The 57,671-nt window shown below is 72.7% G+C and carries 46 protein-coding genes and 1 tRNA gene (1 of these 47 cut by a window edge); 10 read left to right on the forward strand and 37 right to left on the reverse strand.

All coding sequences use genetic code 11. From position 1 onward, the window contains the following. A protein-coding gene (locus ACWEOH_RS17140) for a lipid II:glycine glycyltransferase FemX (protein ID WP_452032995.1) crosses the window boundary here: on the reverse strand, positions 1–397 show its 5' portion. The gene continues 632 nt to the left of window position 1, outside the view; the window shows 397 of its 1,029 coding nt (coding positions 1–397); the start codon lies at positions 395–397; its stop codon lies off the left edge, out of view. A 170-nt stretch (positions 398–567) separates the two neighbouring features. Here ACWEOH_RS17140 and ACWEOH_RS17145 point away from each other — a divergent pair, with 170 nt between their 5' ends. The 3 genes from ACWEOH_RS17145 to ACWEOH_RS17155 are packed head-to-tail and all read left to right on the forward strand — an operon-like array spanning position 568 to position 3,982. Further along, a complete protein-coding gene (locus ACWEOH_RS17145; RefSeq protein ID WP_452032996.1) occupies positions 568–1,380 on the forward strand; it encodes a spermidine synthase in 813 nt (270 codons plus the stop codon). A 2-nt stretch (positions 1,381–1,382) separates the two neighbouring features. Continuing rightward, on the forward strand, positions 1,383–3,302 hold the full coding sequence (locus tag ACWEOH_RS17150; RefSeq protein WP_452032997.1) for an LVIVD repeat-containing protein: 1,920 nt from the start codon (positions 1,383–1,385) through the stop codon (positions 3,300–3,302). Then, complete coding sequence (locus tag ACWEOH_RS17155; protein ID WP_452032999.1) at positions 3,299–3,982, forward strand: DUF305 domain-containing protein; 684 nt, start codon at positions 3,299–3,301, stop codon at positions 3,980–3,982. The genes ACWEOH_RS17150 and ACWEOH_RS17155 overlap by 4 nt, the downstream gene beginning before the upstream one ends. A 108-nt stretch (positions 3,983–4,090) precedes the next feature. Here the strand turns inward: ACWEOH_RS17155 and ffh are convergent, their stop codons facing one another. The 3 genes from ffh to ftsY are packed head-to-tail and all read right to left on the reverse strand — an operon-like array spanning position 4,091 to position 7,115. Continuing rightward, positions 4,091–5,683, reverse strand: a complete 1,593-nt coding sequence (gene ffh / locus ACWEOH_RS17160; protein ID WP_452033001.1) for a signal recognition particle protein — start codon at positions 5,681–5,683, stop codon at positions 4,091–4,093. A gap of 53 nt (positions 5,684–5,736) precedes the next feature. Next, positions 5,737–6,225, reverse strand: a complete 489-nt coding sequence (locus ACWEOH_RS17165) for a hypothetical protein (protein WP_452033003.1) — start codon at positions 6,223–6,225, stop codon at positions 5,737–5,739. 14 nt (positions 6,226–6,239) lie between these two features. Further along, the gene (ftsY, locus tag ACWEOH_RS17170) at positions 6,240–7,115 is read right to left on the reverse strand and encodes a signal recognition particle-docking protein FtsY (RefSeq protein WP_452033005.1); all 876 of its coding nucleotides are present in this window, start codon (positions 7,113–7,115) and stop codon (positions 6,240–6,242) included. A 76-nt stretch (positions 7,116–7,191) separates the two neighbouring features. Here ftsY and ACWEOH_RS17175 point away from each other — a divergent pair, with 76 nt between their 5' ends. Beyond that, entirely contained in the window at positions 7,192–8,160 is a 969-nt protein-coding gene (locus tag ACWEOH_RS17175) for a TIGR03885 family FMN-dependent LLM class oxidoreductase (protein WP_452033007.1), read from the forward strand. Beyond that, positions 8,157–9,821, forward strand: a complete 1,665-nt coding sequence (locus ACWEOH_RS17180) for an alpha-amylase family protein (RefSeq protein WP_452033009.1) — start codon at positions 8,157–8,159, stop codon at positions 9,819–9,821. Before ACWEOH_RS17175 ends, ACWEOH_RS17180 begins: the two co-directional genes overlap by 4 nt. Before the next feature lie 30 nt (positions 9,822–9,851). Here the strand turns inward: ACWEOH_RS17180 and smc are convergent, their stop codons facing one another. Further along, positions 9,852–13,370 carry a chromosome segregation protein SMC gene (gene smc / locus ACWEOH_RS17185; RefSeq protein ID WP_452033011.1) on the reverse strand — a complete coding sequence of 1,173 codons (3,519 nt, stop codon included), beginning with the start codon at positions 13,368–13,370 and terminating at the stop codon, positions 9,852–9,854. A gap of 164 nt (positions 13,371–13,534) precedes the next feature. Between smc and ACWEOH_RS17190 the strand changes: the two genes are divergently transcribed. Next, positions 13,535–14,623 (forward strand): GNAT family N-acetyltransferase, encoded by a 1,089-nt coding sequence (locus ACWEOH_RS17190; RefSeq protein ID WP_452033013.1) that lies wholly within the window; start codon positions 13,535–13,537, stop codon positions 14,621–14,623. On the opposite strand, the gene mutM is transcribed toward ACWEOH_RS17190, so the two are convergent. The 10 genes from mutM to ACWEOH_RS17240 all read right to left on the reverse strand — a co-directional run bounded on the left by mutM (position 14,613) and on the right by ACWEOH_RS17240 (position 25,376). Continuing rightward, positions 14,613–15,545, reverse strand: a complete 933-nt coding sequence (gene mutM / locus ACWEOH_RS17195; protein ID WP_452033015.1) for a bifunctional DNA-formamidopyrimidine glycosylase/DNA-(apurinic or apyrimidinic site) lyase — start codon at positions 15,543–15,545, stop codon at positions 14,613–14,615. The genes ACWEOH_RS17190 and mutM overlap by 11 nt on opposite strands. Before the next feature lies 1 nt (position 15,546). Then, a complete protein-coding gene (rnc, locus tag ACWEOH_RS17200; protein ID WP_452033016.1) occupies positions 15,547–16,257 on the reverse strand; it encodes a ribonuclease III in 711 nt (236 codons plus the stop codon). Between the two features lie 28 nt (positions 16,258–16,285). Beyond that, positions 16,286–16,489: a 50S ribosomal protein L32 gene (rpmF, locus tag ACWEOH_RS17205; protein WP_022887809.1), complete on the reverse strand. Its 204-nt coding sequence runs from the start codon at positions 16,487–16,489 to the stop codon at positions 16,286–16,288. A gap of 9 nt (positions 16,490–16,498) precedes the next feature. Then, positions 16,499–16,999: a YceD family protein gene (locus tag ACWEOH_RS17210; RefSeq protein ID WP_148735358.1), complete on the reverse strand. Its 501-nt coding sequence runs from the start codon at positions 16,997–16,999 to the stop codon at positions 16,499–16,501. 74 nt (positions 17,000–17,073) lie between these two features. After that, complete coding sequence (locus ACWEOH_RS17215; protein ID WP_452033019.1) at positions 17,074–19,413, reverse strand: transglutaminase family protein; 2,340 nt, start codon at positions 19,411–19,413, stop codon at positions 17,074–17,076. Then, positions 19,403–20,785, reverse strand: coding sequence for a DUF58 domain-containing protein (locus ACWEOH_RS17220; RefSeq protein WP_452033021.1), 1,383 nt, complete (start codon positions 20,783–20,785; stop codon positions 19,403–19,405). Before ACWEOH_RS17220 ends, ACWEOH_RS17215 begins: the two co-directional genes overlap by 11 nt. A gap of 3 nt (positions 20,786–20,788) precedes the next feature. Next, the gene (locus tag ACWEOH_RS17225; protein ID WP_452033023.1) at positions 20,789–21,823 is read right to left on the reverse strand and encodes an AAA family ATPase; all 1,035 of its coding nucleotides are present in this window, start codon (positions 21,821–21,823) and stop codon (positions 20,789–20,791) included. Beyond that, positions 21,820–22,311, reverse strand: a complete 492-nt coding sequence (gene coaD, locus ACWEOH_RS17230) for a pantetheine-phosphate adenylyltransferase (RefSeq protein ID WP_148734705.1) — start codon at positions 22,309–22,311, stop codon at positions 21,820–21,822. The genes ACWEOH_RS17225 and coaD overlap by 4 nt, the downstream gene beginning before the upstream one ends. 51 nt (positions 22,312–22,362) lie before the next feature. Continuing rightward, positions 22,363–24,555, reverse strand: a complete 2,193-nt coding sequence (locus ACWEOH_RS17235) for an ATP-dependent DNA helicase RecG (protein ID WP_452033025.1) — start codon at positions 24,553–24,555, stop codon at positions 22,363–22,365. Then, the gene (locus ACWEOH_RS17240; protein ID WP_452033027.1) at positions 24,552–25,376 is read right to left on the reverse strand and encodes a tetratricopeptide repeat protein; all 825 of its coding nucleotides are present in this window, start codon (positions 25,374–25,376) and stop codon (positions 24,552–24,554) included. The genes ACWEOH_RS17235 and ACWEOH_RS17240 overlap by 4 nt, the downstream gene beginning before the upstream one ends. A 78-nt stretch (positions 25,377–25,454) precedes the next feature. On the opposite strand from ACWEOH_RS17240, the gene rsmD reads away from it, so the two are divergent. Next, on the forward strand, positions 25,455–26,042 hold the full coding sequence (gene rsmD, locus ACWEOH_RS17245) for a 16S rRNA (guanine(966)-N(2))-methyltransferase RsmD (RefSeq protein ID WP_452033029.1): 588 nt from the start codon (positions 25,455–25,457) through the stop codon (positions 26,040–26,042). Here the strand turns inward: rsmD and thiL are convergent. After that, positions 26,012–27,010 (reverse strand): thiamine-phosphate kinase, encoded by a 999-nt coding sequence (gene thiL, locus ACWEOH_RS17250; RefSeq protein ID WP_452033031.1) that lies wholly within the window; start codon positions 27,008–27,010, stop codon positions 26,012–26,014. The genes rsmD and thiL overlap by 31 nt on opposite strands. Before the next feature lie 25 nt (positions 27,011–27,035). Between thiL and ACWEOH_RS17255 the strand changes: the two genes are divergently transcribed. After that, complete coding sequence (locus ACWEOH_RS17255; protein ID WP_452033033.1) at positions 27,036–27,542, forward strand: DUF3515 domain-containing protein; 507 nt, start codon at positions 27,036–27,038, stop codon at positions 27,540–27,542. A 202-nt stretch (positions 27,543–27,744) separates the two neighbouring features. Continuing rightward, a complete protein-coding gene (locus ACWEOH_RS17260; RefSeq protein ID WP_148734700.1) occupies positions 27,745–28,026 on the forward strand; it encodes a hypothetical protein in 282 nt (93 codons plus the stop codon). A gap of 70 nt (positions 28,027–28,096) precedes the next feature. Here ACWEOH_RS17260 and ACWEOH_RS17265 read toward each other — a convergent pair whose 3' ends face one another. The 19 genes from ACWEOH_RS17265 to ACWEOH_RS17355 all read right to left on the reverse strand — a co-directional run bounded on the left by ACWEOH_RS17265 (position 28,097) and on the right by ACWEOH_RS17355 (position 52,889). Beyond that, a complete protein-coding gene (locus tag ACWEOH_RS17265) occupies positions 28,097–28,531 on the reverse strand; it encodes a pyridoxamine 5'-phosphate oxidase family protein (protein ID WP_148734699.1) in 435 nt (144 codons plus the stop codon). Positions 28,532–28,658: 127 nt separating this feature from the next. Next, positions 28,659–29,750, reverse strand: coding sequence for a D-alanine--D-alanine ligase family protein (locus tag ACWEOH_RS17270; protein ID WP_452033035.1), 1,092 nt, complete (start codon positions 29,748–29,750; stop codon positions 28,659–28,661). Next, a complete protein-coding gene (locus ACWEOH_RS17275) occupies positions 29,650–30,741 on the reverse strand; it encodes an NAD(P)H-dependent glycerol-3-phosphate dehydrogenase (RefSeq protein WP_452033907.1) in 1,092 nt (363 codons plus the stop codon). The genes ACWEOH_RS17270 and ACWEOH_RS17275 overlap by 101 nt, the downstream gene beginning before the upstream one ends. A gap of 34 nt (positions 30,742–30,775) precedes the next feature. Next, positions 30,776–31,573 (reverse strand): lysophospholipid acyltransferase family protein, encoded by a 798-nt coding sequence (locus ACWEOH_RS17280; RefSeq protein WP_452033037.1) that lies wholly within the window; start codon positions 31,571–31,573, stop codon positions 30,776–30,778. 7 nt (positions 31,574–31,580) lie between these two features. Beyond that, entirely contained in the window at positions 31,581–32,951 is a 1,371-nt protein-coding gene (gene murA, locus ACWEOH_RS17285; protein ID WP_452033039.1) for a UDP-N-acetylglucosamine 1-carboxyvinyltransferase, read from the reverse strand. After that, positions 32,948–33,568 carry a 3-isopropylmalate dehydratase small subunit gene (gene leuD / locus ACWEOH_RS17290; protein ID WP_148734696.1) on the reverse strand — a complete coding sequence of 207 codons (621 nt, stop codon included), beginning with the start codon at positions 33,566–33,568 and terminating at the stop codon, positions 32,948–32,950. The genes murA and leuD overlap by 4 nt, the downstream gene beginning before the upstream one ends. 2 nt (positions 33,569–33,570) lie before the next feature. Continuing rightward, the gene (leuC, locus tag ACWEOH_RS17295) at positions 33,571–35,034 is read right to left on the reverse strand and encodes a 3-isopropylmalate dehydratase large subunit (protein ID WP_452033042.1); all 1,464 of its coding nucleotides are present in this window, start codon (positions 35,032–35,034) and stop codon (positions 33,571–33,573) included. A gap of 118 nt (positions 35,035–35,152) precedes the next feature. Continuing rightward, a complete protein-coding gene (locus ACWEOH_RS17300; RefSeq protein ID WP_452033044.1) occupies positions 35,153–35,725 on the reverse strand; it encodes an FHA domain-containing protein in 573 nt (190 codons plus the stop codon). A gap of 9 nt (positions 35,726–35,734) precedes the next feature. Beyond that, complete coding sequence (locus ACWEOH_RS17305; RefSeq protein WP_452033046.1) at positions 35,735–38,071, reverse strand: transglutaminase family protein; 2,337 nt, start codon at positions 38,069–38,071, stop codon at positions 35,735–35,737. Further along, on the reverse strand, positions 38,068–39,240 hold the full coding sequence (locus ACWEOH_RS17310) for a DUF58 domain-containing protein (RefSeq protein WP_452033048.1): 1,173 nt from the start codon (positions 39,238–39,240) through the stop codon (positions 38,068–38,070). Before ACWEOH_RS17310 ends, ACWEOH_RS17305 begins: the two co-directional genes overlap by 4 nt. A gap of 137 nt (positions 39,241–39,377) precedes the next feature. After that, a complete protein-coding gene (locus tag ACWEOH_RS17315) occupies positions 39,378–40,346 on the reverse strand; it encodes an AAA family ATPase (protein WP_452033050.1) in 969 nt (322 codons plus the stop codon). Between the two features lie 46 nt (positions 40,347–40,392). Continuing rightward, positions 40,393–45,738, reverse strand: a complete 5,346-nt coding sequence (locus ACWEOH_RS17320) for an Ig-like domain-containing protein (protein WP_452033052.1) — start codon at positions 45,736–45,738, stop codon at positions 40,393–40,395. A gap of 136 nt (positions 45,739–45,874) precedes the next feature. Further along, complete coding sequence (locus tag ACWEOH_RS17325; protein WP_452033054.1) at positions 45,875–46,585, reverse strand: hypothetical protein; 711 nt, start codon at positions 46,583–46,585, stop codon at positions 45,875–45,877. Further along, positions 46,573–48,270: a protein kinase domain-containing protein gene (locus ACWEOH_RS17330; protein WP_452033056.1), complete on the reverse strand. Its 1,698-nt coding sequence runs from the start codon at positions 48,268–48,270 to the stop codon at positions 46,573–46,575. Before ACWEOH_RS17330 ends, ACWEOH_RS17325 begins: the two co-directional genes overlap by 13 nt. Further along, positions 48,270–49,490: an FHA domain-containing protein gene (locus ACWEOH_RS17335; RefSeq protein WP_452033058.1), complete on the reverse strand. Its 1,221-nt coding sequence runs from the start codon at positions 49,488–49,490 to the stop codon at positions 48,270–48,272. Before ACWEOH_RS17335 ends, ACWEOH_RS17330 begins: the two co-directional genes overlap by 1 nt. Further along, positions 49,471–50,316 carry a PP2C family protein-serine/threonine phosphatase gene (locus tag ACWEOH_RS17340; RefSeq protein ID WP_452033060.1) on the reverse strand — a complete coding sequence of 282 codons (846 nt, stop codon included), beginning with the start codon at positions 50,314–50,316 and terminating at the stop codon, positions 49,471–49,473. Before ACWEOH_RS17340 ends, ACWEOH_RS17335 begins: the two co-directional genes overlap by 20 nt. Before the next feature lie 183 nt (positions 50,317–50,499). Next, positions 50,500–51,540 (reverse strand): TerC/Alx family metal homeostasis membrane protein, encoded by a 1,041-nt coding sequence (locus ACWEOH_RS17345; protein WP_452033062.1) that lies wholly within the window; start codon positions 51,538–51,540, stop codon positions 50,500–50,502. 306 nt (positions 51,541–51,846) lie between these two features. After that, positions 51,847–51,919, reverse strand: a tRNA-Glu gene (locus ACWEOH_RS17350). 67 nt (positions 51,920–51,986) lie between these two features. Continuing rightward, complete coding sequence (locus tag ACWEOH_RS17355; protein WP_452033064.1) at positions 51,987–52,889, reverse strand: diacylglycerol/lipid kinase family protein; 903 nt, start codon at positions 52,887–52,889, stop codon at positions 51,987–51,989. 61 nt (positions 52,890–52,950) lie between these two features. On the opposite strand from ACWEOH_RS17355, the gene ACWEOH_RS17360 reads away from it, so the two are divergent. Beyond that, the gene (locus ACWEOH_RS17360; RefSeq protein ID WP_452033066.1) at positions 52,951–53,589 is read left to right on the forward strand and encodes an MBL fold metallo-hydrolase; all 639 of its coding nucleotides are present in this window, start codon (positions 52,951–52,953) and stop codon (positions 53,587–53,589) included. Between the two features lie 51 nt (positions 53,590–53,640). On the opposite strand, the gene ACWEOH_RS17365 is transcribed toward ACWEOH_RS17360, so the two are convergent. Both ACWEOH_RS17365 and ACWEOH_RS17370 read right to left on the reverse strand, forming a co-directional pair. Continuing rightward, entirely contained in the window at positions 53,641–55,146 is a 1,506-nt protein-coding gene (locus ACWEOH_RS17365; RefSeq protein WP_452033068.1) for a serine hydrolase domain-containing protein, read from the reverse strand. Positions 55,147–55,221: 75 nt separating this feature from the next. Continuing rightward, entirely contained in the window at positions 55,222–57,591 is a 2,370-nt protein-coding gene (locus ACWEOH_RS17370) for a transglycosylase domain-containing protein (protein WP_452033070.1), read from the reverse strand. Between the last annotated feature and the right edge of the window lie 80 nt (positions 57,592–57,671).

Raw genomic sequence — 57,671 nt, forward strand, 5'->3', positions numbered from 1 at the left:
GCCGGTACTGCGAGGCCTTGGCCGGCAGCCATCCGTTCGCCAGGAACGCCTCGACGAGGGCCTCGTCTCGGGGCTGGTGCACCTCGACCTTCGTGGCGAAGGCGGTGCCGCGCTCGGCGCGGACCCGATCGGTGAGGCCGCCGATGTCGGCGGGCTCCAGGCCGCTCACGCGCGGCAGGTGCTGGAACAGGCCGAAGCCCTCGGCCAGCCGCTCGAAGACGAGCACCGGGTAGTCGCGATCGGTGCCGAGGCCGCGGCGGTGCACGTGCCACGGACCCCGCGACCGCACGGCCTCCCACGTGCTCGACTGCATGAAGTGCGGAGTGGAGTGGGTCGCGAGGACCCGGTCGTCCCATGCGACCGCGACCTGCTGCGACTGGGTCTGCGCCGCCTGCACCGTGCCTCCATCCGGCGTGGTCCGGGGCGCCAGGGCCCGCCTTCGGGTTCCACGTCCTTTGGCGCACATCATAGGCGGCGCACAGGTCCGATTCGCGAACTCCACCCCGAAGATTCCGATGTCGTCACGGCGTCTGGCCCACCGCCTGACCCCCACCTAGTGTGGGTGGCATGGGCGATCCCCGACTGGAACTCGACGGCGAGCACGTCAGCGCGCGACTCCTCCCCGAGCGCGGCACGAACGGCGGCTTCTCGCTCGTCATCGAGGGCACGACGCAATCGCACGTGAATCCGCTCGACCCGCTCGACCTCCAGCTCGAGTACACGCGGCTCGTCGCCGGCATCATCGACGGATGCCGCGAGCCCGGCGTCCCCATCCGCGTGCTGCACCTCGGAGCGGGCGCCCTCACGATCCCCCGGTACATCGGCGCGACGCGACCCGGGTCGGTGCAGCACGTGGTCGAGCTGCACCGCGAGCTCTTCGAGTTCGTGCTCGACGTGCTGCCGCTCGACGACGACGTGGAGCTCACGGTCGAGTTCGACGACGGGCGGGTCGCCGTGGAGCGGGCCGCACGCACGGGAGGCGGCTGGGACGTCGCGGTCGTCGACGTGTTCTCGGGTGCGGTGTCCCCCCGGCACATGTCGACCGCCGAGTTCTTCGGCCAGCTCGACCAGCTCCTCGCGCCCGACGGGGTCGTCGTGGTGAACACCCTCGCGACCGCGGGGCTCGACATGAGCCGGGAGGTCGTCGCGACGCTCGCCGCGCGGTACGACGACGTGCTCGCGCTCGCCGCGCCGGCGGTCGTCGAGGGAACGAGCCTCGGCAACGTCGTCATCGCGGCGTCGTCGGAGCCCCTCGCGGGCGACGAGATGCTTCGCAACGCCGACACCGGTCCGCGACCCGTCGAGCTGCTGCGCGACACCGCCCTCACCGCCTTCGTGGGCGACGCGCCCGTGCGTCGCGACGACGATCCCGTGGACTGAGCATGGCCGCCGGTCGCGCGTGGTCGCGGGCGCGCACCCTCGCGGTCGGCCTCCTCGCGGTCATGCTCGCCGTGGGGGCCGCGGGCGCTGCGGGCTCGCCCGCGGTCGCCCAGCCCGCACCCGCCGAACCCGCGCCACCCGTCGCACCGCCGGGCCGCGAGCCCTCGATGGGCGGCGGCATCGAGTGGGTCGCCCACCGCGACAACCCGTTCCGGCAGGGCGACGACGCCGACTACATCAACTCCGACCTCGCCTTCTCGGGCGACTACCTCGTGCAGGGCAACTACGCGGGCTTCTCGATCTGGGACATCGCCGACCCGGCCTCGCCCGAGCTCGTGAGCGCCGTGTCGTGTCCGGGCGGGCAGGGCGACGTCAGCACGGTCGGCAACCTCGTGCTCATCGCGATCGACGAGACGATGTCCGACGACTCCTGCGCGGCGAGCCGGGTGCCCGAGACCGCGGAGAACTGGGAGGGGCTGCGCATCTTCGACATCAGCGACCCGGCGGCGCCCCGCTACGCCGCCGCCGTGCGCACCCGCTGCGGCGGGCACACGCACACGGTCGTGCCCGATCCGGGGAGCACCGACCGCGTGTTCGTGTACATGAACGCCTACAGCCGGGGCGCGTCGCTCAACTGCACCGGCCGCAACCCGCTGCAGGTCATCGAGGTGCCGCTCGCCGCCCCCGAGGAGGCGGCGATCGTCAGCGAGCTCGACCTGTTCGACGACGAGACCGCATTCGGGCCCGAGGACCGGGTGGCGGGCGGCGCCGAGACCCGTTCGACCACCGGATGCCACGACATCACGGCGTACCCGGCCAAGGGGCTCGCGGTGGCGGCATGCAGGGGCGACGGGCTGCTGCTCTCGATCGCCGACCCGCTGAACCCGGTCGTGCTGCAGCGCGTGCGCGACCCCGCCGTGACGTTCTGGCACTCGGGCATCTTCGACAACGACGCGACGCGCATCGTCTTCCAGGACGAGCTCGGCGACGGCTTCATCAACACGTGCTCGCCGGCCTACGGAGCCGATCGCGGCGCCGACGCGGTGTGGCTCATCCAGCCCGACGGGCTCGTCAAGGCGGGCACGTACAAGCTCCCGCGCGAGCAGTCCGACCTCGAGAAGTGCGTCGCCCACTCGGGCGGCCTGGTGCCGGTGCCCGGGCGGTTCATCATCGCGCAGGCGTGGCTCGAGGGCGGGGTCTCGGTCGTCGACCTCACCGACCCGGCCGCGCCCGTCGAGCTCGCCTGGTTCGACCGGCCCTCCTACGGCTACTCGATGGACTACACGGCCGGCATCTGGGCGGTGTACCCGTACCGCGGCCACCTCTACGCGAGCGACATGTACGAGGGCCTCGACGTGCTGCGCCTCACGGATCCGATCTTCGCCGACGCCGCGCGCTACGACGACGCGAGCCTGAACCCGCAGACGCAGCCCTCGTATGCGTGGGTGTGGCGCGAGGCGCCCGTGGTGCCGACCGCGCCCGAGGAACGCGCACCGCTCGAGACGCTCACGGTGGAGCCGGCCGAGCTCGTTCCGGCCGACACGGCGACGGTCACGGTGTCGCTGCCGGCCGGATCGCTCGCGCCCGGCGAGACGGCCGACGTGTGGTGGATGCCGACGCAGGCGGTGCTCGCCACGGTCTCCGCCGCCGAGGACGGCGCGCTCGCGCCGACCGAGGTGACCCTGCCCGGCCCGCTCGTCGCCGGCACCTACGACCTCGTCGTGCGAGGCGACGCCTCCGCGCCGAAGCTCGCGCTCGCGAGCGTCGTCGTGGCCGAGCGCACGGCGGCACCCGCAGCGGATGCCGCGACGGAGGCGCCCGGCGGCGACGCATGGTGGCTGCTCGTGCTCGCCCCGTTCGCCATCGCACTGGCCTACCACGCCGCACTCGCCGTCCGACGTCGCCGGCGGACCCTCCGATGACGGCGGCGCGCCTCCCCCGTGGCGCCGGGCCGCGACGGTCCGCGCTCGCCACGGCTCCCGCCCTCGCGCTGGCGCTCGCGCTCGTCGCCGGCGTCGCGGGCTGCACGGCCGGCACCGGCACGGTCGCGACGACCCCGTCCTTCGTCACGCCGCCGCCACCGCCGGGCTCCGAGTCGGATGGCACGGCGACGGGCGCGCCTGCCGATCAGGCGGCGACCGAGGCGGACCTCGCCTTCGTCGCCGCGATGATCGTGCACCACGAGCAGGCCGTCGAGCTCGCGGAGCTCGCGCCCGGGCGGGTCGACGATGCGGAGCTCGCGGGCCTGGCCGAGCGGATCGCCCTCGTGCAGGCCGACGAGGCCGAGCAGATGCGCACCTGGCTCGAGCGCCGGAGCACCCGCGACGATGCGGGCGGCGGGCACGGCCACGCCGACGACATGGCGGGCGCGATCAGCCGCTCGACGCTCGACCGGGCCGCGGAGCTGCAGGGCACGGCGTTCGACCGCCTGTTCATCGAGGCCATGGTGCCGCACCACCACGGCGCGATCGAGATGGCGGAGACCCGGCTCGCGGAGCCCGGCGACTCCGCGGTCACGCGTTGGGCACGCGCGATCGCGACCGCCCAGGCGCTCGAGGTCGACCGGCTCCTCGAGATCGAGGCGCGGCTGCCGGCCGGCTGACGTCGACCACGCGGCATCCGCCCGCCCGGCCGACGCCGCCCACGCGGCATCCGCCCGCTCGTCCGACCGACGTCGACGCTCAGGCGAGCCCGGGCCCGCCCCCGGCCGTCAGCGGCCGAGGAACTTCTGCAGGGCGGCGAGCTCCTCCTCGCTCGGGGCGCCCTTCGCGCCGGCACCGCCGCCACCGCCGAGGCCGAAGCCCGATCCCGTGGGAGCCGACGACGGGCCGGCCGGCCCGACCCCCGACGCGATCGCGGCGTTCTCGGCGGCGCGCTTCGCGGGGTTGCCCGAGCGCGAGCCGGACGGCTTCTTCTTGCCCTTCGCCGCCTGTCGCTTGCCGCCGCCGTAGGTGCCGACGCCCGGGATCGGGCCCATGCCGGGGACCTGCGGCACCCCGCCGCGCGCGACGGTCTTCATCATCTTCGCGGCCTGCTCGAAGCGCTGCACGAGCTGGTTCACGTCGGTCACCGTCATGCCGGAGCCCTTCGCGATGCGCAGCCGCCGCGAGCCGTTGAGGAGCTTGGGGTTGCGTCGTTCGGCGACCGTCATCGACTGGATGATCGCCTCGGTGCGCACGATCTCGCGCTCGTCGAAGTTCTCGAGCTGCTGCTTCATGCCGCCCGCGCCCGGCAGCATGCCGAGCATCTTCTTGAGCGAGCCGGCGCCGCGCAGCTGCTGCATCTGCTTCAGGAAGTCCTCGAGCGTGAACTGCTCGGTCGCGAGCTTCTCGGCGACCTTGAGCGCCTCCTCCTCGTCGAAGGCCTGCTGCGCCTGCTCGATGAGGGTGAGGATGTCGCCGAGGTCGAGGATGCGGCTCGCCATGCGATCGGGGTGGAACGGCTCGAAGTCGTCGAGGCCCTCGCCCGTGGACGCGAAGATGATGGGGCGCCCGGTGACGGATGCCACGCTGAGCGCAGCGCCGCCGCGCGCGTCGCCGTCGAGCTTCGAGAGCACGACGCCCGTGAAGTCGACGCCGTCCTGGAACGCCTTCGCCGTGGTGACGGCGTCCTGGCCGATCATCGCGTCGATGACGAACAGCACCTCGTCGGGGTTCGTCGCCGTGCGGATGTTGGCGGCCTGCTTCATCATCTCGGCGTCGACGCCGAGGCGACCGGCGGTGTCGATGATGACCACGTCGTGCTGCGTGCGCATGGCCTGCGCCACGGCGTCCTTCGCGACCTTCACCGGGTCGCCGACGCCGTTGCCGGGCTCGGGCGCGAAGACCGGCACGCCGGCCTGGCCGCCGACGACCTGGAGCTGGTTCACGGCGTTCGGACGCTGGAGGTCGGCCGCGACGAGCATCGGGGTGTGGCCGTCCTTCACGAGCCACTTCGCGAGCTTGCCCGCGAGCGTGGTCTTTCCGGCGCCCTGGAGGCCCGCGAGCATGATGACCGTCGGCGGGTTCTTCGCGAACTGCAGGCGGCGCTGCTCGCCGCCGAGGATCGCGATGAGCTCGTCGTTGACGATCTGCACGACCTGCTGCGCGGGGTTCAGCGCCTTGTTGACCTCGTCGCCGAGCGCGCGCTCGCGCACGTGCGCCGTGAACTGCTTGACCACGTCGAGCGAGACGTCGGCGTCGAGCAGGGCGCGACGGATCTCGCGCACCGTGCCGTCGACGTCGGCCGCCGACAGCTTGCCCTTGGTGCGGAGGTTCTTGAAGGTCTCGGCGAGGCGGTCAGACAGGTTTCCGAAGGTAGCCATGGTGCCTTCGATTGTAGGCGAGAGCGGATGCCTCCCCGCTGCGCGGGCGGGAACTACCCCTCGAAGCGGACGTCGACGATCTCGCGGCCCGTGTCGATCACCGCGACGAGGCGCTCGTCGGTCTCCTCGGGTGCGAGGGCGTACTCGAACTCGGCGAACGGCTCGCCCTCGCCGTCGGCCTCGGGGCGGAGGTCGACGCGCACGAGGCTCATCGAGCGCAGCGCGTCGAGCTGGCGGTCGCCGGAGTCCCGGCCGATCGCGTCCTCGATCTCCTCGGCCTGCTCGAGGTCGGGGTCGAGCAGCACGTCGAGGAACCGCACGACGGGCGTGCTGCCCGAGTCGAGCTGGCTGACGAACGCCGACCGCAGCTCGTCGTCGACGAGCTCGAGCTCGCCGACGAGGGCGGCCGCGGCATCCAGCGCGGTCGTGGCGACGGACTCGTCCTCGGCGTCGAGCACGACCTCGACGCGCTGGTCGGCGTACTCGATCATCTCCGACCAGTAGTCGCCGACGATGCCGAAGTAGTCGTGCTCGGTCGCCATGATGCCTCCCCTGCCTAGCCGACGAGCTTCTGCGCGAACACGTGCGGTGTGAAGCCCGTGAGGTCGCCGATGCCCTCGCCCTGGCCGATGAGCTTGATCGGCAGGCCCGTCTTCTCCTGCACGGCCAGCACGAACCCGCCCTTCGCGCTGCCGTCGAGCTTCGTGAGCACGAGGCCGGTCACGCCGCCGTGCTCGATGAACGCGTCGGCCTGCGCGAGGCCGTTCTGCCCGGTCGTGGCGTCGAGCACGAGCAGCACCTCGCTGATCGGCGCCTGCTTCTCGACGACGCGCCGGATCTTCGACAGCTCGTCCATGAGCCCGCCCTTGGTGTGCAGGCGGCCGGCGGTGTCGATGATGACGATCTCGATGCCGTCCTGCTTGGCCTTCTCGACGGTCTGGAACGCGACGGATGCCGGGTCCTGGCCCTCGCGCTCGGGGCGCACGACGTCGACGCCCGCGCGGGCCGCCCAGGTCGCGAGCTGGTCGACCGCGGCCGCGCGGAACGTGTCGGCCGCGCCCACGACCACGCTGCGGTCGTAGCTGCGCAGGAACCGGGCGAACTTGCCGATCGTCGTGGTCTTGCCCACGCCGTTCACGCCGACGACGAGCACCACGGCGGGCCGCTCGGTGAGCTTCAGCGTCGGGTCGTACTTCGAGAGCCGCTCCTCGATGAGCTCCCGCAGCATCCGCTGCACGTCGCGGGGGTCGGTCGTGCGGTACCGCTCGACCTGCGCCTTGATCGCGTCGACGATCTCCTCGGTGACGGCCGGACCGAAGTCGGCCCGGATCAGGGCCGACTCGAGGTCGTCCCACGTGTCCTCGTCGATGGTCTTCGCACCGAAGACCCCCCGGAGAGCCGCCCCGAGCGACCACGATGCGCGTTCTGCCATGTAGGCGAGTCTATTTGCAAGGCCTTGCCGCCTCGGCACGGGCGCGGAAGCGTCGAGGGTGTCGGAAGGAGTGCGGATGACGATCGTGGGATTCCACGCCTCGCACGAGCAGATCGCCCCGGCGCACCTGCTGCACGCCGTGCAGCGCGCCGAGGAGGCCGGCTTCGACGCCGCGATGTGCTCCGATCACCTCGAACCCTGGAGCGTCCGGCAGGGCGAGTCCGGCTACGCCTGGAGCTGGCTCGGCTCGGTGCTGCAGGCGACGCTGATCCCCCTCGGCGTCGTCACGGCCCCTGGCCAGCGCTACCACCCGGCGATCACGGCGCAGGCGATCGCGACACTCGAGTCGATGTACCCCGGCCGGTTCTGGACCGCGCTGGGCAGCGGGGAGGCGCTCAACGAGCACGTCACGGGCGACCCGTTCCCGCCGAAGGCGGAGCGCGACGAGCGCCTGCGCGAATCCGTCGACGCGATCCGGCGGCTGCTCCGCGGCGAGGAGGTCTCCACCGACGGCCACGTGCGGATGGATCGAGGGCGGGTCTGGAGCCTGCCGCCGGTGCCGCCGCCGCTGCACGTCGCCGCCGTGAGCTCGGAGACGGCCCGTGCGGGTGCTGCGTGGGCCGACGGCCTCATCACGGTCGACCAGCCCCGCGACGCACTGCGCGAGGTCATCGGCGCCTACCGCGACGCCGGTGGCCACGGCCCCGTCGCCGTGCAGGTGCACCTCAGCTGGGCTCGCACCGACGAGGAGGCCCTCGCGATCGCGCACGACCAGTGGCGGACGGGCGTGCTGCCCGGTCCCGTGATCTGGGAGATCGATCGCCCCGAGGCGTTCGATGCGGCGACGGCGGATGCCACGCCCGACGACGTCGCGAGCACGGTGCAGGTCTCGAGCGACCCCGCCCGCCACCTGGCGAAGCTCGCCGAGCTCGTCGACGTCGGCGCCGACCGCGTCTTCCTGCACCACGTCGGGACGACGCAGGACGAGTTCATCGACGTCTTCGGCGAGCAGGTCGTGCCCGAACTGAAGGTGGTGGGTCGATGAAGATCACCGACCGGAGCGACCTCTGGTGGAAGACCGCGGTGGTCTACTGCCTCGACGTCGAGAAGTACATGGACTGGAACGACGACGGCATCGGCGATTTCGAGGGTCTCTCGCACCGGCTCGATCACCTCGCCGACCTCGGCGTCAGCTGCCTCTGGCTCATGCCGTTCCAGCCGTCGCCGCGCCGCGACGACGGCTACGACATCAGCGACTTCCAGGCCGTCGACCCGCGCGTCGGCTCGCTCGGCGACTTCGTCGAGTTCATGCGCACCGCGAAGGACCGGGGCATGCGGGTCATCATCGACTTCGTCATGAACCACACCTCCGACCGGCATCCGTGGTTCCTCGACGCGCGTCGCAGTCGCGACTCGCGGTTCCGCGACTTCTACGTGTGGCGCGACGAGCCGCCGAAGCAGCAGCCCGAGGTGGTGTTCCCCGGCGAGGAGACGAGCGTCTGGGAGTACGACGAGCGCACCGACCAGTACTACCTGCACAGCTTCTACCGGCACCAGCCCGATCTGAACATCGCGAACCCGGCCGTGCGCGACGAGATCGCGAAGACCATGGGCTTCTGGCTCGAGCTCGGCGTCTCGGGGTTCCGCGTCGACGCCGTGCCGTTCCTCATCGAGCCGCCCGCCGGCATCGACGTCGGCGACCCGCACGAGTTCCTCCGCGACATCCGCCGATTCCTGCAGCGTCGCTCGAGCGACGCCATCCTGCTCGGCGAGGTGAACCTGGACTACGCGGGGCAGCTCGACTTCTTCGGCCACGTCGATGCGCCCGCCGAGCTCACGCTGCAGTTCGACTTCCCCGCGATGCAGCGCATGTACCTGTCGTTCGCGCGCGAGGACGCGACCCCGCTCGCGGAGATGCTGGCCGCGCGCCCCGAACTGCGCATCGAGGCGCAGTGGGCGAACTTCGTGCGGAACCACGACGAGCTGACCCTCGACAAGCTGAACGACGACGAGCGCGAGGAGGTGTTCGACGCCTTCGCTCCCGAGGAGTCACAGCGGATCTACGGGCGGGGCATCGCGCGGCGGCTCCCGCCCATGCTCGGCGGCGATCCGCGACGCATCGAGCTCGCCTACAGTCTCCTGTTCTCGCTCCCGGGCACGCCCGTGCTGTTCTACGGCGAGGAGATCGGCATGGGCGAGAACCCCGACCTCGGGGGTCGCATGCCCGTGCGCTCGCCCATGCAGTGGTCGACCGAGGCGAACGGCGGGTTCTCGCGCGCGCCCGCGCGCAAGCTCGTGGCGAAGCCGCCTACCGACGGCTACGCGCCCGAGCACGTGAACGTCGAGTCGCAGATGCACGACCCCGAGTCGCTGCTCGCGAAGATCGGCCGCTTCGCGCACCGGTACCGCAGCTCTCCCGAGATCGGGTGGGGCCGCCTGGAGCTGCTCGACACGGGCGAGCCCTCGGTCCTCGCGCACCGCATCGTCGCCGACGTCGGCAGCTTCATCGCCGTGCACAACTTCGCGTCGGTTCCTGCGACCATCCGCCTCCGGCTCGGGGAGGTCGCCGACGACGCCCGGCTGTCCGACCTGCTCAGCGACGCCGTCGTGCCGATCGACGAGAAGGGCCGCGCAGAGGTCGAGGTTGGCGCCTACGGCTACCGCTGGTTCCGTACGGTCGACTCCCGCGACCGCCGGCTGACCTGATCGCCGGCGAGCGGATGTCGCGCGCCGGCGTCAGCTCGCCTTCGCCTCGCGCTCCTCGCGCACGCGCTGGCCCACGACCGCCGACACGCCGTCCTGGCGCATCGAGACGCCGTAGAGCGCGTCGGCGATCTCCATCGTGCGCTTCTGGTGCGTGATGACGATGAGCTGGCTCGACTCGCGCAGGTCCTCGAGCGTCGTGAGCAGGCGCCCGAGGTTGGCGTCGTCGAGCGCCGCCTCGACCTCGTCCATGATGTAGAACGGGCTCGGGCGGGCCTTGAAGATCGCGATGAGCAGCGCGACCGCGGCCAGGGAGCGCTCGCCGCCCGAGAGGAGCGAGAGGCGCTCGATCTTCTTGCCGGCGGGCTTCACCGACACCTCGATGCCGGTGGTGAGCAGGTCGTCGGGGTCGGTCAGCGCGATGCGCCCCTCGCCGCCGGGGAACAGCACGGGGAACACCTCGGCGAACGCCGCGCGGGTGTCCTCGAACGCGCCGCGGAAGATCGACTCCATCTTGCCGTCGATCTCCTCGATGATCGTGAGGAGGTCCTTGCGGGTGTTCGCGAGGTCGGTGAGCTGCTCGGTGAGGAACTGGTGCCGCTGCTCGAGCGCGGCGAACTCCTCGAGCGCGAGCGGGTTCACGCGCCCGAGCTGGGCGAGCTTGCGCTCGGCGGCGGCGAGGCGGCGCTGCTGCTCCTCGCGCACGAACGGGCGCGGCTCGGCGTCCTCGTGCTCGGGCGGCACTTCCGCCTCGGGACCGTACTCCGCCACGAGCACGTCCTCGGTGAGCCCGAGCTCCGACTCGGCGCGCTCGACCAACCCGGCCGCGTGCAGCTTCTTCTCGTAGATGCGCAGCTCGAGGCCGTGCACGTCCTCGGTCACGGCGTGCAGCCGCTCGCGCACGGCGGCCTCCTGCCGGCGCACGCGCTGCAGCTCCTCGTTGCGGCTGGCGCGCTGCGCCTCCGCTCGTCCCAGTGCGACGCGCGCTGATGCGACCGAGGCGTCGACCGACGCGAGCACCGCGGGCAGCGACTCGGCGACCCGCGACGCCGCCGCGAGCTGGGCTCGGCGCAGCACGGCCCGCCGTGCGGCATCCGCTGCGGCCTGCTGCTCGGCCTCGAACTGGCGCTCCATGGCGCGCACGCGCGCATCCTCGGCGCGCACGCGCTCCTTGGCCGTCTCGACCCGAAGCCTCGCCTCGACCTCGAGCTCCCGCGCGCGATCGAGCGCCGCCACGGCGCCGTCGCGGGCGGTCCCGTCGAGCACGGGACGGGGCACGGCGCGGGCGGCCTCGAGCTCGGCCTTCGCGGCATCCGCGGCGCGCTCGGCCTCGGCGACCCGCTCCTGCGCGTTCGCGGCGGCCTGCTCGAGGCGCGCGGCCTCGGCGTGGGCGGCCTCGACCTGCACGCGGGCGCGGTTGAGCAGCTCGGTGCGCCGAGCGAGCTGCGCGTCGTACTCGCGCAGCGCGGCGAGTGCTGCCTTCGCCTGCTCCTTCGACCGCTCGACGAGCTCGCGCTGCTCGGCGAGCTCGAAGCGGCTGCGCTCGAGCTCCGAGCGCACCTCCTCGAGCCGGGCGCCGGCGCGATCGCGCTCGGCGATGAGCTCGATGCGGCTCTGCTCGCGTCCGGTGCCCCCGCGCACGACGTAGCGGCCGACGACCGTGCCGTCCTTCGTGATCACGGTGGCGGGTCCGTCGAGTCGCGCGAGCGCGGGCTCTGCGGCGCGCGCGGCCGCGAGATCGTCGGCGATCAGCACCTCGGCGAGCAGCGCGGTCACGCCGGCGGGGGCTCTGACGACGTCGGATGCCGCGGTGAGCCCGTCGACCGCGATCCCCCCACGCGGGGCGACGCCGGGGTCCGCGAGCGCGAGCGCGACCCGGCCGAGCTCGCCGCGCTCGGCGTGGTCGAGGGCGCGCCAGGCGGCGGCGCGGTCGTCCACGAGCACGGCGTCGGTCAGCGATCCGAGCGCGGCGGCGATCGCCGCCTCGAACCCGGGCTCGACGTGCAGCGACTCGGCGAGCAGGCCCCGCACGCCGTCGACGTTCGCGGCGACGAGTGCGGCCGAGCCGTCCTTCTGGTCGAGCGCCAGCGAGAGGGCTGACGTGCGCGCGGCGAGCGCGCCCTGCTCGCGTTCGCGGGCGTGCAGCTCCTCGCGGATCCGCTCGATCTCGGCCTCGGCCTCGAACACCGCGGCCTGGGCGAGCTCGTACGCCTCGTCGAGGTCGGTCTCGGCGTCGCCGCCGGCCTCGGCCTCGGCCTCGACGCGGGCGAGCTCGGCGCCGGCGGCCTCGCGTCGGGCGGCGGCGGCCTCGAGGGCGTTCGCGTGCCGGAGCACCTCGCCGCGCACGGCGGCGAGCTTCGATGCGGCGGTGTCGGCCTTGCCGGTGAGCTTCGACGACTCCAGGTCGTAGGCCGCGACCTGCGCACTCTGGCGCGCGATGCCCTGGTCGACGACGTCGAGCTCGTCGCGCGCGGTGCGGGTCGCGACGACGGCCGACTCGAGCGCGGAGGCCGCGTCGCCGACTGCGGCGGTGAAGCCGCCGAGGCCGTCGGTCGCCTCGTCGATCATCGCGCGGGTGACGCTCGGCGCGGCATCCGCCGGCTCGACCTGGGCGCTCAGCAGGGCGATGCGCTGCCGGGCGAGGGCGTCGAGCGCGCGCAGGCGCTCCTGCGCCGACTCGAGCGCGTGCGTCGTCGAGCGCGCCGCATCGACGTCGTCGCCGAGGTAGGTCGCCTCGAGCCGCTCGACCCTGGCCTGGTGCTGCTCGAGCTCCTCCTGCAGTACGAGGCGCTCGCTGTGGCGCTCGTGCTCGCTGCGCCCGTGCTCCTCGAGCGCCCGGCGCAGGCCGACGACCTCGTCGGCGAGCAGGCGGGCGCGTGCGTCGCGCACGACCGCGGCGATCGTGGCCGCCTCCCGGGCGACCTCCGCCTGGCGCCCGAGCGGCTTCAGCTGGCGGCGGATCTCGCCGGCGAGGTCGGACAGGCGCGTGAGGTTCGCCTGCATGGCGTCGAGCTTGCGGAGCGTCTTCTCCTTGCGCCGGCGGTGCTTCAGGATGCCCGCGGCCTCCTCGATGAAGCCTCGGCGGTCCTCGGCGCTCGCGTGCAGCACGGCGTCGAGCTGGCCCTGACCCACGATGACGTGCATCTCGCGGCCGAGGCCCGAGTCGCTGAGCAGCTCCTGCACGTCGAGGAGCCGGCACGTCTCGCCGTTGATGGCGTACTCGCTCTGCCCGCTGCGGAAGAGCGTGCGCGAGATCGTCACCTCGGTGTACTCGATGGGCAGCGCGCCGTCGGCGTTGTCGATGGTGAGGCTGACCTCGGCGCGGCCCAGCGGACCGCGCGTGGCCGTGCCCGCGAAGATGACGTCCTCCATCTTGCCGCCGCGCAGGGTCTTCGCGCCCTGCTCGCCCATCACCCAGGCGAGCGCGTCGACGACGTTGGACTTGCCCGAGCCGTTGGGGCCGACGATGCACGTGACGCCCGGTTCGAACGCGAACGTCGTCGGCTGCGCGAAGGACTTGAAGCCCTTCAGCGTCAGGCTCTTGAGGTACATGCTCCCCCGGGTTCGGCTCGATGGTGCGGATGCCTCGGAGAAGCGTACCCGAGTCGGGCCCTCGCGCCCCGCCTCGCGCGCCGTCCCGGCCGGATCGGCCCTTGCCGCCGACCTCGCCCCCGCGCTAGTCTGGGCGGCTGCCTGCGCCGAGGTGAGGAGCGACGATGACCGTCGAGGTTCGACCGGTGGAGGTCCCGCGTGCTCTGGGCACGCCGGAGGCCGCCGACTTCGAGGCCTACGCGGCACTCGGCTTCGAGCTCGAGCGGGCGAACTGGGGGCACGACCACTTCGCCGAGACACCCGCCGAGCTGCTCGCGCTCCACCGGAACGACGTGCGCCGCGGCCGGCGGTTCTTCGGCGCGTGGGACGGCGGGACGCTCGTGGGTCGCAGTCGCATCGGCTGGGAGCGCGGCGACGACGCGGCCACGATCGAGGTCACGCTCGGCGTCGCCCCCGCGCACCGGCGGCGCGGCGTCGGCTCGCAGCTCCTCGCCGCCGCCGAGGAGACGGCACGCGGGCTCGGACGCTCGATCGTCGTCGCCTACTCCGATCACCCCGACACCGGCGAGGCGCCCGACGGGCCGGTGCTGCGCGCACCCGACGGCGACGCGGAGCTCGCGGCATCCGCACCGGCCGCGGCGTTCGCGGCCGCGCACGGCTACGCGCTCGAGCAGCTCGAGCGCGTGAGCAGCCTCGCGGTCGAGGGCCGCGTCGACGGATACCGAGAGGAGCTCGCTCGGCGCGTCACCCGCGCTGCCGAGCTCGGCTACCGGCTCGAGCTCTGGACCGACCGCGCGCCCGAGCGCCTCGTCGACGCCTACGCGGCGGCGCGCGCCCGCATGGCGCTCGACGTGCCGGCGGGCGGCGTCACGATCGACGAGGAGCGGTGGGATGCCGCGCGCGTGCGCGAGCACGAGTCGGAGCAGCTCGACGGCGGCATGGGCGTGCTCGTCGCCGCCGCGGTGACCGGCGACGGCGCGATCGCCGGCTACACCGAGCTCCTGCTTCCGCTCGACAGGCCCCTCGCCTACCAGTACGACACGCTCGTGGTCGGCGCGCACCGCGGCCACGGCCTCGGCATGCTCGTCAAGCTCGCGAACCTCGTCCGGCTCGGCGAGGCGGCGCCCGAGCGCGGCGTCGTCTACACCTGGAACGCCGACGAGAACGAGCACATGCTCGCGATCAACATCGCGCTCGGATTCCGGCGGTGCGGCCTCGAGGCGGCCTGGCAGCGCGAGGGGCTCAGCCGGTGACGGCCGGACGCGGCATCCGGAGCCGCTGGCAGCGCGGGCACCGGTGCGACGACCGGTTCATGAACGCCTCGCGCACCATGGGCGTGCCGCAGCGCGGGCAGGGCAGGCCGGCCCGCCCGTAGGCGTTGAGCGAGTGGGCGAAGTAGCCGGATGCCCCGTTGACGTTGACGTACTGCTCGTCGAAGCTCGTGCCGCCCTCGGCGAGCGCCTTGCCGAGCACCTCGCGCACCGTCGCGAGGAGCTCGCGGGCCCGACGGCGCGGGATGGACGACGCGGGCTGCTCGCCGTGCAGGCGAACGGCCCAGAGCGACTCGTCGGCGTAGATGTTGCCGATGCCGCTCACGAGGTTCTGGTCGAGCAGCACGCGCTTCACGCCCGACGAGCGCCGGCCGAACGCGTCGAGGAAGGCGCGGTCGTCGAACGCGGGGTCGAGCGGGTCGCGGGCGATGTGCGCGACCTGGGCCGGGATGCTGCGCGTCCACGGTCCCGTCACGCCGGCGGAGAACCCGGCGACCTCGCCGTCGGCCGTGGGCACAAGCCGGTCGACGGCGAGCGAACCGAACGTGCGCTGGTCGACGAAGTCGACGCGGAGCTCGCCGTGCTCGGGATGCTCGAGGTGCAGACGGATGCGCGCGTGCCGGTCGTCGCCCGGGTGGTCGGGCGTGCGCAGCAGCAGCTGCCCGCTCATGCCGAGGTGCCCGACGATCGCGCGGTCGGGCGAGATCGGCAGCCAGAGGAACTTGCCGCGGCGCACCGCGGCCTCGATGCGGGCGCCCGTGAGGGTCGCCTCGAAGTCGCCGGATGCCGCGTCGTGCCGGGTCAGCGAGCGCGTGTCGAGCACGTCGACGGCGGCGATGCGCGCGCCGGTGACCGCGGGCGCGAGCCCCGCGCGAACGACCTCGACCTCGGGAAGCTCGGGCACGTCAGCGGCTGCTCAGGTCGGTCCAGGCCTCGAGCGCGGCGGCCATCTCGGCCTGCTTCTTGCTGGAGCCCTCGCCGGTCGCCTGCACGAGCTCGCCGACCGACACGGTGGCGACGAAGTGCTTGTTATGGTCGGGACCCGACTCGGTGACCGTGTAGACGGGCGGCGGCGCGCTGCGTCGCGCGGCGATCTCCTGCAGGCTCGTCTTCGGGTCCATGGCCGCGCCGAACCGGTCGGGGTCGGCGAGGAGCGGGGTGACGAGGCGCAGCACGAGTGCCGTGGCCGCGTCGCCGCCCGCGTCGAGGTACACCGCGCCGATGATCGCCTCGACGGTGTCGGCGAGGATCGACGGCTTGTCGGCGCCGCCGGTCATGGTCTCGCCGCGACCGAGGCGGATGTACGGACCGACGCCGATCGACCGGCCGACCTCGGCGAGCGCGGCACTCGAGACGAGGCTCGCACGCCGCTTGGCCAGCTCGCCCTCGTCGAGCTCGGGGTGGTCGCGGAACAGCTTGACCGTGACCGCCTGGCCCAGGATCGAGTCGCCGAGGAACTCGAGGCGCTCGTTGGTCGGGATGCCGCCGTTCTCGTACGCGAACGACCGGTGCGTGAGCGCGAGCTGGAGGAGGGCCGGATCGACCTCGACCTGCAGCGTGCGCTGCAGCTCGTCGAGCGTGCGATCTCCGTGCCCTGCCTGCTCCGTTCGCGTCACGACCGGTCGGTGGCGTGCCTGCGGCCGACTAGACGTCGGCGACCTTGCGGCCCTTGTACTCGAGGAAGAGCGGGGTGCCTGCCGAGTCCTCGACGACCTTCGCGCGGTGCGGGAGGCTGTAGGTGACCTTGCCGTTCTCGACGGTCTTGACGAGCGTGGGGACCTCGGCCTTCCACTGCGAACGGCGCGCGTGGGTGTTGGCGCGTGACTTCTTCCGCTTGGGAACAGCCATGACTCTCTCTCAATCTCTCTGCTGGTCGGCCTCGGATGCGACATCCGTGCCTTGGTCTTCGGAAGCCTTGAACCCCGCGAGCGCGTCCCACCGCGGGTCGCGCTGCTCAGGGGTGACGAGTTCCGGATGATCGGCCAGTCGGAGCCCGGTCACGGGGTCGAGACCCGGGCAGTCCGGCCGGCACACCGGCTGGAACGGCAGTGCCAGCACCACCGCATCTCGGATGAGCGATTCAAGATCCACGTGGTCGTCTTGAACCTCATACTCGAAAGCTTCCCCAGAATGATACGCGAAAAGCTCCTGGAACTCGACTTCGACGGGCAGGGCGATGTCGATGAGGCAGCGCCCGCACTCCCCTTCGGCGACCGCGTCGACCTCGGCGGTCACGAGGATCCCCTCGTGCACGGACTCGAGCCGGACGTCGAGGTCGAGCTCCGAACCCTCGCGCACGGAGACGAGGCCCTCGCCCATCTGCTGGGCGACGGGGATCGCGAGGCGCTGCTCGCGCATCTCGCCGGGACGGTTCACGAGGTCGCGCACGTTCACGCTGAACGGCGAATGCTGTGTGGCCACGATCGACGATTCTACGCCCCGGGCGCGAGCCGATCGCCGAGCATCCGCCGGGCCCGCTCGAAGAGCGATCGCGGCACGAACACGGCCCGCGCGCGCTCCCCCGCGGTCGCGTCGGCGAGGAGCGCGGTCCTCGCCGTGACCAGGTCCTCGGCGATCCCGGGAGCCGCCTGACGGCCGACCGGGCCGTACCGCTCGCGCTCCACGCCGTCGCGGAGGCGCATCAGGGCTCCGCGGGTGACCGCGTCCTCGGCGAACGCCGGTCGTTCGGCCATGCGCAACGCGAAGGCGCGCGCGGTCTCGACGTCGCCGAGCCCGGTGCCGAGGTCGCGCGCCGTGGCGACGAGCTCGTCCCACGCGGCATCCGCCGGTCGCTCGCCGCGCCGGATGCGGCCCATGCGACTGAGCCGCTGGCTCGCGCGGAACGCCGCGGGGGTCACGAGCAGCACGAGGGCGACGAGCAGCAGCGCGCCGACGCGCAGCCAGAGGTCGCCGGCCGCGCCGAGCGGCCCGCCACCGGGGCCGGCGAGCCCGCGGTCGGGGTCGAGGTCGGGTCGTCCGCTCGCGCCCGGCGTCGAGGTCGCGGCGTTCGGGATGTTCGGGCCCTGCTCCTCGCCCGCGTTGGGACGCGAGTAGTCGGGCACGAGGCCCCGGCCCGGGGTCGGCTCGAACGGCACCCAGCCGACGCCCTCGAAGTACAGCTCGGGCCAGGAGTGCAGGTCGTGCGAGTCGACCTCGACGCGCTGCACGCCGTCCACGCGCTCCTCGGTGGGCGAGCCCTGCGTGTAGCCGATCGAGATACGGGCCGGGATCCCGATCTGCCGGGCGAGCACGGCCATGGTCGAGGCGAAGTGCACGCAGTAGCCGGCCTTCGTCTCGAGGAACCGGGCGATCACGTCGAAGCCGCCGCCGTCGTAGCCCTCCTCGACGGGCGCCTCGGTCGAGTAGTCGAAGTCGGGGCCGCGCAGGTACGCCTGGATGGCGACGGCCGCGTCGTACTTCGAGGCCGCGCCGGCGGTCACGGATGCCGCGGTGTCGCTGATGAGCTGCGGCAGCTCGTCGGGCAGCTCGAGGAACGGGGCGAGCTGGGCCGGCACGCTGTCGGCCGCGCGCAGCTGCGCGGGCGTCGGCTCGACCTCGAGGCGCGTCACCCGGTAGCGCTGCCCGTCGGTGTTCGAGTCGACGCTGCGCACCGTGAGCGAGCCGTCGTCCCAGAACCACGAGCCGTCGAGGCCCTCGATGGCCGCGGTCGGGTACGGCACCGGCAGCCAGGTCGTGCTCACGTCGTCGATCACGACGTCGATCGGATGCTCCGACGCCGCCACGCGGCGCGAGAGGCCGTCGGGCCGCGGCATGGCGTCGACGGTGTTGTCGCCGTCGACGGCGCGCTCGGTCGCGCTCCACACCTCGCCCTCGAACCGGTCGAGCGTGAGGAGGGTGAAGTACGGCCGGTCGCCGTCTCGTGCGAGGTAGTGGAAGGCGCCCCTGGCCTCGGGCCGGCGCAGGTCGCGTCCGAGGTCGATGAACGGGCTCACGCCGCGCGCGAAGAGGGTGCCCTGCGACGGCGAGCCGAGGAGGAGGCTCGTCGAGATGCTCGGCGTCGATGCCGCCAGCACGGATGCCGCGAGCAGGCCCACGGCCGCGAGCCCGAGCGACGCGCCGAGCGTCGACACGATGGGCACGCGCTTCGGCGCGATCACCGTCGCGGCCTGCCCCGTGCTCTGGCCCGCCGGGTCCTCGCCCGCCGCGAGCCGGGCGCGACGGCGCACGCGCACGTCGACCCGCAGGAGCAGCAGGTACGCCGCGGCGGTGAGCACGAGCGTCGGCAGTTCGGCGCCCGCCTCGATGATGAAGCCCGGGATGAGGATCGGCACGAGCGCGGGCGCGGCGGCGAGCGCCGGCATGCGCACGGTCTGCACGAGGATGTCGGTGACGACGGCGAGCAGGCCGATCCCGAGGGCCAGCGCGAACGACAGCGGCGGCACGGTGAGGGCCGGCACCGACTGCTGCTCGATGGTGCGCTGCGCGCCCACGAAGAGCTCGCCGAACGTCTCGAAGGTCCCCTGCGTCGGGATGATCAGCGCGATGCTCGTGCCCCCGCCGAACAGCAGGGTGAGCAGGAGCAGGAGCACGCCGAGTTCGAGCACGGGCACGAGCGAGGGCGGCGTGCGCACCGCACGGAGCCCGAAGCCCGAGAAGAGCGTGCCCCCCGCGATGAAGGCGCAGAGCCACCACCAGCCGCTGCCCGACAGCAGCGGCCCGAGCGCCATCGTGGCCACCGCGAGCAGCAGGAACGACGCGGTCGTGAGCGCGAGGCGCTGGGCACGGGTGAGGGGTGCCGAGTCAGCGTCCATCGCCCACCTCCCCGCCGGGCTCGTCGTCGCTGCTCGCGTCGAGCGTGCCGCTGCGGCGCGCGGCCGCCGTGATGCCGGCCCACGCCTCGGCGATGTCGGCGGGGCGCCGCAGCCGGATGATGCGCCAGTCGGCCTCCTCGAGCTCGTCGAGCACGCGACGCGAGACGCCCTCGACGGCGAAGGCGATCGCGGGCTCGAGCGACGAGCGCAGGGCCACCAGGTTGCGCGCCTCCTGCTCGTCGGGGTCGACGAGCACGGCGAAGCCGGGCGCTCGCGCCTCGCGGGCACGCGGCCGGCCCTCGGATCCCCCGGACTCCGTGCCGGCGTGCGCGATCGTGCGGGCGGGCTCCTCGAGCCTCGCGAGGTCCTCGAGCAGCGTGCGGTCGCCGCCGGGCATGCGGTAGCCGCCGTCGTAGGCGGACCCCGTCGTGACGCCGCGCTCGGGATCGGCGACCTGCGTGAGCCGCACCCGGAAGCCGCGCTCGAGCAGGTGCACGCCGACGGACGCGGCGAGCTCGATGCCGAGCTCGTACCCGAAGTGCGGGGTGTCGTCGTGCTCGCGGCGGAGCGACGCCACGCGCGGTCGGCCCGAGAGCGTGGTGTCGAGCAGCAGGCGCGCCTCGGGGTCGCCGCGCTGCTCCTCCTCGCGCACCATGAGCTCGCCGCGCCGGGCGGTCGCGGCCCAGTGCACGCGGCGGAGCGGGTCGCCGTAGCGGTACTCGCGGGCGATGAGCTCGTCGGAGTTCGGGTGCGTGCGCCGCTGCAGCCCGTGCACCACGCCGTCGATCGACGCGGCGCTGCCCAGCGCGGCGTCGAGCACCGTGACCCGCGGCGTCACGACGAGCTCGTGGCCGGTGCCCACGTCGCGGTCGATGCGCGCGAGGCCGAACGGGTCGAAGACGGCCACGCGCAGCGGGCCGATGCTCGGGACGCCGCGTCGCGGCATCCGCACCCGGTACTCGAGGCGCACGGTGTCGTCGCCCGACGGGAGCACGCTCTCGTAGGGTCCGATGCCCGGGAGGATCGCCTCGGGCGGCGCCTGGATGCCGTCGGGCGTGGTGTCGCGCCAGTGCGCGCCGTCGAACGTGCGGCGCCCGCGGTTCTTCACGACGAGCGAGACCCTGGTCCAGCCGCCGGCCGGCACGACCGGCGGGGCGAACGTGCGCGTCACGGCCAGGCGCGGGGTGCGCACGAGCACGAACACGGCCGCCGCGAGCGGCATCGCGATGCCGACGAAGGCGAGCAGCATGACGTCGCGCAGGTCGAACCAGAGCGACACCGCGAGCAGCAGCACGCCCACCGCCACGAGCGCTCCACCCCGCCTCGTCAGTCGCGGCCAGGCGGAGACGCGGACGGGGCGGGGGCGGGACACGGTTCAGCTCCTTCGAGCACTGCCGACCGGAACCGGCGTCTCCCCCACGATTCGGCGCACGATGGCGTCGATGAGCGGCCCGCTGTCGCGGTCGTGCGCGCCGATGGCGCGGCTCGTCGGCACGAGGCGATGCACGAGCACCGGCACCGCGAGCGCGTCGACGTCGTCGGGCAGCACGAAGTCGCGGCCGTGCATGGCGGCGTGCGCCTTGGCCGCGCGGATGAGCTGCAGCGTGGCCCGGGGGCTCGCGCCGAGGCGGAGCTGGCGGTCTTCGCGGGTCGCTCGGGCGAGCTGCACCGCGTACTCCTTGACCGGCTGCGACGTGAACACGTGCTGCACGGCCTGGATCATGTCGCGGAGCTCGGCGAGCGACACCACCGGCTCGAGCCGGTCGAGCGGGCTCGAGGTCTCGCGCGTGGACAGCATCGCGATCTCGTCGGCGGGCGACGGGTACCCCATCGAGACCCGGGCCATGAACCGGTCGCGCTGCGCTTCGGGGAGCGGGTAGGTGCCCTCCATCTCGACCGGGTTCTGCGTCGCGACGACGGTGAACGGCTGCGCGAGCACGTAGGTCGTGCCGTCGGCCGTGACCTGCCCCTCCTCCATACACTCGAGCAGCGCCGACTGGGTCTTCGGGCTGGCGCGGTTGATCTCGTCGCCGATGACGAGGTTCGCGAAGACGGGGCCGCGCTTGAACTCGAAGTGCCGGGTCGACTGGTCGAAGACGCTGACGCCCGTCACGTCGCTCGGGAGGAGGTCGGGCGTGAACTGGATGCGGCTCACGCTCGCGTCGACCGACCGGGCCAGCGCCTTCGCGAGCATGGTCTTGCCGACGCCCGGCACGTCCTCGATGAGGAGGTGCCCCTCGGCGAGCAGCACCGTGAGCGCGGCCGTGATGGCCTCGCGCTTGCCGGCGATGACGGTCTCGACGTTCTGCACGATGCTCGCCGCGAGCGAGCCGACCTCGTCGATGCCCAGCGCGAGTCCGGCGCGACCGGCGTCGCCCGGACCGCCCATGGTGACCGCCGCCTCGCTCATGCCGTCACCGCCCCCTGCAGGTAGTCGGCCACGACGAGCGGCACGTACGGCGAGACGTCGCCGCCGAGCGCCGCGACCTGCCGCACGAGCGAGCTCGAGACGTGGGCGTTGGCCGGGTCGGGCAGGAGGAACACGGTCTCGACGCCCGCGAGGTGCCGGTTCACGATCGCCATGGGCGTCTCGTACGCGACGTCGACCTGCGAGCGGATGCCCTTCACGAGCACCGTGGCGCCCACATCGGTGCAGTAGTCGACGAGGAGCCCCATGCTCCACGAGGCCACGACGATGCGGCCCTCGATGCCCGCGTCGGCGATCGACTTCTCGATGAGCGCGACCCGCTGCGCGATCGGCAGCAGCGCCGTCTTGTCGGGGTTGTGCACCACGACGACGTGCAGCTCGTCGTAGAGCCCCGCGGCCCTTCCGATGACGTCGAGGTGGCCGAGCGTGACGGGGTCGAACGAGCCTGGGACGACGGCGATCCGCTGCATACGCACCAGCGTAGTGCCCGCTCGCGGCGCTGGAAGCGCTGTCGGAGAGTCTCAGCCCTTGCTCAGGAATCCGCTGGTCTCGGCGTCGAGCCGGCGGCGCACCTCGGCTGCGAGCGCGGCGTGCCGGGGCAGGCCCGGGTCGTCTGCGAGCACCTCGGCCGCGAGGTCGCGGGCATCCGAGATGACGTCGCCGTCGCGCACCACCCGCAGGAGCTTCAGCGACGAGCGACCGCCCGACTGGCTCGCCCCGAGCACATCGCCCTCCTGGCGCAGCTCGAGGTCGACGCGCGCCAGCTCGAACCCGTCGAGCGTCGCCGCGACGGCCTCGACGCGCTGGCGCGCCAGCGACCCGGCCTCCGAGTTCGTGACGAGCAGGCACAGGCCGGGCACGCTCCCCCGGCCGACGCGGCCGCGGAGCTGGTGCAGCTGGGAGACGCCGAACCGGTCGGCGTCGACGACGACCATGGCGCTCGCGTTCGGCACGTCGACGCCGACCTCGATGACGGTCGTGGCGACGAGCACGTCGATCTCGCCGGCCGCGAACGCCCGCATCGCGGCATCCTTCTCGTCGGCGCTCATGCGACCGTGCAGGGGCGCGACGCGCTTGTCGGCGAAGCGCGGGTGCGCCGCGAGCTCGGCGAGCACCGAGGTGACGGATGCCGCGGGCGGCCCGCCCTCGACCTCGCCCTCGAGCGGCTCGCCGTCGTCCTCTGCGACCTTCGCCTCGATCGCCGGGCAGACGACGAAGCCCTGCCGGCCCAGTTCGACCTCCTCGGCGAGGCGCTCCCAGACCCGGGGCCGCCACCCCGGACGGTCGGCGAGCGGCACGACGAACGACTCGATGCCCGCGCGGCCCGCAGGGAGCTCGCGGATCGTGGACACGTCGAGGTCGCCGAAGACCGTCATGGCGACCGTGCGCGGGATCGGCGTCGCCGTGAGCACGAGCACGTGCGGCGGGTGCTGGCCCTTGAGGCGCAGCGCCTCGCGCTGGTCGACGCCGAACCGGTGCTGCTCGTCGACCACGACGAGCCCGAGGTCGGCGAACGACACGGCGTCGCCGATGAGCGCGTGCGTGCCGACGACGATTCGGGACTGGCCCGCGGCCGCCCGCAGCAGCGCCTTCTTGCGCTCGGCCGTGGGCAGCTGGCCCGTGAGCAGCGTGGGCATCAGCGACGCCGACAGCTCGGGGCCGAGCATGCGCGCGATCGACCGCACGTGCTGCGCCGCGAGCACCTCGGTCGGCGCGAGGAGCGCCGACTGCCCGCCCGAGTCGGCGACGGCGAGCATGGCGCGCAGCGCGACGAGGGTCTTGCCCGAGCCCACCTCGCCCTGCACGAGCCGGTTCATCGGCACCGGCTGGCCGAGGTCGTCGGCGATCTCGCCGCCCACCTCCTGCTGGTCGTCGGTGAGGGTGAACGGCAGCGACGCGTCGAAGCGCGCGAGCAGGCCCTCGGGCGACGGCGGCCGCGCGGTCGTGGAGTGCTCGCGCAGCTCGGCCCGGCGCAGCAGCAGCGCGGTCTGCAGCACGAACGCCTCGGTGAACCGCAGCGTGCGGCGCGCGGCCTTCCACTCGGCCTCGGTCTCGGGCCGGTGCACCTGCTCGAGCGCGCGCCGGTGGTCGAGCAGCGAGCGGGCGCCGCGGACCTGCTCCGGCAGCGGGTCGTCGACGGGACCGAGCCCGTCGAGCAGCAGCGCGATCGACTTCGCGAGCTGCCAGCTCGCGAGCGTGCCGGTGGCCGGGTAGATCGGGATGGGCGCCTCGACCCAGCGCTTCGCGGCATCCGTGGCGACGACCTCGGCGTCGTCGAACAGCTCGTAGTCGGGATGCGCCAGCTGCCGGTTGCCCTTGTAGTCGCCCACCTTGCCCGCGAAGATGCCCCGACGGCCCGGGCGCAGGTCGTTCTCGCGCCACTTCTGGTTGAAGAAGGTGAGCGTCAGGATGCCGGTGCCGTCGGAGATCTTCGCCTCGAGGATCGACCCGCGTCGCTGGCGCATCTCGCGCACGCGCACCTCGAGCACCTCGGCCACGATCGTGACGTTCTCGTCGAGCGGGAGGCTCGCGAGGGCGGTGAGCTCGCCGCGGAGCGCGTAGCGGCGCGGGTAGTGCGCGAGCAGCTCGCCCACCGTGCGGTAGCCGAACGCCCGCTCGACGGCCTGCGCGGTGCGGCCGCCGAGCGCGCCCGAGAGCCGGGTGTCGAGGGTGAACCGACCGGCGCCCGCGGCATCCGCTCCTTCGGCCGTCATGCCTCGATCGTAGGCTCCCCCGCCGACTCGTCCTTCGTGAGCTCCGCGAGCTCGGACTGCACGTACGGGTCGTCGGGGCGCGCCCGGGCAAGCTCGCGCTGGAGCTCGAGCGCCTCGTCGGTGCGGCCGAGCGTGCGCAGGCAGCGGGCGACCGACCAGCGGGCGACGTGCTGCTGCTCGGTGGTGCCGTAGCGGTCGGCCGCGTCGACGGCCTGCCGGAACTCGGCGAGCGCCGCCTCGGCGCGACCGGAGTCGTGCATCGTCCAGCCCAGGTTGTTGTGCAGGGCGACACCCCATCGCAGCACGCGCGGGTCGCGCGAGCCGGCGAGCACGTCGAGGCCCTCGGCGGCCCACTCCTCCTCATGGCCCGCGTCGTTGAGCGCGAGCATGTGCAGCGCGTCGAGCACCAGGAAGTTCGAGCCGGCGAGCGCCGCCTCGCGTACGCCGCGCGTGAGCTCGGGCACGGCCTCGGCGCGGCGGTCGGCGGCGGCGGCGAGGATGCGCCCGCGCTCGATCGAGACCCGGGCGCGCACCTCGGCGGCGTCGCGCTGCGGCTCGTCGGGGGCGGTGCCCGCGGCGGCCACCTCGTCGAGCACCGCCAGCGCCTCGTCGCCACGGCCCTGGATGCCGATGGCCCGCGCGAGCTGCGTCGACAACACGGCGCGCACGTGCGCCGGATGCGAGTCGTCGTCGGCCGCCTCGCGGAACCGCTCCTCGCTCGCGGCGGGGTCGCCGAAGTCCCAGAGTCGGTCGATCAACTGCTGTTCGTCTCCCCGGTGGCTGGACGGTTCGGCCGGCACCTGGTCTGTCGAGTCATCCACCCCTCCATCATGGCAGCGCCGGGCACGTGCTCGCGTCGGCATGACACCGCGCAACCGCGCGGATATGCTGCGGGGAGCATGACCCGCATCATCGCCGGATTCGCCGGCTCGCTCTCCCTCGCCGTCCCGCGCTCGGGCACGCGTCCCACGAGCGACCGGGTGCGCGAGGCGATCTTCTCGGCCCTCGACGCGCGCGACGCCGTCGACGGCGGCGCGGTGCTCGACCTCTACGCCGGATCGGGCGCGCTGGGCCTCGAGGCGGCGTCCCGGGGCGCGGCCGAGGTCGTGCTCGTCGAGAAGGCGAAGCCGGCCGCCGACATCTGCCGGCGGAACGCCGAGGCGGTGACACGGGCGGCTCGGGGCCATCGGCCGCGCATCCGGGTCGCCATGCGCAGCGTCGCGTCGTACCTCGAGTCGGCGGCGGGGCCGCTCGACCTCGTGTTCATCGACCCGCCGTACGACCTCGGCGAGGCCGCGCTCGCGCACGACCTCGAGCTGCTGTCGCCCCTGCTCGCGCCCGACGCGGTCGTCGTGGTGGAGCGGAGCTCACGGTCGCCCGAGCCGCGCTGGCCGGCCGGCATCGCGCCCGAGCGGCGCCGCGACTACGGCGAGACCACGCTGTGGTGGGCGGCGGCTCAGCCCGAGCGGCCGTCCCAGCCCGAGTAGGGGTCCCAGCCCTCGGCGTCGATCCCGCGGCCGTCGATGAGCACCTCGCCCGGGGCGGGCACGACGCGGCCGACGACCTCGAACGGCGCGGGCAGCTCGACACCCGGCGGGAACGTCGCGAGCAGGCCGTGGTCCTCCGCGCCGGCGAACGCGACGCGCAGGTCGGCGCCGAGCGCCTCGCCGTCGAAGTCCAGGCCGACGCCGCTCGCCTCGGCGATGCGCCGGGCGTCGCGGGCGAGTCCGTCGGAGACGTCGAGCATCGAGGTCGCTCCCGCGCGCGCGGCCGCCACACCCGCCGCGACGGGCGGGTGCGGCGCCAGCTGGGCCGCCACGAGCTCGGGATGCCGCGCGCGCACCTCGGCGGCCCGTTCGGGATCGGGCTCGCCTGCGGCATCCGTGCCCTCGGCGAAGAGCAGCGCGAGGCCGCGGGCCGCGTCGCCCCGGGCGCCCGCGTGCGCCAGCACGTCGCCGACGCGCGCGCCCGAGCGCAGCACCGGCGCGCGGCCCTCGAGGTCGCCGAACGCCGTCACCGCGATCGTGAGCACGGTCGATGCCGAGAGGTCGCCGCCCACTACCCCGGCGCCCGGCGCGAGCGCCGCGAGGCCCTCGTGAAGCCCGTCGGCGATGCCCTCGAGCACGGCGGCGGGCGTCGTCGGCGGGGCGGCGATGGCGACGACGAGCGCGGTGGGCCGGGCGCCCATCGCCGCGACGTCGGTGAGGTTGGTGGCCGCGGCCTTCCAGCCCAGCTCGAACGGCGTCGACCAGGCGAGCCGGAAGTCGGGCCCGTGCACGAGCAGGTCGGTCGTCACGACGTACCGGCCGTCGGCGGCCGCCACCACCGCGGCGTCGTCGCCCGCGCCGAGCAGCGCCGCATCGCCCGACGCGAGCCGCGGCAGGATGCGGGCGAGCATGCGCGACTCGCCCAGTTCGCCGATGGTCGGCGACTCGGTGCGCGCAGGTCGTTCCATGCCTCTCACGGTAGCCTGAACGGCGATGCCCCACCCCACTGCTCCCCTGCCCCGGCGCGCGCTGCGGCGCGTCGCATTCGCCGTCGGCCTCGCCGTCGCCGGGACGATCGCGCTCGCCGGCTGCAGCCAGGCCGTCCCGTTCGACCCCGCGCCCGAGGCGACCGACGCCGACTGCGCCGCCGTGATCGTGCGCCTGCCCGACGTCGTCGCCGGCCAGGCCGAGCGCGAGACCAACGCGCAGGGCACGGGCGCGTGGGGCAACCCCGCATCGGTGCTGCTGCGCTGCGGCGTCGAACCCCTCGGTCCGACGACCGACCGGTGCGTGAGCGTCGACGGCGTCGACTGGGTCATCGACGAGTCCGATGCCCCGCGTTACCTGTTCACGACCTTCGGGCGCACGCCCGCGGTCGAGGTGCTCATCGACAACGACGTGGTCTCGGGCACGACCGCGATCGCCGACCTCTCGTCGGCCGTCTCGGCGATCCCCGCCGAGGGCGGCTGCACGAATGTCGACGACGCGGTCATCGGCTGAGCCGCGGCGGTCCCGCTGCCTCCGGCACCCCCTGACCGGGGGCTTGTCCGATCATCGCGTGCGACCTAACCTGAGGCATCCTCGCCTATGGAGGACTGCAGCGACCCGGGTCCCAAGGCTGCCCTCTTCGGCGCGGTGGGGGGTGCCACCCGACACTCCTCCCATGTGGGCACACTGTGCCCCCGCATCCCGAGGGGGAAGCATGCGGAAGATCCTCGCGACGTGCGCGCTGGCCGGCCTGCTGGTCACCGCGCCCGCCATGGGCGCCATGGCGGCGCCGCTGCCCGACAACTGTACGAAGGACCGCGGAACGGTCTCGTGCGAGACGTTCGAGGGCCCCGGCAACAACCAGGCCGGCGTCGGCTCCACGTCGACCACGGAGACCAAGGGCAACACCTCGAACACGAGTCCCGAGCCGCAGGAGCTCGAGGACGAGTGCACGGTCAACCCGCCGTCGAGCCAGGGCGCGCCGAACTCCTGCTGACCCGACACGGCCCGGACGTCGGCCCTCCGCACATGCCTCCGGGGATGCGGAGGGCCGACCTCGTGCCGCGTCAGCTCGCGTCGAGGCCCGCTTCGGGCTCGGGACCGAACGTCACGCGGCGTCCGCTGATCACGTCGGCGTCGATGCGGATGAAGTTGCGCTTCACCGTCGGGATCCACGGCACGAGCGACGCCGCCTCCGCCTCGGCGATCTCGTCCGCGCTCTCGAGCGCCCGGGCGCGACCCTTGATGACGACGCTCCACCCGTCGGTCGCGCCGTAGTCGTCGATCTCGAAGGCCACCTTGTTGTTCACCGTCACGCCGAACAGCTTCGTGCCCTCCGCGGTGCGCAGGAGCACGCCGCCCTCGACGGTCGTGTAGTTGATCGGGAAGATCTCGGGCTGATCGCCGATCGAGACGGCCAGCCTTCCGAAGTCCTTCTCCACGAGCAGGGCCCAGCACTCGTCGTCGCTGAGGACCTTCACCGGTTCGCGTTCTTCAGCCATGCCACCATCGTTGCACGCGGTCGCGCCCTCGTCATGGGACATACGACCCGCGCGTCGAGGTCGGCCGCCTCGCCGCGGCACGGCACGTCGAGAGCCGCGGTCGGATGCCGCGGCGCCGCGCCGAGGCTCAGCGGCTGCCGCGCGCGTGCCCGACGTCGATGAGCTCCGAGATGAGCTCGGGGTACGTGAGCCCCGAGTTCAACCAGCAGGTCGGGAACATCGAGATGGGCGTGAACCCCGGCATGGTGTTGACCTCGTTGACGACGAAGCCCTCGTCGGTGAGGAACACGTCGACCCGGGCGAGCCCTTCGCCGCCGATCGCCTCGAACGCCCGCCGGGCGATGCGGCGCAGCTCGAAGAGCTCGCCGTCGCCGAGGTCGGCCGGGCAGATGAGGTCGACGCCGGGCGCGTCGAGGTACTTCGCGTCGAAGTCGTAGAAGTCGCGGCCGGTGACGACGACCTCGCCGGCGACGCTCACGCGCGGCCCCTGGCCGTCGCGGCCCTCGAGCACGCCGCACTCGATCTCGCGGCCGACGACCGCGGCCTCGACGAGCACCGTGCGGTCCTCCGCGAAGGCGACGTCGAGGGCGGCGTGCAGCTCCGACCAGTCGGACACCTTGCTCACGCCCACCGACGAGCCCGCACGGGCGGGCTTCACGAACACCGGCAGGCCGAGTCCGTGCACGCGGCGCTTCCACAGCTCGGGGTCGGCGGCGAGAGCGGCCCGGGTGAGCGTCACCCACGGGGCGACGGCGATGCCGGCGCCCTCGAGCACGGTCTTCGTCACGTGCTTGTCCATGCCGATCGCCGACGCCAGCACGCCGTTGCCGACGTAGGGCAGTCCGACGAGCTCGAGCAGGCCCTGCACGGTGCCGTCCTCGCCGAAGCGGCCGTGCAGGATCGGAAGGACGACGTCGACTTCGCCGAGCGAGCGCTCGCCCGCGGCATCCGTCACCCGGACCTCGCGCGAGGCCGAGCTCTCGGGCCAGCGCACGCGCGTGCCGTTGTCGACGACCTCGGGCAGGTGCGCCGGGTCGAGTGCGTAGCGGGCCGGGTCATCGGCCTCGAGCACGAAGGCGCCGTCTCGGGTGATCCCGACCGGGATCACCTCGTAGCGGTCACGGTCGATCGCCCCCAGGATCCCGCCCGCCGTTGCGCAGCTGATCGAGTGCTCGCTTGAACGCCCGCCGAACAGCAGAACCACCCTGAGCTTGTCCATCCAATGTCCTTTCGCCCTGGGGCTCGTCGTCGGTCGTGAGGTGCGGTGCGATGTCCTTCGGGTCCAGCGTGCCCGCGAGCACCTGCCGGACCTGCTCGACGATGGGCATCTCCACGCCCTTCGCCCGCGCGAGCTCGAGGATCGGACCCACCGAGGCGAGTCCCTCGGTGGTTTGCTGCATGCGGTTGACCACGTCGGGCAGCTTGTAGCCCTGGCCGAGCAGGCGCCCGGCGGTGTTGTTGCGCGACAGCGGCGACTGGCACGTCGCGATGAGGTCGCCGAGGCCCGCGAGGCCCGAGAGCGTGTCGGGGTGCGCGCCGTAGGCGACCGCGAAGTCGGTCATCTCGACGAGACCGCGCGTGATGATCGAGGCCTTGGTGTTCTCGCCGTAGCCCGCGCCGTCGACGATGCCGATCGCCACGGCGATGAGGTTCTTCAGCACGCCGCCGAACTCGGTGCCGATCACGTCGGTGTTCACGAACGAGTGGAAGTACTTGTTTCGCGAGATGGAGGCCACGGACTGCGCCGTCTCGAGGCTCGTCGACGACACGACGGCGGCCGTCGGCTGCTCCCTCGCGATCTCGAGCGCCAGGTTGGGGCCCGAGATCACCGCGATGTTGGACTCGGCGATGGGCAGCACCTCGGCGATGACCTCGCTCATGCGGTGGCCGGTCGACTTCTCGACGCCCTTCATCAGCGAAATGACCGCGGCGTTGGCCCCCAGGTGGGGCTCGGCGGCGATGAGGTTCTGGCGCAGCGTCTGGCTCGGCACGCACACGTACACCTGCTCGGCGCCCGCGAGCGCGAGGTCCATGCGGCTCGTGGCGCGCAGGCCGATCGGCAGGTTGATGCCCGGGAGGTAGTCGCTGTTGCGCCGCGCCTCCTGGATCTCGCGCGCCAGCTCGGGCCGGCGCGCCCAGATCATGACGTCGGCGCCGCCGTCGGCGAGGATCTTCGCGAACGTGGTGCCCCAGCTGCCGGCGCCGAGCACCGCCACGCGCTTCCCGGGTGCGCGGCGCCCCGTCCTACGATTCAACGCGATCCGTCCCCTCCTGGTCGAGGCGACCGGTCTCCTTCTGGCCGTGCTTGACCGGGTCCCAGCGCTCGGCGGGTGCCGGCTCGCCGCGCAGCTCGGCGAGGAGCGCGGCGATGGCGTCCATGAGCACCGTGGTCGCGGCCGTGAGGCTCGCCTGGTCGAGCCTGCCCTCGAACGACGAGAGGTCGATCGGCTCCCCGACGATGACGTCGACGGTCTTGCGGGGGAAGAGGCTCAGCTTCTTGCCGTAGCGCGGGAGGATCTGCTGCGTGCCCCAGTGGGCCGCGGGCACGAGCGGGATGCCGCGCTCGATCGCGATCCGCACCGCGCCCGTCTTGCCGCGCATCGGCCACAGGTCGGGATCGCGCGTGAGCGAGCCCTCGGGGTACACGATGACCATGCGGCCCTTGGAGACGAGGTCTTCGGCCGCGCGGATGGCCGCGTGGCTCTGGCTGCCGCTGCGCTCCACCGGGATCTGCCCCGAGGTGCGCAGGACCCAGCCGAGCACCGGGTTCTTGAAGAGCGACGCCTTCGCGAGGAACCGCGGCGCGCGGCCGAGCTTCCACGAGGCGACGCCCATCACGAGCGGGTCGACCTCGCTGTAGTGGTTGGGCGACAGCACGAAGGCGCCGGTCTGCGGCATCCGCTCTGCGTGGTGGAAGCGGTACTTCACCGCCAGGTTCCAGAGCGGGATGATCAGGGCGGCGAGGAGCCAGAAGAACGACGGACGGCGCTTCTCGGCCCCCGGCTTCGCCGCACGCGCAGCGGTCGGGTCTTGTTGTGGCACGGACCCATTATCCTTCGAGCGTGAAGTCCGCCCCGAGCAGCTCCAGCTTGGTGATGAAGTTCTCGTAGCCGCGTGCGATGATCCCGACGTTCGACACGGTCGAACGGCCCTCGGCGGTCAGGGCCGCGATGAGGTGGCTGAAGCCGCCGCGCAGGTCGGGCACCTCGATGTCGGCGCCGTGGAGCTTGGCCGGACCCGAGATGACCGCGGAGTGCTGGAAGTTGCGCTGGCCGAACCGGCACGGGCGGCCGCCGAGGCACTCCTTGTGCACGTCGATCGACGCGCCCATCTCGACGAGCGCGTCGACGAAGCCGAACCGCTGCTCGTAGACGGTCTCGTGCACGATCGACACGCCCTTGGCCTTCGACAGCGCCACCACGAGCGGCTGCTGCCAGTCGGTCATGAACCCGGGGTGCACGTCGGTCTCGATGATGACCGGCTTGAGCTCGCCGCCCGGGTGGTAGAAGCGGATGCCGTCCTCTTGGATCTCGAACGCGCCGCCGACCTTGCGGTACACGTTGAGGAAGGTGAGCATCTCGGCCTGGCGGGCGCCGCCGACGAAGATGTCGCCGTCGGTCGCGAGCGCCGCGGCCGCCCAGCTGGCGGCCTCGTTGCGGTCGAAGAGGGCGCGGTGCGTGTAGCCCTGCAGCTTCTCGACGCCCTCGATGCGGATCACGCGGTCGGTGTCGACCGTGATGATGGCGCCCATCTTCTGGAGGATGTTGATGAGGTCCATGATCTCGGGCTCGATCGCCGCACCCGAGAGTTCGGTGATGCCGTCGGCGAGCACCGCGGTGAGCAGCACCTGCTCGGTCGCGCCGACGCTCGGGTAGGGCAGCGAGACCTTGGCGCCGTGCAGGCCGTTGGGGGCCGACATCCGGATGCCGCTCGGGAGCTTCTCGACGATGGCGCCGAAGTTGCGCAGCACCTCGAGGTGGAAGTCGATCGGGCGGTCGCCGATGCGGCAGCCGCCGAGGTCGGGGATGAACGCCTCGCCGAGGCGGTGCAGGAGCGGGCCGCAGAAGAGGATCGGGATGCGGCTCGAGCCGGCGTGCGCGTCGATGTCGGCCATGTGCGCCGACTCGACCGCCGACGGGTCGAGGATGAGCTCGCCCTCGTCGACGCCGTGCGTGACGCTCACGCCGTGCACCTCGAGGAGCCCGCGCACGATGCGGACGTCGCTGATGTTCGGCACGTCCTTCAGCACGCTGGGGGTGTCGCCGAGGATGGCCGCGACCATCGCCTTCGTGACGAGGTTCTTCGCGCCCTTGAGCTCGATGCGACCGCGCAACGGCTTGCCGCCGTTGATCGTGATGCGGTCGACGTTCAATCCGACTGCCGTCGCGTGGTTCTTGGCGTCCTGCCCGAGTGTGTTCACAGACTCCCTGATTCTGCCGGCTCCCGGATGGGGAGGGTCTTCGGCCGCCAAGCCTCGCGATGTGACTCGAACTCGGCGATCGACTCCTCGTCCCGCAGGGTGAGCCCGATGTCGTCGAGCCCTTCGAGAAGCCTCCACCGAGTGTAGTCGTCGATGTCGAACGGCACCGTGAGCGCGCCCGCGCTCACCGTACGCTCAACCAGATCGACCGTGACGGGTATTCCCGGCTCGGCCTCGATGGCCTCCCAGAGGCGCTCGACGTCCTCGTAGGCGACCTGGGCGGCGAGCAGGCCCTGCTTGCCCGAGTTCCCGCGGAAGATGTCGCCGAAGCGCGAGCTGATGACGACGTCGAAACCGTAGTCGCGCAGCGCCCAGACGGCGTGCTCGCGGCTCGATCCGGTGCCGAAGTCGGGCCCGGCGATGAGGACGCGGGCGCCCGCGTAGGCCGGGTCGTTGAGGATGAAGTCGGGGTCCTGGCGCCACGCGTGGAAGAGCGCGTCGTCGAAGCCGGTCTTCGTCACCCGCTTGAGGAACACGGCCGGGATGATCTGGTCGGTGTCGACGTTCGAGCGGCGCAGCGGGACCGCCACGCCCGTCACGGTGCTGAGCTTCTCCATGGTCAGCGTCCCTCCACGTCGTTCTGCAGGTCCCACGGGCTCGACAGCGTGCCGCGGATGGCCGTGGCCGCCGCGACGAGCGGGGAGACGAGGTGCGTGCGCCCGCCCTTGCCCTGGCGTCCCTCGAAGTTGCGGTTCGACGTCGAGGCGCAGCGCTCCCCCGGTGCCAGCTGGTCGGGGTTCATGCCGAGGCACATCGAGCAGCCCGCGAAGCGCCACTCGGCGCCGAACTCCTCGAACACCTTGTCGAGGCCCTCGGCCTCGGCCTCGAGGCGCACGCGGGCGGAGCCGGGCACGACCATGACGCGCACGCCGTCGGCCTTCCTCTTGCCCTTCACGATCGACGCGAACGCCCGGAGGTCCTCGATGCGGCTGTTCGTGCACGAGCCCATGAACACGGCGTCGACGTGGATGTCCTTCAGCGGCGTTCCGGGCGCGAGGTCCATGTACTCCAGCGCGCGCTCGGCGGCGGCGCGCTCGTGCTGGTCGTCGATGCTCGCCGGGTCGGGCACGGCCTCGCTCAACGAGACGCCCTGGCCCGGGTTCGTACCCCAGGTGACGAACGGCTCGAGCGCGTCGGCGTCGATGAAGACCTCGGCATCGAACTCGGCGCCCTCGTCGGTCGCGAGGGTGCGCCAGTACGCGACGGCGTCGTCCCAGTCGGCGCCCTGCGGGGCGTGCGCGCGGCCCTCGAGGTAGGCGAACGTCGTCTCGTCGGGGGCGACCATGCCGGCGCGCGCGCCGGCCTCGATCGACATGTTGCAGATGGTCATGCGGCCGTCCATCGAGAGCGCGCGGATGGCGCTGCCGCGGTACTCGAGCACGTAGCCCTGGCCGCCGCCCGTGCCGATCTTCGCGATGACCGCGAGGATGATGTCCTTCGCCGTGACGCCGGGGCGCAGCGTGCCCTCGACGTTGATCGCCATGGTCTTGAACGGCTTCAGCGGCAGCGTCTGCGTCGCGAGCACGTGCTCGACCTCGCTCGTGCCGATGCCGAACGCCATGGCGCCGAAGGCGCCGTGGGTCGACGTGTGCGAGTCGCCGCACACCACGGTGATGCCCGGCTGCGTGAGCCCGAGCTGCGGGCCGACGACGTGCACGATGCCCTGCTCCTTGTCGCCGAGCGAGTGCAGGCGGATGCCGAACTCCGCGGCGTTGCGGCGGAGCGTCTCGATCTGCGTGCGGCTCGTCGGGTCGGCGATGGGCTTGTCGATGTCGAGCGTCGGGGTGTTGTGGTCCTCCGTCGCGATCGTCAGGTCGGGTCGCCGCACCGGGCGTCCGGCCACGCGCAGGCCGTCGAAGGCCTGGGGGCTCGTGACCTCGTGCACGAGGTGGAGGTCGATGTAGATGAGGTCGGGCGTGCCGTCCTCGCCCCTCTTCACGAGATGGGCGTCCCAGACCTTCTCGGCCAGGGTGCGCGGTCGTGCTTCGGGCGTGGTCACGCCGTTCGCGGGTGTGTGTTCCATGCGTTCGCTTCCTCAGGATCTGCGGTCAGCCGACGACGAACTCCGCGACGGGATCGGCCTAGAACGAGGCCCCGCCGCGGCACCGAAGGAGAAGTCGCGGAGCACGCACCATCTCAGGCTACACCGTGTGGAGCGGCGCCCGATCCACGCGGACGGCGAACTCCCCGAGCAGCAGGGTCGACCCGCCGGCCACCTCGGATGCCACGCCGGGGTCGAGTTCGCGGGCCTCGCCGTCGGGCGTCAGCACGCGCGTACCGTTCGTCGAATGCAGGTCGGTCACGGTCACTCGGCCATCGACGACCTCGACGAGCGCATGCGTCTTGGAGACCGAGCGCGCCGGGTCGGCGAGCGGGATCGGCGCGGCATCCGGTCGCGTCGCCTCGGCCGACGGATCGCGCCCGAGCACCACCGGACGCAGGAGCAGCACCTCGAGCCCGCCGGGCGCGCGCAATCGCCAGGCGCCGGGCTGCGGGGTCGGCGTCGGCGCCTCGATGCGCTCCTCGACCGCGTCCGCGCCGCCCTCCGCGGGCGTTGGCCCGGGCACCGCCGTCGGACGGAGACCGGGCGGCGGCGCGAAGGCGGGCAACGACCGCGGCGGCGCAGCGCGCACGGTGCGGTCGGGCTCCTCGCTCGGCGGCGGCGCCGACGGGATCAGCCCCGGCGGCGGGACGATGAAGTCCGGCGATTCCACGGCATCACTCTAGCGCCGGCGGTGCAGCCGGTAGCGGCTGATGAGCCGCCGCAGGCGGCCTGCGGCGCGGGCGACCGCGTCGGTCGAGGCGTCTGCGGCCGTCCAGCGCTCGTCGACCACGGCGTCGGTCACGTCGCCGCCGCCGAACACGTCGCGGTCGATGGTGGCCGCGAGCGTGGCGAGCCGTACGGGTGCAGCCGCGCCCGGTCCCGCCGCGGCATCCGCCCGGCGAGTCGGCCCGGTGGTCGGCAGTGCGGCGGCCAGCCCCTGCTCGTCGACCTGCCGCTCGAGGACCCGTGCGGCCTGCAGCCGGGTGCCCTGGGCGGGCGGCTCGAAGCCGAGCTCGGCCCAGCGGTCGACGAGCTCCTCCCATGCGCCTGCGGACTGCCGGTCCCGGGCGCCGGAGCGCCGCCGACGACGGCGCCGATGCTTCACGAGCCCGACGAACAGCATCGGGAGGAAGACCACCGCGGCGGGGATGCCGATCGCGGCGAGGGTCACCCAGACCCACGCCGGAAGCTGGAACGGACGATCGCGATCGTCGTCGTCGGTGTCGTCGATCTCCACCGTCGTGAGCAGTTCGTCCTCGACGTGCTCGGCACGCGGCGGCTGGCGCACCTGCGGCTGCGGCTCGGACTTCGGCTTCGGCGTCTGCTCCTGCGGCACGTCGACCTGGTCGGGGGTCGGCCGGAACGAGATCCAGCCGACGCCCTCGAAGGGCACCTCGACCCAGGCGGTGACGTCGCCGCCAAGGACCTCGACGTCGTCGGCGCCCTCGGCGACCTCGGGAGCGAACCCCATCACGACGCGCGCCGGGTAGCCCAGGTGGCGCGCCATCAGCGCCATCGCCGCCGCGTACTGCTCCTCGTCGCCGACCATCTGCGTTCGGGTGAACAGCTCGATCAGTCGATCGGCACCATGTCCGGCTCGCGACGGCACCGAGTCACTGGCCAGGCCGTGGCTCAGGAAGCCCCCGGTCTTCAGCGCGCGCTCGATCGCCCGCAGCTGCTCGATCGGCGTCGCCGCATCGCCGGCGTACTCCTCCGCCTTGGCGGCCACGACGTCGGGCACGTTCTCGACCGCGGGCATCGGCACGCGTGCGACCGGCACGTCGACGAGGTCCTCGAGGTCGGGCTCCTGCTGGACGCGCGACTCGAGGCGGTAGCGGGCGTCGGCGCCGACCCCGCTCGTGAGCACGGCGGTGCCGGCTGGCGCGTTGTAGCGCAGGTCCCCTGCGCGGGATCCGGTACCGGCGTCGAGCAGCTCCAGCGTGGTGCCGTAGCCCACCGTCGGCAGCCAGACGTCGTGGTACGACGCGCCCGTCACCTCGATCGCCCGTGCGCTGCCGAGGCTCGCGAGCGGCGGTTCGGGCAGCGTCGAGCCGACGATCGTATAGCCGCCGTCGTCGGCGTCCTCGGGCCCCGCGACCGTCCACAGGCGGCCCGTGTACGCGTCCATGGTCGCCAGCCGGATGATATCGCCGGGCTGGAGTCCCGTCACCCGGAACAGCGGCTCCTCGGCGAGGTCCTTCGTGTACGTGCGGAATCCCGCGAGCGGGCTCGGGAACTCGAGGGGGTCGAACGGAGGCACGACCTGCTCGCGCAGCACGAAGCGATCCGGCGAGGTCGGGGCGATGGCCAGCCCGGTGACGGCGCCGAGCGCCACGGCTCCCGCCACGACCGCGGCCGAGCCGGTGAGCTTGCGCCGGCGCAGGCGCGCGGCGCCCTCTGCGGAGGCCTCGACGGTCGCACCCCTGCGCCAGGCGAGCCAGACCAGGGCGACCGCGGCGAACGCGACGCCGCGCACGCCCGCGAGGAACGCCTCGTCCGTGCCGAGCAGGATTCCCGACAGGTAGAGCAGCAGCGGGCCGACGAGCACGACGGCCGATCGCAGCGGCGTCCGCTTCACGGCGAGCCAGCGGAGCACGAGCATCGACCCCACGAGCGACACGAGCCACGCCGCGAAGTACGGCACGGCGGCCACGTAGTACGGGGCTTCGACCGGCGCGCCGATCGTGAGGATTTCGGCCCAGCCGAAGACGGCGCCGATGGCGAGGCCGGCGAGTGATTCGAGGCTCGGGAGCACGCCGAGCAGTCCGACCTGCGCCATCGTGAACGGCGTGCCGATGAGGAAGTAGGCGGCGAGTCCGAGCAGCACGGTGGTGAGGACGCCGAGCCGCCACACGGTGCCTGCGATGGCGGCCAGCGTGCCGACGGCGAGGCCGGCGACCGCAGCCAGCATGAAGTTCAGGTCGCCGAAGCTGGTCTCGTAGCCGGCGATACCGAGCAGGGCGAGCACCGAGAGCACGGCGAGGTCGCCCCATGCGGAGCGCGGGATGCGGGTCACGGTCGAACCCTCCGCACGAGCCGGGACAGTTCGTCGAGCGAGCCGACGGTCACGACGGTCGAGTCGGCGACGCGCATGATGCGCGACGGGGCGCCGGGTTCGGCGCGGAAGGCGATCACCTGGGTGTCGGGTCCGAAGACCGTCTCGACGGCGCGGAACTCCGCAAGCGGCGCGAGCGAGCCGCCGACGACGATGACGACGCTCGGCGTCGGGATGCGCTTCGACGCCTCGCGCACGAGGTCCCGGATCGAGGGCGTTCCCGCGTCGAGGGGTTGGATGCGGCTGGTGTCGTCGAGGAGCGAGGTCGGCGTCGCGGTGCGGAGGCGGAGGCGGTCGGTCACGGTCGCGAGACGCGTCGCATCGCGGATGACCTGCAGGCCGATCGACGCGAGCACCGACACGGCGAGCTCGAACTCCTGCTCGGAGGCGTAGTGGCCGGCCGCCGTGGCCTGGACGAGGAGCAGCTGCGAGCGCCGGGTCTCCTCGTACTGTCGCACCATGAGCTGCCCGGTGCGCGCCGAGGTGCGCCAGTGCACGTTGCGCAGCGCATCGCCCGGCTCGTAGGCGCGCAGCGCGTGGAAGGAGATGTCGTTGTCGGTGATCGTCTTCGTGACCTCGCCCTCGAGGTCGCGCACGAGCCCGGCCGCCGAAGGGCGCAGTCGCGCCGTCACCGGGTGGACGAAGAGCTCGACGGGCTCCGTCCAGCGCACCTCGCGCCGCAGCAGCCCGAGCTGGTCGCCCCGCACCGACACGGCGGGTCCGGCGACGATGACGGCACGCCGGTTGGTCGGCACCGCGAACAGCTCCTCGTGCTCCGCGCCCGGCTCGAGGGCGGGAACCACGAACTCGGCGACGCCTGCGCCCACGGGGAGCTCGATGCGCGAGGGGACGGATGCCGCGTCGCCGGCGTTCGCGACGACGAGCCGGCCGAGCGCGCGCTCCCCCGCCACGACGCGCGAGGGCTGCAGCTCGATGCCCACCCGGTAGTGCATGCGGCCGAACACGAAGGGCACCGACACGAGCAGCGCGCCGAGGAGCGTCGCGCCGAGGAAGGCGAACTCGATCCAGCCGAAGCCCCATGCGAGGCCGAACGAGACCGCCGCAGCGAGCAGCACGAGCCATCCGACGCCCGACACCACGCCCGTCACCGGGGCGCTCGCGCGTCCCACGCGAGCACCGCCGGCACGCAGCCGGCTCGCCAAGCCGCCGGCAGATGCCGCGAGCGAACGCGCGACCGAACGGATCGCGATGCGCGTCTGCGAGGGGGTGCTGGCGGGAGTCGTCGCAGGCGCGCCGGTCTCGGCCGTCATGCCGCCCGGTACGCGGGCGGTGCCACGTCGATCAGGGCGCGTGAGACGATGTCCTCGGCCGTGACGCCGGCGAACTCCGACTCGGGGTCGACGATGATGCGGTGCGCGAGCACCGGCACCGCCAGGTCGCGCACGTCGTCGGGCGTCGCGTACGAGCGTCCGTGGGCGATCGCCCACGTCTTGACCGCGCGCGCGAGCGCCAGCGCGCCGCGCATGCTGACGCCGAGCGCGGAGTCGCCGTGCTCGCGGGTCGCCGACACGATCTGGTTGAGGTACGACAGCACCGCGGCATCCACGTGCACCTCGGAGGCCAGCTGCGCCATCGTGGTGACGGAGCTCGACGCGATGATCGGCGCGACCTTCGAGGCGCGGGCGCGGTTCGCCGAGTCGAGCAGCAGCGTCACCGCCGTGTCGTGGTCGGGGTAGCCGAGCGACGTCTTGATGAGGAACCGATCGAGCTGTGCCTCGGGCAGCGAGTAGGTGCCCGCCTGCTCGACCGGGTTCTGGGTCGCGATGACCATGAACGGCGAGCCGACCTCGTAGCTCTGGCCGTCGACGGTGACCCGGCCCTCCTCCATCACCTCGAGGAGCGCCGACTGCGTCTTCGGGCTCGCGCGGTTGATCTCGTCGGCCAGCACGATGGACGCGAAGATCGGTCCCCGGTGGAACTCGAAACGGCCCTTGCCCTGGTCGTAGATCGTCACGCCCGTGACGTCCGACGGCAGCAGGTCGGGGGTGAACTGGATGCGCGAGTTCGTGCCGTCGAGGGTGTTCGCCAGCGCCTTGGCGAGCACGGTCTTGCCGGTGCCCGGGAAGTCCTCGAGCAGCACGTGCCCGTCGGAGAGCAGCGCGGTGAGCACCAGCTCGATGACGTCGCGCTTGCCGAGGATCGCGCGGTCGACATTGTCGACGAGCTTCGAGAAGGCGTCCTGGAACCAGAGCGCCTGCTCCTGCGTCACTGACATGTCATCTCCTTCAGGTATCCGGCCGGGGCCGGGCGTCGCACGTGGGTCACCACGTGTTGTAGCCGAGGTTGTTCCACTGGGTTCCGCTGATCGCGCCCAGGGTGCGCGACGTGCCGCCGCTCACGTTCTCGAAGCGCACGGCGATCGTCTCGCTCGCCTGGCGGATGCCGAGGTGGTTCTGCAGCTGGAGCTGGCCGTTCGCACCGACGTCGACGGTCTGCTGGTAGCCGCAGCACGCACCGCCGTTGATCGTGGCGTAGACGCGGTAGGTGCCCGGGTCCATGTTGCTCCACGTGATGCGCACCTCCGCGCATCCGCCGCCGCCGCTGTCGCAGGATCGACTCGGCCCCTTGCCGATCGTGCCCGACGGCTGCGGGTTCTGCACGGTGAAGTTCGTCGTCGCGGCGGGACCGGGACTGCCACTGCCCACGTTGACCGCGCGAACCTGCGCGCTGTGCCCGCCCGCCCCGACGCCGGTGAACCGATGCGAGCGGTCGGTGCCCGAGCCGACCCAGCCGCCGGAGTCGAGCCTGACCTCGTAGCGGACGCTCCCGCCGCCGGTGTCGGAGGGCGCGGCCCAGCTGAGGTCGACGCTCGTGGGCGCCGTGCCGTTCACCTGGGCGCTGAGGCTGCGCGGCGCGGTGGGCGTGCCGTACGGCGTGACCGTTGGCGACGGCGCCGACCACGCGCCCCACCCGATGGCGTTGTGCGCACGCACGCGGAACGTGTACGCGGTGCCGTTGTTCAGGGGGTCGACGCGGTAGTTCGTGCCGCCTGCCGATGCGGCCACGTCGCGGATCGAGCCGTTGACGTCGAGCTGGTAGCCGTCGATCGGGGAGTTGTTGTTCGCCGGGATGTTCCAGCGCACCGTCGCAGCGCCGTCGCCGGCCGACGCGGTCGGCGCGTTGGGCGCGTCGGGTTCGTCGCGGACGGTGACGATGACGCGGCCCTGCACCTCACGGGCGGGATCGCGCGTGCCGTCCTGGATGCGGTAGATCACGCTCAGCGTTCCGGTGAAGCCGGCCCCGGTGCGCACCGTGACGTCGGACGCGGTGAAGCTCGCCGACGCGGCCGACCCGACGTCGGCCTGGTCGATCCTTGCGTCCACGACCCGGAGCGGGGAGTCGGGCGCGAACGGGTTGAAGTCGTTCGCGAGCACGTCGACGGCACGCGAGTCGCTGCGTTGCAGCTCGACGGCGTCGTCGTTCGCCTTCGGCAGGGCGCGGGTGGACGACACGACGCGCACGTCGACGTACCCGGGCACCGTGAACTCGTTGAAGGTGACGTCGAACGTGATGCGCGCACTCGTGCCGGGCTGGACGCCGAGCGGCGAGGACACGCGCAGGATCGAGCCCTCGACGATCTCGGCCTGGATGTCGGCCGACGTGCCGGCCAGGTTCGAGTACGTGATGCGCTCGATGTTGTCGGGGTTGGGCTGGTCGCTCGACTCGCGCAGGTCGAGCTCGAGCGGCGCCTCGCCGGCCTCGATGGTCTCGCTGCGGGGCGTGAAGGTCGGCGGGGTGTCGTTGAAGTTCGGATCGCCGACCGTGATGGGGATGGTGAGGATCGCGGTGCGCCCGATCGGATCCGTGGCGCTCTTGCCGTCGGTCACCTCGAAGGTGAGGGAGGCCGCGCCCCGGTAGTCCGGTGCGGGCACGAACTGCAGGGCCGTGCCGCTCACCATCGCCGCCTCGCGCGCGTTGGTCGCCGATGCCGAGAGCACGAGCGCCGGATTGCCCGACGGCACGACGACGAGGTCGTCGACGTTCCAGCTGATCCGGCCGTTCATGGGCACGATGACCTCGCCGATGTCGGCGAGGTACGGCGCGGGGAACTTCGCCTTCTCCTCGGCTGCGAGCTCCTCGGGCGTCTTCGGCCGCTGCGTCTCCTCCACCGTGTCGTCGCCCGAGGGCACGGCCGGCACGATCACGAACGCCATCGCCGACAGGTCGTCGAGCTCGTTCGTCAGGCGATACGCCACCGCATAGCGCTGCCGCCCCGGCGTGACCTCGATGCTGCCGTCGGATGCCACCTCGGCTCGGCCGGCGTTGGGTCCCTCGACCGTGACGACGAGGTCCTCGACCAGTCCGCCCGGGTTCGTGGCGTCGCCGAGCGGCGTGACGCCGATCGGTTCCCCGTCGACCACCTGCTCGGGCTCGATGACCTGGTCCTCGGCCGTCGGCGGCTCGATGACCGCATCCTCGGTCACCGCGACCTGCAGGAAGGCGGTGTCGGCGCCGCCGTGCCCGTTGGAGATCTCGTACCGGATCGTGTACGCCGCCTCCTGCTGCGGTGCCGTGACGACGATGCGCCGCCGGTCGCGGATCTCGGCCTCGATGCCGTCGTCGACCTCGGGGAGGTCGGCGACGCTGAGGCTGAAGCCGCTCGGGTCGGAGTCGTTCAGCAGCACCTCCACCGAGGCGGTGCGGCCCGGCTTCATCTCGATGGCGTCGTCGACCGCCGTCGGCGGCAGCTGCACGACGGGCCGCGGCACCACGCCGATGCGGATGGTGCCTTCTGCGGTCGCGCCGAACGTGTCGCGCAGCTCGTAGGTGAACGAGTCGGTGCCGGCCGAGCCGGCGAAGGCCTCGTAGGTCAGCGAGGTGCTCGTGCGCTCGATGACCCGACCGAGGTTCGGCGGCGCCGAGATGCCGGTCAGCGTCACCGAGTCGCCGTCGGGGTCGAGCTGGTCGAGCGGGATGTCGATCTTCACGGCCGAGCCGGCGAAGGTGCGGGACGTGAGCGGCGTCGGCAGAGGAGGGCGGTTCGTGCCGGCATCCCTCGCGACGACCGTGAAGCTCACGGTCGCGCGCGCCGATTGCTCGTAGTCGTCGCCCACCGTGTAGACCACGGAGAAGACGCCGGGGGTCTCGGGTGCCTGGAACCGCACGGACTCGCCGTCGACGAAGGCGAGGCCGTCGGGCGTCTCGACGTCGGTGAGCTCGGGCAGCACGTGGAGCTTGGCGGCGTCGGGATGGTAGTCGTTGTCGAGCACGGGGACGGTGACGATGTCGCCCGCGCGCACGATGGCGCCGTCGTCGACGGCGACGGGCGGCTGGTGCTTCACGAGCGGCGGGACGGGGACGACCGTGACCGTGGCCGTGGAGGCGTTCACGCCGTCGGAGACCGTATAGCTGAACTGCAGCTGGCGGTCGAGGGCCTGCGACGCGGTGACCCGGGTGACGGTGTTGGTGAGGATCTCGACCGACACGAGGCCCTCGGCTGCGGCGTCGTCGACGGACTGCACCGCGAGCACGCGGCCCGACGGCGAGACGTCGTTCGCGAGCACGGGCACCGACAGCGGCTCGCCCGGCCGGAGGTAGGCCGTGTCCTTCACGGCGATCGGCGGCGGCGCCTCGTCGGGCTGCTCCACGACCTGCACGCGCAGGAGTCCCTTGCTCACCGCGGCACCCGCGCCCACGTCGTAGAGGAACACGTACTCGCCCGGAACGTTGCTCGCGAAGGCGATCGTGCCGCGTTCGACGTTGGGCGTCACGGTCGCGTTCTCGGGGACCTCCTGCACGCCGAGCAGTTCGAGCCCCGCTCCCGACGGCGACAGGTCGTTCGCGAGCGGCTCGATGAGCTCGGTCTCGCCGGCGAACACGCGCGCGAAGTCGGGCGTGCCGATCGGGTTCAGCGTTCCGGTCGGCTTCACGTCGACCACGAGCGTGCCCGCCGCGGTGGACTGTCCGTCCGAGACCGTGAACTGCACCTCCTTCTGCCCCAGCTCGGCCGACCGATGCTCGAACGTGAGGTACCCGTCAGGGCTCGATCGCACGGTGTCGCCACCGGTCGGGGACGCGTTCACGAGGTACAGGTCGTCGCCGTCGGGGTCGTTCCAGTCGCCGAGCACGTTGTACGAGAGCTGCTGGCCCTGCTCGACGCTGATGGCGCCCGAGCGCATCGACGTCGGGGCCGCGTTCTCGCTCTCGGGCACGATGCGCACGTCGACGGATGCCTCGGCGACCCCGCCGCGGCCGTCGTCGACGGAGTAGCGGAACGACACCGTGCCCGCAGCCCCCTCGGCGGGTGCGAACTGCAGTGCGCGGCCACCGTCGATGAGCTCGAGCCGGCCCGCGGCATCCGAGATCTCGGTCGTGCCCGCCACCGTCAGCACGTCGCCGTCGGGATCGGTGTCGTTCTCGAGCACCTCGAGGATCGTCGTGCGGCCAGGGCGCACCCCGTAGTCGTCGTCGCGGGCGACCGGGGGCCGATTGACGTCGGTGCGCTCGGCCAGCGTGTCCTCGAAGGTCTGCTGGGCGCTCTTCTCGTCGCCCTCGAGCTCCTCGCTCTCCTCGGGCGGCGTGACCTCCTCCCAGTTGTCGACGAGCCGCAGGTCGGAGTCGACGAGCCAGGAGTTGCCGTTCGTGAGGTTGTTGAGCACGATCACGTCGCGATTGACGCGGAACTCGAGGCGCGAGCCCGCGGTCGGCTGGTCGATCGAGACGACCTTCGGCTCCTGGTCGTCGCACGCCGCGAGGTACGTGCCGGTCGTGGCCCAGGCGCCGTGGATGCAGTCGCCGAGTCGCACGGGGGCGGCGACCTCGTCGCGCGACGCGGCCGCGGCACCCGCCTCGTTCCCGATCACGCGGGCCTCGCCGCCGTCGAGCGGCACGTCGAGCAGCGCCGAGCCCGTGGCGAGCACGACCCGGTCGCGCTCGGGCCCCGTCTGCTGGAGCCGCAGGGCGGGCTCGGGAAGCTCGATGGTGCGCCCGTCGACGATGATCGCGTCGGCCTCGACGTCGAACGCGACGGCGCGCTCCCCGACCGCCGCGAGCTGGTGCCGGCCCAGCGCCGGGAGCCCGGAGGCCTGCGGCTCGCCGGCGTGGCGTCGCAGAGTGAGCAGTTCCGCATCGTCGGGCGACGTGGCGAAGATCGTGCCCTCGGCGCTGACGGCGACCTGCGCCTCGTCGCCGAGCTCGGCGACGGGCTCGGAACCGCGGTAGTCGAAGGACAGCTCGCCCCCCGCCGGCACCCGCCAGAGCTCGCCCTCGGGCGAGAGCACGGCGAGGACGTCGCCGCCGTAGGCGATCTTCGACGCGGGCGGCACGTCGATGCGCTGCACGAGCGTGGTGAACGACGGGTCGATGCGCTCGAGCGATCCCACGCTCGGGTCGAACAGGAACGCATCCTCGCCGTCCTGGAAGACGTCGATCTCGTTCGTGGCGGTCGCGACGGCGGCGTCGAGCTCCTCGATCTGGCGGTTGAGCCGCCCCGCGAGCAGTTCCTCGGCGTTGGTGACCCAGACCTCGCGCGCGCGCAGGTCGGGATCGGTGACCGGGAACCCCTGGTGCAGCACGGCGAACCCGAGCGGCACGCCGACGAGCACGGCCAGCGCGGTGGCCGAGGCGACCTGCTTGCGACCGCGCAGCCAGGACGCGAAGGTACCCACGCTCGACTCCCCCGGATGAACTCGCCTGATCGCTCGCAATGGAAATCCGACCGCTCGGCGGCCGGACGCTGATCACGCTAACACGCGATCCCACGCCCTCGAAATGGGGACATCTCCCCATCCGCGCACGCCCAGGTCAGCCTCGGTCGGTCGGGTCGCCGTCGAGCAGCGCGAGGTCGTCGGCGCTCACGAGCCGGGTGGCCACGGCGTACTCCACGAGACGGGCCCTGCGGTTCGTCGCGAGCTTGCCGCGACCGCCGCGGAGCCCGTCGACGCCGATCTTGTCGAGCTTCTCGCAGACGTTGTCGAGCTTGCGGTTGAAGGTCGTCATGCTCCACCCGAGCCGGCCCGCCGCCTCGGCCGAGGTCGGCACGGTCGCGCGACCCGCGACCGGCTGCGAGAGCACGTGCTCGGCGAGCGCGACCACGAGCTGCCGCTGGCTCGTCGTGAGCGTGACGGGCAGGATCGTCGTGCCGCCGTCGGCCGGCTCGGCCGTGAGGGACGTGTTGTAGAAGTCCTCCTCGGCGTGCACGGTGAAGTCGTACGTCGTTGAGCCGGCGCTGAACATCACGTGCACGGTCTGGAACACGAGCGGGAGCTTGGCGCCGGGCGCCACCCACGCCTGCACGCTCCCCGTGGCATCCGACACCGTGGCCGACAGCAGCTGGCCGACGTTCGAGAGCCACCACAGGCCGAACTCCGACGACAGCGTGAGGAACGTGCGGTGCAGGTAGGGGTTGTCGTCGATCGTGAGGTCGGACTCGCGCCCGATCGTGAAGGGCGCGCCTTCCTCGACGGTGTACCACTCGCCGCAGAACTCCACCTTCAGGGGCCTCACGGCGTGCAACCTGTCACCGGCTCCGACGTCTTGCTGCCGCGCTGCACCTGCACCTCGATGCACACCCGCTCCCCCGAGCCCACGCCCGCGATGACGATCGACGGCCCCTCGGCCACCTCGGTCGAGCCCGAGCCGTCGGCCCGGTGCCAGCGGTAGCGATCGCCGTCCTCGGCGCTCGGATGCGACACCGGGAAGCTCACGCTCACGCCGTCGGCCGAGCGCACCCCGTCCTCCACGACGGGAGCGGGCACGGTCGCGGCGAGGATCGCGTCCTCGTCGTTCGGCGCGGCGGTCGGATCGGGCGATCCCTGCTGCAGCGTTCCCGACAGGGCGACGGCGATGCCGATGGCGGCCACGACGACGGCGCCGGCGGCGACCGCGACGACGGTGCCGACGCGGGAGCGCTTCGGTCGTGCCGTGTGCGTCGCGGTCGCGGTGACGGATGACGCAGGGCCGCCGTCGCGAGGCCGCACCTGCGTGGCATCGACCGGCGCCGAGTCGGTCCGCGCGGAGCGGACCACGGTCTCGTCGATCGGCGCCGTCGCGGGCGCCGATGTGCGGGTGACCGCGCCGCGCAGCACCGTGCCCTCGTCGGGCGTCGGAACGGCGGGCCCGGCCGGCTGCGCCTCCACGGTGCGGGGCGTGCGCGCCACGGTCGCGTCGTCGCCGGCGGATGCAGCTGGGCGGGGCTGCGCCTCGACGGTGCGCACGGCGCGGGCGCGCGTGGCATCCGCGTCGTCGACGGCTGCGTCGTCGGTCGTGACGCGCTCGGTCGCGAGGTTCGGCACCTCGATGCCCGTCGGCGCGTACCCGAGTTCGAGCTCGACGCGCTGCAGGGCCCTGGCGAACTCGATCGCCGACGGGTAGCGGTCGTCGCGACGCGTGGCCATGCCCTTCGCGAGCACCGCCGTGAGGCTGCGCGGCACGTCGGGCCGGTCGATCGGCGTGATCGCCCCGCGCTCGATGCGGCCGATGAGGTCGAGGGAGCCGTTGGGGCGGCCCGGGATCTCGAAGGGCGTGCGGCCGGCGAGGAGCGTGTGCACGGTGGCGGAGAGCGAGAACACGTCGCTGCGCTGGTCGGGGCGCGGGTCGTCCTCGAACATCTCGGGCGGCGACCAGGGCACGCTCATGCCGACGGCGGACTGGCCCGACCCGGTGGCCGAGGCATCCGCCGGCGACGTGACGGTGTGCACGGGCAGTTCGCCCTCGAGGTTCGACGAGATGCCGAAGTCGGTGAGGGCCGGCCAGCCGTAGTCGTTCGTGAGCACGTTCGCGGGCTTGATGTCGCGGTGCAGGATGCCGGCGGCGTGCGCGGTCGCGACGGCGCCGGCGAGGCGGATGCCGGTGCGCAGCGCGTCCTCGACGGTGAACCGCTCGCGCTTGTAGCGCTCGGCGAGGCTCGGACCCGAGCAGTACTCCATGACGAAGTACGGGCGGCCGTCGGCCGACACGTCGGCGTGGAAGATCGTGACGATGAACGGGTGCGCCGACAGCTGCGCCATGAGGTTCGCCTCGGCGACGAAGTGCGCGCGCGTGTCGCGGCCGAGCTCCTCGGTCAGCAGCACCTTGACGGCGACCTTGCGGCGCGGCAGCCGCTGCTCGTAGAGGAACACGTCGGCGAAGCCGCCGGAGCCGAGCAGCTGCAGCGACCGGTACCCGGGCAGGTCGGGCGGGGTGGAGGGGGCGCGGCGCATCAGGCTCCGACCACCTGGATGGTCCAGCCGCCGCCGAGGTCGACGACCGTGCCCGCGAGCACCGGCGTCGGTTCTCCGGCGCGCAGCTTGACGGGAGACTTGCCGGGGGCGACGACGTGCGTGCCGTTGCGCGAGTGCAGGTCGGTGACGACGACCGTGTCGCCCTCGACCGCGACGCGCAGGTGGTTGCGCGAGATGTCGGGGTCGCCCGCGCCGATGGTGACGAGCCGCGGCAGGCGGCCGCCCGACACCTGGCTGACGCTCGGCGAGCGACCGAGCAGCACCTCGGTGCCGATCGCCTCGATGCTGCCGTCGGGCATGCGCAGGCTCGACGAGGGTGCGGCCTCGGGCGCGGGGACGACGCGCGCGGGCATCGCGGATCCCTGCCGGGCGGCGCGCTCGGCGCGGAGGCGCCGGATGTCGACGCTCGCGACGGTGAGGCCGTCGTGGTCGCCGTCGAGCTCGGGCAGCGCGTCGGGCGACGGCGGCGTGAGGGGTGCGGCGATCGTGTCCTCGGCGGGGACGATGGTCTGCTCGGCCGAGGTCACGGCGGCGACCACCTCGGGCGGGACCGTGATCGCGGGCGCAGTTGGCACGGCGGGCGCACGCGGCGCGGCGGGCGCGGGCGGCGCGGCGGGCGCAGGTGCTTGCGCCGGCGCTTCGACGGGCGCCGAGACGGATGCCGCGACCGGCGCCGCGGGCACCGCTGCGTCGCGCGCCACCACACGCGTCTGCTCGTCGACCGCATCGTCCGATGCCGGAGCCACGGGCGCAACCCGCTCGACGCCCCCGGAGCGCACCGACACCGCGGGCACGATCGCCTCGACGACGGGCAGCGCCGCCGCGGCATCCGCTGCGGTGCCGTCGGAGACCGCCTCGACGCGCACCTCGGCGTCACCGACCTCGACCACGCGCTCAGCCCACGTCGAGACGCCCGAGCCCGGGACGACCTCGGCGCCCACGTGCACGACGACCGGGCCGCGCGCCACGACGCGCGCGGAGTCGTCGTTCGCGTCGCGGACGACGAGTGCGAACGGTGGCGTGGCGGCGAGTCCGCGCGACGTGAGCACGTCGAGCACCGCGGGCGTCGGGTCGGCGTCGGCGAGCCGCGGCCAGAGCGCAGTGACCTCTGCCGCCGCCGCCGAGGGGGTCAGCAGCACGACGCCGCCTCGAACGGCGGCGATCCATTCGTGGGCCCGGTCAGGCCGGTACGTCGCCATGCTCGCCTCCCCCGGTGCGCGGCGTGGTGTCCTCGGCCGAGCGCGTGAGGCCGTCGGGCCGGTCGCGCGTGGTCTCGTCGTCGTCGCCGGTCGAGCCGAGCTCGGACTCCACGACGATGACGGTGATGTTGTCGCGGCCCCCATGGTCGAGGGCGGCGTCGACGAGCTCGCCGGCGAGGCCCGCGGCGTGGCCGGTGTCGCCTGCGAGGATGTGCGCGAGGCGCACGTCGTCGACCTCCTTCGAGAGGCCGTCGGAGCAGACGAGGAAGATCTGGCGCCCGGTCGCGGGGATGAGCCAGACGTCGGGGTCGACGACGTCGTCGGCGCCGATGGCCCGCGTGATGACGTTGCGGTCGGGGTGGCGCTCGGCCTCGTCGGCGCTGATGAGGCCCGCGTCCACCAGCTCCTGCACGGCCGAATGGTCGACGCTGAGCTGCTCGAGCGTGCGGCCGTCCCACGAGTAGACCCGCGAGTCGCCGATGTTGAACACCATCCAGTGGAACCCGGTGCCGTCGCCTGCGTCGACGAGCGCGACGCCCGTGAGGGTGGTGCCCGCGACCGCGGTGCCCTCCTCGCCCTCGGCGCTCAGCGCGCGCACCGCGTCGTTCGACGTGTGGATCGCGTCGAGCACCTGCTCGGGCGACGTCGGCCGCCCGGCCTCGATGTGGCGGCGGAACGTCTCGACGACCGTGCGGCTCGCCGCGTCGCCGCGCGCGTGGCCCCCCATGCCGTCGGCCACGAGGTACACGGGCGCCTCGGCGAGGTACGAATCCTCGTTCATGGTGCGGACGCGGCCCACGTCGCTCTGCGCGCTGTGGGCGATCACGGCGGAACCGTGTGGGAGCGGGACGATGTCCTCGCCGTCAACGGACACGGTTCTCCTCGTCGCAGCTCGGTCCGGACCCCCCGGTCCGGGCGCCCCACCCAGGCGCCGCCTCCCAACGCTAGCAACTCCCGGCCGCCGTCGCGGACCGCTGTGGGCCGTGCGACGGCGGCGGGAGCCGACGGATCAGCGTTCCCGGTGCGAGTCCTCGGTGAAGTGGGGCACCTCTTCGAGCAGCTTCGCACCGCGGCGCTTCGAGTCCACCCCGGCCTTCACGAGGCTCGCCACGGTCGCGACGGCCATCGCGGCCACGATGACGGCGAGCGAGGTCCACGTCGAGATCTCGGGTGCCCAGTCGACGTGCTCGCCGCCGTTGATGAACGGGAGCTCGTTGACGTGCAGGGCGTGCAGCACGAGCTTCACGCCGATGAACGCGAGGATGAACGCGATCCCGTACTTGAGGTACTCGAGGCGCTCGAGGAGGCCGCCGAGCAGGAAGTAGAGCTGGCGCAGGCCCATCAGGGCGAACACGTTCGCCGTGAAGACGATGAACGCCGACTGCGTGATGCCGAAGATCGCCGGGATCGAGTCGAGCGCGAAGAGCAGGTCGGTCGTGCCGATCGCGATGAAGACGATGAGGATCGGCGTGAACATGCGCGTGCCATCGACGGTCGTACGCAGCTTGATGCCGTCGTAGTCGTCGGAGATGCGCACGCGCCGGCGGAGCATCCGCACGAGCCCGCTCTCATTCTGCTCCGCGTTCTCCTCGCGGTGCAGGAACGCCTGCTGGATCGCGGTCCACACCAGCCAGGCGCCGAAGATGTAGAAGATCCAGCTGAAGTTCTCGATGAGCTGCGCGCCGAGCAGGATGAAGACGCCGCGGAAGATCAGCGCCAGGATGATGCCCACCATGAGCACCTCCTGCTGCATCTTCTTCGGCACGGAGAAGCGCGCCATGATCACGACGAACACGAAGAGGTTGTCGATCGAGAGGCTGTACTCGGTGAGCCAGCCCGCCACGAACTGCCCGGCGTGCTCGGCGTCGCCGAGCAGCAGCATGAACAGCGCGAAGATGAGCGCGAGCGCCACGTAGAACACGACCCACAGGGTGGACTCGCGGAACGACGGGACGTGCGGCCGCTTGATCACGAGCAGCAGGTCGGCGACGAGGATCAGGGTGAGGACCACGAGGGATCCCACTTCGAACCAGGCGGGGAGTTCGAGCACAGGAGGCCTTCCGGGTTGGAGGGTACGGGTGGACCCGAAAGTCTCTCCCGACCGCGCCTCCGGCGCGCCGCCACGACCGGAGCGGCGTCTTCGGCGCTCGTACTGACGATCGTTGGCCCGAGGCCTTCGCCTCGCGGGATACTCCCCTTCGCTCAGGCGAGTCTAGCGGATGCCCCGCCGCCCGCCGACGCGGTCACGCACCGCCGCAGCCGCTGCGCGAGCGTCGGACGAAGGCGGGCGGATGCCGCGGCCGGACTCGCCCGGAAATGCAGAAAACCCCCGGATGACCGGGGGTTTTCGCTGTTGTGACCCCAGCGGGATTTGAACCCGCGCTACCGCCGTGAGAGGGCGGCGTCCTAGGCCGCTAAACGATGGGGCCGAATCGACAACTTGAAGAGTATGACACAGGCGCGGGCTTCCGTCCAAATCGAGGCCGCGCCGCCCGTTCACGCGAACACGGACAGCGCTCCGGGCACCACCTCGACGTCGATCGGGAGCGGTCCGATCCGCTCGCCGTCGGCGTACGCGATGATGTCGTCGGCCTCGATGGTGATGCGGCTCCCCTGCACGAACTCCACCGCCGGATGGTCGGTGTGCTCGCCGCGGAACACCTTCGGGAAGACCGCGAGGAGCGCCGCCCGCGAGAGCGGATGCACGATGAACACGTCGAGCAGCCCGTCGGCGAGCTCGGCGTGCGGCACGATGCGCATGCCCCCGCCGAGCGACGAGTTGTTCGCGACCGACACGAGCATCGCCTTCTGCTCGCGGCGCACGCCGTCGATCGTGATCGTGTACGTGCGCGGACGGAAGGTGGCCAGCTCGCCCAGCAGCGCCAGCGTGTACCGGCTCGGACCGCGCGGCCGGGTCATCCGATTCGCCCGCTCGTTGACGACCGCGTCGAACCCGGTCGAGACGACGCAGGCGAACCACGTGCGGAGCTCCCCGTGCCGGATGACGCCGGCGTCGATCGCGCGCGTCGGCCGCTCGAGCGCGGCGACGAGCGCGTCGGTCGCGGCCGCGGGATCGTCGTACGGCAGCCCGAGCCCTCGCGCGAGGTCGTTGCCGGTGCCCGCCGCGACGATCCCGAGCGGCACGCCGGTCTGGGCGACGAGGTTCACGCCGAGCGACACCATGCCGTCGCCGCCGACCACGACGAGCGCGTCGGTGCCCTGCTCGAAGGCCGACTCCGTCTCACGACGCAGCAGCTCGAAGTTCGCCTCACGCAGCATCGAGACCTCGTAGCCGGCGTGCACCAGCCGCTCGACGACCGCCGGCCCCACCGTGCGGTTGCGGCCGAACGAGGCGGCCGGATTCACGGCGACGAGGAGGCGCCGAGGGGCTGCAGTCATGGAGCGATTCTGGCAGGCGGCGGGCTTGCGCGCCGACCGGCGTGCGGTGTTGGCTCGACGCATGCGACTCACGAAGCTCGAGCACGCCGCACTGGTGCTCGAGGACTCCCGCGACAAGCTCTACATCGACCCGGGCAAGTTCACGACGCCGATCACCGAGTCGGCCGGCGCCGTGGCGGTCGTGATCACGCACGAGCACGACGACCACTGGACGCCCGAGCAGCTGAAGCGCATCCGCGACGCGAATCCCGACGTGCGCATCTTCGGACCGGCCGGCGTGGCCGCCGCGGCCTCCGACTTCCCGGTCGAGACCGTGCGGGCCGGCGACGAGGTGGAGGTCGGCCCGTTCCGGATGCGCTTCTTCGGCGGGAAGCACGCGGAGATCCACCGCTCGATCCCGATCATCGACAACCTCGGCGTGCTCGTCGACGACGCGTTCTACTACCCCGGCGACTCCTTCGCGGTGCCCGAAGGCGTCGACGTGCAGGTGCTCGCCGCCCCGGCCGGCGCACCGTGGATGAAGATCGGCGAGGCGATGGACTACGTCATGCAGGTCGCGCCGAAACGCGCCTTCCCGACGCACGAGATGCTGCTCTCGACGGCCGGCAAGGCGCTGTCGAACGCGCGGCTGGGCTGGGCCGCCGAGCAGGGCGGCGGCGAGTACCTGCCGCTCGAGCCGGGCGACACGATCGACCTCTGACACGCCTCGGCGCGCGGACCCGCGACCTGCGCTGCGACGCCGCAGCCCGGCTCACCCGCGCGGGTCGGCGCCCTCGACGGCGACGGCGAACGTCTGAGCCCGCCCGCCCACGAGCGGCGTCATCCGCGTCTCGAGGCGCAGGCGGCCGGCGGCGCCGCGCAGGAACCAGACGAGGTGGTCGGGCGAGTCGCACGTGACGTCCTCGAGTCCGGCATCCTCCCCCACGGGCCCTCCGACCACGGCCCACGCCGACTCGATCGCGGCTCTGCGCTCGGCGTACGGCACGTCGAGTGCTGCGTTCGTCGCGAGCAGCTCGTCCGCGGCGGCATCCGACCACTCGGCGGCCAGGCGGCTGAGACCCTGCGCCGTGCGCAGCGTCTCGGCCCACGGCTCGGGCGCCGGGCGCACCGGCGCGACGGCGTCGGCATCCAGCAGCATGCGCTCGAGCGCCGCCTCCGCGCCGCGCGAGACCTTGGCGTACGTCGCGTTCTCGAGGGCGACGACCCCGAGCCCGGATGCCGCGTGCCACCGCATGTGCGCGCTGAACCCGGGGTATCCGCCCGAATGCGACACCACCGCGCCGAACCGCGCGTCGTGCTCGACCACCAGTCCGTAGCCGTACCCGGCGACGAGCGGCGCGGGCACCGGATCGTCGGGCGCGGGCGTGCGCGGCGGAGCCACACGGTGCAGCTGCTGCAGCTCCCGGCGGCTCGCAGCCGTCAGCGGCCCCGACTCGTCGCCGCGCCACGCCGACGCGAGCCAGCCCGCCCAGGCGGCGAGGCTGCGCGCCGACGCGAACACGCCGCCGATCGCCGAGAAGACGCCGGGACCGGTGAACGGCAGCGCGACCCAGCCGTCGGGCCCGGGCCGGTACCCGATCGCCGCCGCGGGCGTCTCGCCCGAGGGCGCCTCGAACCTCGCGTCGAGGCCGAGCGGCGCGATGAGCTCGCGCTCGACGAACTCCACGTAGCCGACGCCGCTCGCCGCCTCGAGGACCTGACCCAGCAGGGCGTATCCGAGGTTGGAGTACTCGAACGTCGTCCCGGGCACGGTGGCGCAGCGGATGCCGCCGGCCAGCGTGCGTCGGAACGCGTCGCGCGTCATCGACTCCTCGCGATCCGCCCACGGGTCGTCGGTCGGGAGCCCGCCCGACATGGTCATGAGCATGCGCACGCTGACCGGCGCGGCGATCCCCCCGGGAACCTCGGGCTCGAACTCGGGCACGAACGTGCGCACCGGCGCGTCGAGGTCGAGGGCACCGCGGTCGCGGAGCAGCAGCAGTGCGGCGGCGGTGAGGCTCTTCGTGCACGATGCGACCCGGAAGAGCGTGTCGGCGTCGGAGGCGAGCGCATCGGATGCCGCGCCGCTCAGCCGCGGGCGACCCGGTCGCGCATCGCCCCTGGATGCGTCGCCGAGCTGCGCTGCGCCCGTCCCGCCGGCCGCGACGACGCCGTCGCGATCGAACACGGCCCAGGCCGAGCCCGGCGCGCGTCCCTCACGGACGCGTCGTTCGAAGAGGTCCGCGACGGCGCTGGCGGTCTCGGCGGCGATGGGCATGGATCCTCCTGATCGGCCCGGTGCGGGCCGCGACCAGCGTACAAGCGCGGCGCGGTCCGCTTCGTCGCGGGTCCGCTACCCCGGACCGCCGCCGCCGTTCCCGTTGCCGTTGCCGTTCCCGTTGTTGCCCGGGCCGTCGTCGCCGCCGCCGTCGGGCTGTCCGCCGTCACCGCCGTCGGCGGGGACGTCCGCCGGCGCGGACCCGGGGGCGGCCGGAGCCACCGGCCCGAGGCCGCCCTCGCTGAACCCGTCGCCGCCGTACTTCGCAGCCGCGACCGACATCACCATCGGCCACATGCGGTGCCGGGCGGTCGCGGCGGAGCCGCTGTCGAACGAGATCCCGCGCTGGTTCGCGTCGCCGTTGACGCTGACCACCGCGGCCGCGATCGCGACCTTCGTGCTGGCGCCCACCATCCAGGTGTCCTTCGCGCCGTCGGTGGTGCCGGTCTTGCCGATGAGCGGAACGCGAGGATTCGTGGCCGAGTTCGACGCCGTCGCCGTGCCGCCGGTCATGACCCGGCCGAGCGCCGTGTGCATGGCCGCGGCGACCTCGGGTGACACGGCCTGGGAGCACGTCGACTGCGGAACGGGCACCTCCTTGCCGTCACGGTCGGTGATGCGGTCGATCGCGATCGGGGTGCACGCGACCCCGTTGTTCGCGATGCCCGCGAAGGCGACGGCCATGCTCAGCGGCGCCACCTCGTTCGTGCCGATGACCGACGACGGGCCCTGCACGAGCGGATCGCCGTCGGCGCGGTGCATGCCGAAGGCCTCGGCCGTCTTGCGGATGCCGCAGAGATCGAGCCGCTTCGCCATGCCGATGAACCCGGTGTTGATGGATCCGATGGTCGACTCGAGCGCGCTGTAGTTGCCGCCCGACTCGCCCGCGTCATTGCGGGGGTTCCAGTCGCCCGCGAAGTGCGGCCCCTCGCAGCTGTCCTGGAAGACGCCCCAGTTGGCCTTCGGCCGCGAGTCGACGCGCTCCGAGAGCGCGTGGCCCTCCTTCAGCCACTCGGCGAGCGTGAACACCTTGTACGACGACCCGGGCTGGAAGCCGCGTGATCCGCCGTAGTCGAAGTCGGTGTTGTAGTTGATGCTCGTGAACTGCGGGCCGGACGCGAGCACGGCCGGGTCCTGGCTGTAGGTGCGGTTCTGGGCCATGGCCAGCACGCGGCCGGTGCCGACCTGCACGCTCGAGATCACGGCGCCGACGTCCCATCCGGGGTAGGTCTGCGGAACGTTCTGCCCGATCGCCGTCTCCGCGGCGTTCTGCAGGTCGAGGTCGATCGTCGTGTACACGTCGTACCCGCCGCGGCGGAAGTTCATCAAGCGCGTCTCGTCCTCCTCGCCGAAGACGGGGTCGTTCTGCAGGATGTTCTTCACGTAGTCGCAGAAGTAGGCGCTGCCGCCCGCGGTCTGGCATCCGGTGCTCGGTTCGGTGATCGCCGGGGCCACGGGCGTCGCGATCGCCACGTCGAACTCGGCCTGCGTGATCTTCCGCTCCTCGAGCATGCTCGTGAGGATGTAGTTGCGGCGCGCGGTGTTCTCGGCGTAGCCGTTCGCCACGCCGTTCGTCTCGCTGTCGGGCCGGTCGAGCTGGAACTTCACCGGGTTGTTGACGATGGCCATGAGCGAGGCTGCCTGGGCGAGCGTGAGGCCGGCGGCGGTGGTGCTGTAGTAGTAGTTCGCGGCCGCCTCGATGCCGTAGACGGTCCCGCCGAAGCCGGCGATGTTGAGGTAGCCGAGCAGGATCTCGTTCTTCGTGTAGCGCTTCTCGACGCCGATCGCGAGGCGCATCTCCTTGAGCTTGCGGTCGATCGAGGTCTCGGTCACCTTGTCGTAGCAGCCGAGGCGCTCCTCCTCGACGAGCGCGTGGCGCTGGTCACCGGTCAGCGCGAGCCGTTCCTCCTCGCTGAGGTCCTCGAACGCGGTCACGTCCGCCATCCGCTCGCACTCCTGGACGCGCACGTTCTTGACGTACTGCTGCGCGATCGACGACCCGCCCTGGGTCTCGCGCCCCGTCGCGGTCGTCACGGCGGCTCGGATGGTGCCCTGCAGGTCGACGCCGCCGTGCTCGTAGAACCGCGGGTCCTCGCCGGCGATCGCGGCATCCTTCACGTACTGGCTGACCTGGTCCCAGCCGACCTCGATGCGGTTCTGGTCGTAGAACGACGCGAGCAGCACCGTCGAGCCGTCGGAGCGGGTGGCGTAGATGTTGCTCTTCTGCGAGAGCTCGCCGATCTGCAGGTAGCCGGGGAGGTTCTCGAACACGCCGATGGTGCTGGATGCCGCCATGCCGACGGTCGCGATCGCCGGCGTCACCCCGACCACGACGAGCGTGGCCGCCGCGGCGCTCGCGGCGATGAGCCCGAGGAAGCCGCCGATGACGCCGAGCGGCGTTCGCGTCTCCGCGAAGTCGCGCGCCCGCTTGTTCCGAACGACCATGCACTCACCCCCCGGGGTCGAGGAACGCCGATTCGTCGACCGGTTCGGGCGGTCGTCGACGGCGCTCCCTCACCATGGAA

It is taken from the genome of Agromyces sp. NPDC004153, from assembly GCF_053603635.1.

Excerpts from the sequence above, each read along its gene's own strand:
- rsmD (WP_452033029.1), top strand. The coding sequence starts at position 25,455 with ATGACCCGCATCATCGCCGGATTCGCCGGCTCGCTCTCCCTCGCCGTC.
- ffh (WP_452033001.1), bottom strand. The coding sequence starts at position 5,683 with ATGGCTACCTTCGGAAACCTGTCTGACCGCCTCGCCGAGACCTTCAAG.
- ACWEOH_RS17270 (WP_452033035.1), bottom strand. The coding sequence starts at position 29,750 with ATGGACAAGCTCAGGGTGGTTCTGCTGTTCGGCGGGCGTTCAAGCGAG.
- ACWEOH_RS17225 (WP_452033023.1), bottom strand. The coding sequence starts at position 21,823 with ATGAGCGAGGCGGCGGTCACCATGGGCGGTCCGGGCGACGCCGGTCGC.
- ACWEOH_RS17175 (WP_452033007.1), top strand. The coding sequence starts at position 7,192 with ATGACGATCGTGGGATTCCACGCCTCGCACGAGCAGATCGCCCCGGCG.
- ACWEOH_RS17150 (WP_452032997.1), top strand. The coding sequence starts at position 1,383 with ATGGCCGCCGGTCGCGCGTGGTCGCGGGCGCGCACCCTCGCGGTCGGC.
- ACWEOH_RS17330 (WP_452033056.1), bottom strand. The coding sequence starts at position 48,270 with ATGCGCCGCGCCCCCTCCACCCCGCCCGACCTGCCCGGGTACCGGTCG.
- ACWEOH_RS17155 (WP_452032999.1), top strand. The coding sequence starts at position 3,299 with ATGACGGCGGCGCGCCTCCCCCGTGGCGCCGGGCCGCGACGGTCCGCG.
- ftsY (WP_452033005.1), bottom strand. The coding sequence starts at position 7,115 with ATGGCAGAACGCGCATCGTGGTCGCTCGGGGCGGCTCTCCGGGGGGTC.
- ACWEOH_RS17370 (WP_452033070.1), bottom strand. The coding sequence starts at position 57,591 with ATGGTCGTTCGGAACAAGCGGGCGCGCGACTTCGCGGAGACGCGAACG.
- leuD (WP_148734696.1), bottom strand. The coding sequence starts at position 33,568 with ATGGAGAAGCTCAGCACCGTGACGGGCGTGGCGGTCCCGCTGCGCCGC.
- ACWEOH_RS17190 (WP_452033013.1), top strand. The coding sequence starts at position 13,535 with ATGACCGTCGAGGTTCGACCGGTGGAGGTCCCGCGTGCTCTGGGCACG.
- rpmF (WP_022887809.1), bottom strand. The coding sequence starts at position 16,489 with ATGGCTGTTCCCAAGCGGAAGAAGTCACGCGCCAACACCCACGCGCGC.
- ACWEOH_RS17360 (WP_452033066.1), top strand. The coding sequence starts at position 52,951 with ATGCGACTCACGAAGCTCGAGCACGCCGCACTGGTGCTCGAGGACTCC.
- smc (WP_452033011.1), bottom strand. The coding sequence starts at position 13,370 with ATGTACCTCAAGAGCCTGACGCTGAAGGGCTTCAAGTCCTTCGCGCAG.
- ACWEOH_RS17255 (WP_452033033.1), top strand. The coding sequence starts at position 27,036 with ATGCCCCACCCCACTGCTCCCCTGCCCCGGCGCGCGCTGCGGCGCGTC.
- thiL (WP_452033031.1), bottom strand. The coding sequence starts at position 27,010 with ATGGAACGACCTGCGCGCACCGAGTCGCCGACCATCGGCGAACTGGGC.
- ACWEOH_RS17180 (WP_452033009.1), top strand. The coding sequence starts at position 8,157 with ATGAAGATCACCGACCGGAGCGACCTCTGGTGGAAGACCGCGGTGGTC.
- ACWEOH_RS17335 (WP_452033058.1), bottom strand. The coding sequence starts at position 49,490 with ATGGCGACGTACCGGCCTGACCGGGCCCACGAATGGATCGCCGCCGTT.
- leuC (WP_452033042.1), bottom strand. The coding sequence starts at position 35,034 with ATGGAACACACACCCGCGAACGGCGTGACCACGCCCGAAGCACGACCG.
- ACWEOH_RS17215 (WP_452033019.1), bottom strand. The coding sequence starts at position 19,413 with ATGGACGCTGACTCGGCACCCCTCACCCGTGCCCAGCGCCTCGCGCTC.
- ACWEOH_RS17210 (WP_148735358.1), bottom strand. The coding sequence starts at position 16,999 with ATGCGCGAGCAGCGCCTCGCGATCCCCGTCGCCCAGCAGATGGGCGAG.
- ACWEOH_RS17355 (WP_452033064.1), bottom strand. The coding sequence starts at position 52,889 with ATGACTGCAGCCCCTCGGCGCCTCCTCGTCGCCGTGAATCCGGCCGCC.
- ACWEOH_RS17165 (WP_452033003.1), bottom strand. The coding sequence starts at position 6,225 with ATGGCGACCGAGCACGACTACTTCGGCATCGTCGGCGACTACTGGTCG.
- coaD (WP_148734705.1), bottom strand. The coding sequence starts at position 22,311 with ATGCAGCGGATCGCCGTCGTCCCAGGCTCGTTCGACCCCGTCACGCTC.
- ACWEOH_RS17235 (WP_452033025.1), bottom strand. The coding sequence starts at position 24,555 with ATGACGGCCGAAGGAGCGGATGCCGCGGGCGCCGGTCGGTTCACCCTC.
- ACWEOH_RS17265 (WP_148734699.1), bottom strand. The coding sequence starts at position 28,531 with ATGGCTGAAGAACGCGAACCGGTGAAGGTCCTCAGCGACGACGAGTGC.
- ACWEOH_RS17365 (WP_452033068.1), bottom strand. The coding sequence starts at position 55,146 with ATGCCCATCGCCGCCGAGACCGCCAGCGCCGTCGCGGACCTCTTCGAA.
- ACWEOH_RS17260 (WP_148734700.1), top strand. The coding sequence starts at position 27,745 with ATGCGGAAGATCCTCGCGACGTGCGCGCTGGCCGGCCTGCTGGTCACC.
- ACWEOH_RS17315 (WP_452033050.1), bottom strand. The coding sequence starts at position 40,346 with ATGTCAGTGACGCAGGAGCAGGCGCTCTGGTTCCAGGACGCCTTCTCG.
- ACWEOH_RS17145 (WP_452032996.1), top strand. The coding sequence starts at position 568 with ATGGGCGATCCCCGACTGGAACTCGACGGCGAGCACGTCAGCGCGCGA.